Genomic DNA, 48,135 nt, shown 5'->3' with positions numbered 1-48,135 from the left:
CCGCGAGCCGCGCCACGGCATAGTCCAGCGCCTCCAGCTCCGCGTCGCCGCCGAGCCGCATCCGGGCAATCGGCTGCTCGCGCAGCTTCCACCGCTTGCGCCTCTCCTCGTCCTCGAAGACCTCCACCGCATGCGGAAACGCCTGCTCCAGCGCCGCCGTCATCCGCTGCGCCGTCCGATGGCTGACCCCGAACCGCTCCGCAATCTCCTGAAGCGAAACCCCACGATACTGCGCCGCCGCGTGATCCGCCAATGCGAGTAAATCCCGAGCCTTCTCGAAGGACATGACGGAAATGCCTGTTATACCGCTGTAATTCCTCGCCCGGAACTAAACCGGACAAGCCCCCCGAGGCGCAAGTCCGGAAAACGATTCCCTCGGTGAAATGGTAGGGGAAACTCGAGATTTTCCGGAGAATGAAAGCGTCGTGGGCGGTGGGGCTGATGGTCGGCGTGCTTTGGTCGTCCGGGCGGCCTACGGTCGACAGGTATGCGATTTCCAATGAAAAGAGATGGTTCCGAGGCGCGCGTCGCGGACATGGTCCGGAACGGGATGCGACCCTGATGCGCAGCACGCCCGCGCGCAGGAAACGGCTGGCCACGTGCGCAAGGTCAAGGCGCTCAGCCGCGCGTCGCCTCGGTTCTTCTCCGCTCTTCGAGATCAGCCTCTCCATCGAGAGGACCACTTTGCGGGGGGCTACCCCGAATGGATCGGGGCGATCCGCACGCTGGAGGGTGAGCGCCGACTGTCGCCACGGCGAGACCAGCCATCGGCTGGTACCGGGAGCCAGCCTGCCGTTCAAGTCCGATGCGACGCATCGGCCGGAGCGAGCCGACATCGCCGGGTATCTTCCCTTGAGCGGGGGGACTGAACGATGGGCCCGGCGGTCCGCGATGCAGGTGTCGGGCGGCTTTCGTAGGTGCAAGCGCTGCCTCAGCCGAGTTCCAGCGTGGCGACCGTGTGCACGCCGCTGCCGGTCACAGGCGCCGGGCCCCGATACATGCGGGCCGTGGAAAAGGCGCAGTTCATGCCCTGCGCCCTGCAATGCGCCGCCAGCGCTTCCATCTCCCGCGGCACATCCACGATCAGCGCCTCGCCGGGCACCTCCACCGCGATGCCATGGAGCAGCGCAGTCGCATCCTCCAAGCCATCCGCCAGGAGCGGGCCGATCTTGATGCCGTGCCGGCAGCGTCGCCAGGTGGCAAAGCCGGTCGGGACGTCGGGCGCGTCCAGCACCACGGTCCGCCGGTTGTCCGTCGGGCGGAACCAGCAGGAGAGGAACCGCTCCATGGCGTAGCCGTTCGCCCGGGAGTTGCGAGCGATCAACGCCGGCAGGTCCGCATCGGTCGCCGGGCGCAGGGTCGCATTCGGCACCGGGGGCAGCGGGCCTTCGAACCGGGAGGTCTCGGAGGCGAGGGCGAAACCCGACCGCCGGTAGTTCGCCTGCTGGTCCGGCACGCCGTCAAGCCCGACGGTGCGCGGACCGGCATGTTCCAGCGCGTGGGTCCAGAGCGCGAAGCCGATGCCCTTGCCCCGGAACTCCGGTCGGCAGATGTAAAGCCCGAGGAAGGCGAAGCTGTCGGAATGGTTGACGACCGAGATCGCGGCCGCCAGCCGGCCATCCGCCTCCGCCACGAAAAAACCGCCCGGATCCGCGGCGAAGAACGCCTCCGCATCGTCCAGCCCGGGGTTCCAGCCCTCCGAGGCCGCCCACTCGAGAACCTCCGCTAGCTCCGGCAAGGTCATGGTCCGCAGGATCATCGCGCCCCCAGTGCCTCCCGCAGGGAGGTGGGCGCATCGGCCGGTTCGGTCAGGTCGAGCAGCGAGACGAGGTCCACCAGGTGGCTGGTCATCAGCTCCTCGGCGCGCTCGGCGTCATGCGCTTCCAGCGCCTCGAGCAGGGCGTGGTGGGCGTGGCTCTCGCAGGTGGCCTGCCGGCGGCGCCAGTAGAGCGCGATGATGAGCGAGGAGCGGGCCACCAATTGGCCAATGAAGGCGGCGATGGTCGCCTGGTCGGCGATCCGTGCGATCTCGATATGGAAGTCCCCGGAGAGGCGCAGGGCCCGGCCGGTCTCGCCGGCATCGATCGCGGCGTGCTCCTCGTCGATATGCCGCTTCAGCAGGGCAATGTCCTCCGGCGTCGCGCGTGTGGCCGCCGAATGCGCGGTGCGCGGCTCCAGCAAGGCGCGTGCCTCGAACACCTCGCGGGCCTCGCGCAGGCTGGGCCGGGCGACGAAGGCGCCGCGATTGGGTTCGATGACCACCAGATGTTCATGCGACAGCGACTGCAGCGCGCTGCGGACGATGGTGCGGCTGACACCGAAGATCTCGCCGACCTCGTCCTCGTTCAGCTTCATTCCCGGGGACAGGCGATGCTCGTGGATCGCCGTGGCGAGCCCTTCCGCCACGGCGCGACCCCGCTGGTTGGTGGTTTTGCCCATGGCGTTCACGACGAGCTCCCTTTGTGCCCTGCCTTGATAGGGGTGCGCAGGATGCAGGCGCAAGATTCGGGGGGGATTGTCGATCATCGTGGCTGTGATTGTATACGATTTGTGCCGCGAAATTATACGATGCACCGGTGCGCCCGCGCGCAAGTTGGGCAGTTCCGGTCTGGACCCCGCGCGCTGGCCGAACGTGTTTCCGAAATTTCCCGCGCCGTCGAAAGATCGGCCAAGCCAAGCGGGAGCGAACATGAAGACCGGACAGGATCTCGAACTTGTGTCCCTGACCAAGCGCTATGGCGAGGCCCTCGCCGTGGACGGGATCAACCATCATTTCCGTGCGGGCAGCTACGCCTGCCTGCTGGGGCCCTCCGGCTGCGGCAAGTCGACGACGCTGCGTATGATCGCCGGCCACGAGGACCCGACCGCAGGCTCGATCGTGCTCGGAGGGGCGGACGTTTCCTTCCTGCCGCCGGCGCGGCGCGGCACGGCGATGATGTTCCAGAACTACGCGCTCTTTCCGCATCTGAGCGTCAGTGACAATGTTTCGTTCAGCCTGAAGATGAAGGGCATGGACGCGGCCACCCGCCGGGCCCGGGCGGGGGAGATGCTGGAGCTGGTCCACATGAGCCAGCTCGCCGACCGCCTGCCGGCCCAGCTCTCCGGCGGCCAGCAGCAACGCGTCGCGCTGGCCCGTGCGCTGATCACCAATCCTCAGGTCCTGCTGCTCGACGAACCGCTCTCGGCACTCGATCCCTTCCTGCGGATCCGTATGCGGGCAGAGCTCAAGCGGCTTCAGCGGGAGCTGGGCATCACCTTCATCCACGTCACCCATGGGCAGGACGAGGCGCTGGCGCTGGCCGACGAGATCGTGGTGATGAACAACGCGGTGATTGAGCAGGCCGGACCCGCGCGCGAGGTGTTCAATGCCCCGCGTACCGAATTCGTCGCCCGCTTCATGGGCGGGCATAACGTCATCGCGCTGCCCCACGGGCATTTCGCGATCCGCAGCGACAGGGTCGCGCTGACCGCCGCCGCCGCCGGGCGGCTAGATGGCCAGGTGACCGGCGTCGAGTACCAGGGCGCGCATGTGGTGCTGACGGTGCGGGCGGCGGGCGATCAGGAGATCACCGCCATTCTGCCGGAAGAAAAGTTCTTCGAGAATCCGATGCCGCAGGGCGCGGATGTCGGCCTGTGCTGGGACGACGCCGCGCTGCATCCGCTCGCGGTGTGACACCGGACAACCAGAAAAGACCCAACAGGAGAGAGAGATGAAAGACTTCGAGACCCCGAAACTCAGCCGGCGCAGCGTCCTGAAGGGCGCCGCCGCCACCGTGACAGCCGCCGGCGCCTCCACCCTCGGCGCACCGATGATCTGGGCGCAGAACATCAAGGACGTGACCCTGCGCCAGTTCGGCACCGGCGTCTCCAACCTCAACGAGGTGGCGCAGAAGGTGAAGGAAGACCTCGGCTTCACGCTCGAGATGACCGCGCTCGATTCCGACGCCGTGACGCAGCGCGCCGCGACCCAGCCCGACAGTTTCGACATCGCCGACATCGAGTACTGGATCTGCAAGAAGGTCTGGCCGACGGGCAACCTGCAGGCCATGGATGTCAGCAAGATCAAGAACTACGACAAGATCGTCGGCATCTTCAAATCCGGCAAGTTGATGCCGGAGAGCGTGATCGCACAAGGCACGGCACCGCACAGCGTGGGCTTCGTCGAGGGGCCGGACAGCAATGCCTTCGCCAGCGAGGAAACCGGCTGGATGACGCTGATCCCGACGATCTACAACGCCGACACGCTGGGCATCCGCCCGGACCTGATCGGCCGGCCGATCGAGAGCTGGACGGAGCTGCTGAACCCTGAGTTCAAGGGCAAGGCCTCGATCCTCGACATCTCCTCCATCGGCATCATGGACGCCGCGATGGTCTGCGAGGCGATGGGCGAGATCCAGTACGGCGACAAGGGCAACATGACCAGGGAAGAGATCGACAAGACCATGGCGATCTTCACCGAAGCAAAGAAAGCCGGCCAGTTCCGCGCCTTCTGGAAGACCTTCGACGAGAGCGTGAACCTGATGGCATCGGGCGAGGTCGTGATCCAGTCCATGTGGTCGCCCGCGATCACCGCCGTGAAGTCGCGTGGGATCCCCTGTATCTACCAGCCGCTGAAGGAAGGCTACCGCTCCTGGGGCGGCGGCATCGGCCTGTCGAAGTCGCTCAGCGGCCTCGAGCTCGACGCGGCCTACGAATACATCAACTGGTACCTCGACGGCTGGGTCGGCGGCTTCCTGATGCGCCAGGGCTATTACTCGGCGGTCCCGGAGACCTCCAAGAACGTCATGGACGAGAACGAGTGGGGCTACTGGTTCGAGGGCAAGGAAGCCACCGGCGACATCACCAACCCGTTCGGCGATGTCATGGCCAAGGCGGGCGAGACCCGCGACGGCGGCTCCTTCTACGACCGGATGGGCGCGGTGGCCTGCTGGAACGCGGTGATGGACGAGAACCAGTACATGGTCCGCAAGTGGAACGAGTTCATCGCCGCCTGAGCGCGCGCCTGAAACACCGGGGGCGATGGGGTTCTTCCCCTTCCACGTCGTCCCCTATCGCCCCTTTCCCGTTTCACGGGGAAGGGGCTACACGATCCGCGCCGGAGCCCAGATGCGCAACCTCATGAAAAACCGCCACCTCTCGGGATGGCTTCTGGCCGCGCCACTGTCGGTGGTGCTGCTGTGCTTCCTGGTGCTTCCGATCGTGATGATCGTGACCGTCAGCTTCTGGGGGGCGACGGAATTCTCGATCTACCCGGCCTTCCTGTTCGACAATTACGAGTTCCTGTTCGGCTCGCCGGTCACCTATTCGGTGTTTCTCAACACTTTCAAATACGCCGTGATCACCTGGGTCTTCACGCTGCTGATCGGGTTCACGGTGGCGTATTTCCTCGCCTTTCATGTCCGCTCGCTGACCTGGCAGATCGCGCTGTTCCTGCTCTGCACGATCCCCTTCTGGACGTCGAACATCATCCGCATGATCTCCTGGATCCCGTTCCTTGGCCGGAACGGGCTGGCCAATTCGACGCTGATCTCCTGGGGCGTGATCGACGAGCCGCTGGAATGGCTGCTCTTCTCCGATTTCTCGGTGATCCTCGCCTTCGTCCACCTCTACACGCTGTTCATGGTGGTGCCGATCTTCAACACGATGATGCGGATCGACCGGAGCCTGATCGAGGCCGCCTACGACAACGGCGCTTCCGGCTTCCAGACGCTGACCAACGTGATCATCCCGCTGACCAAGCCCGGGATCATGATCGGCTCCATCTTCGTCGTGACGCTGGTGATGGGCGATTTCATCACCGTGCGATTCATGTCCGGCAGCCAGTCGGCCAACGTCGGCCGGCTGATCTCCAATGACATCGCTCTGCTGCAATATCCGTCGGCCGCGGCGACGGCGGTGGTGCTGCTGGCCACGGTGCTGCTGATCATCGCCGTGCTGCTGCGCTTCGTCGACATCCGCAAGGAGCTCTGACATGACCGGCAAACGCCCCCGCAGCTTCTATGTCCTCGCCGCCTTCTTCTCGCTGTTCCTGCTGTTCCTCTACGGTCCAACCTTGACCATCGCGATCCTGTCCTTCCAGGGGCCGCAGGGCGGGCTGACCTTCCCGATGCGTGGGGTCTCGACGCACTGGTTCCGGGATCTCTTCCAGCAGCAGGCGGTGGGCGACATCTGGGGCAGCTTCGCCCGCTCGCTGGTGCTCGGGCTGATGGTCATGGTCACCACCGTCGTCGTCTCGGTGATGGGCGGGCTGGCGTTCCGCAAGCGCTTCGCCGGCTCTTCGGTGATCTTCTACCTCGTCATCACCTCGCTGGTGATCCCCTCGATCCTGATCTCGCTTGGCGTCGGGCTGATCTTCTCGCAATCGGGGCTGAACGTGCACTGGTCCACCTCCGGCTACGGCTCACAGCTCACCTGGACGCTGCCCTTCGGCCTGCTGATCATGTTCGCCGTCTTCAACCGTTTCGACCCGAGCTTCGAGGAGGCAGCACGCGACCAGGGCGCCAATTCCTGGCAGACCGTCTGCCATGTGGTTTTGCCGATCATCGCGCCCTCGCTGATCGGGGTGGCGCTATTCGGTTTCACGCTGAGCTACGACGAATTCGCCCGAACCCTTCTGACGGCGGGCAGCTACAACACGCTGCCGCTGGAAATCTACGGCATGACGACCAACGTCACGACGCCGGTGATCTTTGCCCTCGGCACCCTGACCACGGTGTTCTCCCTCCTGGTGATCGCGGTCTTCCTGTGCGCCGTCTGGGTGCAGGCGCGCCGCCGGGCGCGGCTCGGGTCGGACGCCGGCAAGGGCATGGTCTGAATGAAGCGGGTTCTCCTGATCAACCCCAACAGCACCGCCTCCATGACCGAGTCGATGCTGGCATCGGCCCGGTCCGTCGCGCCGGGCGTCGCCTTCACCGGCTGGACCTCCACCGACGGTCCGCCCGCAATCCAGGGGGAAGCGGACGGGAAACTGGCCGAGCCGCCGCTGCTGGAGCTGGTGACGCGGGCCGGGGCGGATTTCGACGGGATCATCATCGGCTGTTTCGACGACACCGGCCTCGCGGCCGCCAACGGCATCGCCGGGTGCCCGGTGATCGGCATCGGCCAGGCGGCGTTCACCATGGCAATGCTGCGGGGGCTGCCGTTCTCGGTCGTGACGACGCTCTCGGTGTCGGTCCCGGTGATCGAGCAGAATATCCGCAGCTACGGGCTGACCCCCTGGGTGCGGCGGGTGCGGGCGAGCAAGCTGTCGGTTCTGGAGACCGAGGACGAGAGCGATGCCGCCATGGGACGGATCGCCGACGAGGCGTCGCTTGCGGTCGCCCAGGACGGGTGCGGCTGCATCATCCTGGGATGTGGCGGCATGTCCCGGCTGGCCGAGGCCGTCCGCTCGCGGGTGTCGGTGCCGGTGCTGGACGGTGTCGAGGCCGCGGCACGGCTGATCGGCGCGCTCGGTTGAGCCTGAGCGGCGCCTGCTGCCTTAGGCGTTCTTGCGCCGTATCCTGCCGTTCGCGCCCTTGCGGACGATCTCCATCGCATCGGTGAGGGGCCGATCCGCCCGTATCGGCCAACATTTCGACGAAGCGAATGGCGCGCCGCCGGTCCCGTTCCCGTGAGGGCTCAGCCGAGCTCCACCACCGCTTCTACCTCGACCATCGCGTTGGCGGGAAGCGAGGCCACGTTGACCGCGGTGCGGGCATGGCGGCCGGCCTCTCCGTAGAGGTCGATGAAGAGCTGCGAGGCGCCGTTCACGATCATCGGGCCGTCGGGGTATTCCGGGTCGGCCGCAACGAATCCGCCAAGCCGAACCACGTCCTTGACCCGGCTCAGCGAGCCGGCCACGGCCTTGATCGAGAACAGCAGGTTGAGCGCGCACATCTGCGCCGCTTCCTGCCCGATCGTGATGTCGAACCCCTTGCCGACGAGGCCGAAGTATTTCGGCACGCCTTCCCACTCGCAGATCTGTCCGGACAGGAACAGCAGGTTGCCGGTGATCTTGCCCGGCAGGAACAGCGCGCGGGACGGGGCCGAGGGCGGCAATGCCAGTCCGAGCGCGGAGAGCTTGTCTTCGATGGGGCAGGTCATGGCATGTCCTTTGCGGTCAGTTGGATAGCCAGCGATATGAGGGAGAGATCCGAGCCGCGCGGCCCGATGAGCGAAACGCCGTAGGGCGCGCCGTTGACCTTGCCCGCCGGGAAGACGACCTGGGGCAGGCCGCTCATGCCGGCGACGCAGAGCAGCCGCATCGCGTCGTGCCGGAAACCGTCGAACACCTCGACCGGGGCGTCGAGCCGGAACGGGGCGTCATGCACCGCCGGGGCCAGCAGCACGCCCTCGCCGACGACGCTCTCCACGTGGACGCGGAAGGCTGCGCGGGCGGAGCGGGCGGTGGCGATCTCCTCGGGCGTCAGGGCCTCGGCCGCGGCGGCGCGTCCATCGATCCCGCGCACCAGCGGCATGCCGGAGGCGCGGATGTAGGGCACGATCGCCTCGGCGCAATCGGCGCCGTTGGTGGTGAGATAGGTGGCATAGGCCGCCTCGACGCCATCGGGATAGACAGACACCTCGCGTGCGGTCAGCCCGTCGAAGGCCGCACTGCAGAGCGCCGACTGCGCCTCGCCCAGCTGCGCGTGCATCTCGGTGGGCCAGAGCAGCTCCGGCGCGTTGGGCAAAGGCGCGGTATCCGGTCCGGCCAGCACCTCCATGCCGCGCAGAAGGGTGTTGCCATCCCGGGCGAAGAGCCCGCAGGTGTCGAAGCTGGGCGCAAGCGCCTGCGCGCCGTCGAGCGGGATCCGGTCGTGGGTCGGGCGGATGCCCCAGATGCCGCAGAAGCTCGCCGGCGCCCGGATCGAGCCGCCGGTGTCCGAGCCCACGGCGATGTCCACCAACCCGCCCGCGACCGCGGCCGCGGAGCCGGAGGAGGAGCCGCCGGGGATGCGGTCCGGGGCCGCCGGGTTCACCGGCGTGCCGAAATGGGCGTTCATCCCGTAGAGAGCCCAGGCCAGCTCGTCGGTGTGGGTCTTGCCGACGAACTGCGCCCCTGCGTCCAGCAGGCGCTGCACGGCGGGGGCGGTCCGGGTCATCACCGGGCTCGTCGCGAGCCGGGTCGGGCAGCCGCAGCCGGTGCGGTAGCCCGCGACATCGAACAGGTCCTTCACCCCGAGGGTCAGCCCGGAAAGGGGGCCGTCCGACGCCGAGGCGACCGGGATCGGCTCGTAGGGCATGAAGGCGTGGTAGGGGTCTTTTTCGAGCAACATCTGGCTTCCTATTCCGCGGCGGCGGCTTCGAGGGCGCGGAAACAGGCCACCCGGCGGCGCGGCGCGAGAGTGACGAAATCGGGCAGGCTGACGCGGCACTCCGGTCCTGCGATCGGGCAGCGGGGCGTAAAGGAGCAGGCCGTCGGGCGCTCCTCCAGCGGCGGCGGGGCGCCAGGGATGGCGTTCAGCCGCTCGCCACGGGCCACGTCGTGCAGGTTGGCAGCCAGCAGGCCCTGCGTATAGGGGTGGCGTGGGTTGTTGATGATCTCGCTCGTGGTGCCTTCCTCGACGATCTGGCCGGCGTACATCACCGCGATCCGCTCCGAGACCTCGACCGCCACGCCGATGTCGTGGGTGACAAAGATCACGCCCATGCCGAACTCGCGCTGCAACTCGCGCAGCAGCAGCAGGATCTGGATCTGCACCGTCGCGTCGAGCGCCGTGGTCGGCTCGTCGGCCAGCAGCAGGCGCGGCCGGCAGGCCAGCGCGAGGGCGATCATCACCCGCTGGCGCATCCCGCCCGAAAGCTCGTGCGGGTAGTTCTTGAGCCGCCGTTCGGGCGAGGGAATGCGGACGCGGCGCAGCATGTCGAGCGCGGTGCTCATCGCCTCGTCGCGCGACACGCCCTTGTGCCGCATCACCGCCTCGGAGATCTGTGCGCCCACGGTGTAGACCGGGTCGAGCGCCAGGCCCGGGTCCTGGAACACCATGGAGACCTCGCCGCCGCGGTATTTCTGCAGCGCCTTCCCCTTGAGCTTGCGCACGTCGGTGCCGTTGACGGCGATGCCGCCCTCGACCTCGCTGCGCTTTGGCGGCAGCAGCGCCAGCAGCGTCTTCAGCGTCACCGACTTGCCGGAGCCGCTTTCGCCCAGTAGGGCCAGCGTCTCGCCCTGCTGCAGGGTCAGGTCGAGCCCGTTGATCGCGTGGACCGTCCGGTCGCCCTTGAAACGGACGACGAGGTCCTGGATTTCCACGAGGGGAGCGTTCACCAGATATCCTCCCGACCTGCCTTGTCATGCCCCGAGTCCGGGTCGTGCAGGTGGCAGGCGGCGCAGTGACCGCCCCGGCCCGGCAATTCCCGCAGGGCGGGCGCCTTTTCCTTGCACACGGTGTCGACGAACCGGCAGCGGGTGTGGAACCGGCAGCCGCTCGGCGGGTTGATCGGGTTCGGCGGATCGCCGGTCAGCGGCGGCGTCTTTGTGCGGTTCTCCGGGTCCATCGAAGGCATCGCCGAGAACAGCGAGCGCGTGTAGGGATGGGCCTGGTCTTCCCAGATGGAGTTCACGGGGCCGACCTCGACCACCTCGCCGAGATACATCACGAGGATCCGGTCGGAGATGTAGCGCACCACGTTCAGGTCATGGCTGATGAAGATGTAGGTCAGCCCGAATTCCTCGCGCAGGTCGGCCAGCAGGTTCAGAACTTGCGCCTCCACCGACTTGTCGAGCGCCGAGACGGCCTCGTCCAGCACCACGAGGCGGGGCGACATGGCCAGCGCGCGGGCGATGTTGATCCGCTGGCGCTGGCCGCCCGAGACCTCGTGCGGGTAGCGCTGCGCGAAGCGCTCGGGGGCAAGGCCCACGCGCTCCATCAGGCTGTGCGCACGCCCGATCGGGTCGGAGAGCCCCTGCACCCGGGCGCCGAAGGCGATGGATTCCTCGATGGTGAGCCGCGGGTTGAGCGAGGCGTAGCTGTCCTGAAAGACCATCTGCACGCCACGGCGCAGGTCGCGCAGGCTCAAGCTGTCGCCGACGCCCTGGCCATCGAAGATGATCTCGCCCGAATCCTTCTCGGTGAGCCCGATCAAAAGCCGCGCGGTGGTGGACTTGCCGCAGCCGGATTCGCCCACGATGCCAAGGGTCTCGCCCTTCTTCACCTCGAAGGACACGCCGTCCACCGCCTGCACCATCGCCTGCGTGCGCCCGAAGATGCCGCCGCGCACGGGGAAGTATTTCTGCATGTCCTTGACGATCAGCAGCGGCTGCGCCGGTCCGCCCTTGTCGGGGAGGCCCTCGGCTGTCTGCGCGGCGGTGTCGGGAAGGGTATCAGTCATGGACATTCATCGCGCTCCTTACGCCGTCGCTCACCAGGTTGAGGCAGAGCGACGTGATGAAGATCATCAGCCCCGGCAGCGCCGACAGCCATGGGTTCACGTAAATTGCCGAGCGCAGCGTGTTCAGCATCAGTCCCCACTCCGGCTCCGGCGGCCGCACCCCGATGCCGAGGAACGACAGGCCCGCGGCGAGGATCATGCAGACGCTGGTGAGCGAGGTTGCGTAGACGAAGATCGGCGACAGGACGTTGCCGATCACGTGCACGCGGATCACCGTCAGCGCGCTGGCGCCCGAGGCGCGCGCAGCGTCGATATAGTCGAGCGAGCGGACGCCCGAGGTAACGGCCTCGGCGACGCGGGTCAGTGGCGGGATGAAGACGATGGTCAGCGAGACCAGCGAGTTCACGATCCCCGCGCCGAGCGCGCCGGAGATGGCAATGGCCAGCAGCACCGACGGAAAGGCGAAGAACACGTCGACGGTGCGCATGATGACCGTGTTGACCATGCCCCCGGCGTAGCCCGCCACGATCCCCAGGATTGAACCCACGAAGAAGGCCAGCACCACCGGCATCAGCCCGATGAACAGCGTGAGCCGACCGCCATAGATCAGGCGGGCGAGCATGTCGCGGCCCTGTTCGTCGGTGCCCAGCGGGTGGCCGGGGGTGCCGATCGGCTTCAGTCGGGCGATCATCGAGCCCTTGTAGGGATCCTGCAACCCGAGGAACGGGGCGAAGATCGCCGACAGGATCAGCAGCGCGAGCACCGCGAGACAGATCATGGTGACCGGGTCGCGCCGCAGCCGGGAGGCCACGCCCGCCCAGTAGCCGGAGCGCTGCGAGAGCGCTGCGTCGATGGTTTCAGCTATCGCCATCGGTCAGTTCCTCTTGATGCGCGGGTCGATGGCGGCCTGAGCCACGTCGACGATGAGGTTCATGGCGACGAAGAACAGCGCCAGCACCAGGATCGTGCCCTGGAGCAGCGGCAGGTCGCGCTGGAAGATCGCGTTGGAGAGCAGGAAGCCGGACCCGGGCCAGTTGAACACCGTCTCGATCAGGATCGAGCCGCCAAGCAGGTAGCCGAGCTGCAGCCCCATCACCGAGAGCGCGGTCGCCGCGGCGTTCCGGGCGACGTGGCACAGCACGTCGAAGCGGGACATGCCCTTGGCGTAGAGCGCCTGCACGAAGTCCATCGTCAGGATGTCGCCCGAGAGTGCGCGGACCGTACGGGCCACGATGCCGATGGGGACAACGGCGAGCGTGATCGCAGGCAGGACGAGGTGACGGATATGGAGCCAGTTCCATTCCCATTCCTGCGATCCGCCGGGGCCTGCGCCCATCGAGGGCAACCAGCCGAGCTGCACCGAGAAGATGATGACGAGGACGATCCCCAGCCAGTAGTTGGGCACCGACACCCCGGTGATCGAGATCGCGGTGACCGCGCGGTCAAGCAGCGTGTCGCGGAAGTAACCGGCGAGGAAACCGAGAAAGACGCCGATCGGAAAGGCGATCACGGAGGCGCTGATGGCGAGGATCAGGGAATTCTGCACCGCGCCGAAGACCTCGCCAGCGACGGGGCGGCCGGTGGCGATGGAGCGGCCCATGTCGCCCTGAACGAGGTTGCCGATCCAGATCGCGTATTGAACGGGCAGGGGCTTGTCGAGGCCGTAGGCGGCGCGCATGGCGGCCTGTTCCTCGGCGGTCGCGTCGACAGGCATGATGGCGGTCAGCGGATCACCCGGCGCGATCTGCACCAGTAGGAAGCAGATGATCGAGACGCCGAAGGCCACCGGCAGAACCAGTATCAGGCGGCGCAGGAAGTAGCTCAGCAAGGTCGTGTTCCTTCAGGGAGGGTCCCCCGCCGCGGCCCGGAGGGCGGCGGGGGGTCTTCAGGTGGGCCGAAGCCTCACTCCATAGTGATGGAGGAGAAGTTCTGGTACCAGTTCTGGGCCTGCACGAAGCCCTGCACCTTCGGGCTCATGGCGCGCGGCGCCACGTCGTGGGTGACCATCAGGAACAGCGCCTCATCGACATACTTCTCATGCGTCTGTTTGAGCACGGCGTCCTGCTCGACCGGATCGAAGGTGGTGCGGATCTTGGCGAACAGCTCCTCCATCTCCGGGTCGCAGTAGTGGCCCCAGTTGGTTCCGTTGGGCGCGATCAGGTCGCAGGAAAGGTGCCGGATCAGGCCGGTGAACGGGTCCTGGATGAAGTAGGTGAAGTTGATCGACATCGCCCCTTCGACCGACGGATCGGCCGCGCCGGCGCGCCAGAGGTTGATCATCTGGTTCCATTCGACGACCACGAACTCGACGTCGATCCAGATTTCAGCAAGGCTCTGCTGGACGAACTCGTTCATCGGCAGCGGCAGCATCTGGCCCGAGCCCGAGGGCGAGATCAGTGCTTTGACGGCAAGGTGGTTCTCGGGGCCGTAGCCGGCCTCTTCCATCAGCGCCTTGGCCGCGTCCAGATCATAAGAGATGTCGAACTCAGGCTCACCGAACCACTGCGAGCTGGGCGGCAGGAAGCCCTTGGCCGGCACCATCAGCCCGCCGAGCAGCGGCATCATGCCTTCGCGGTCGATCGCGAGGTTTGCGGCCTTGCGCACGCGGATGTCGTTCCAGGGTGAGCCTTCGAGGCGCGACAGGTGCCAGGTCCAGTTGTGCGGGTAGGCGTTCGACGAGACGACGAAACCGTTGCCTTCCATCGCGGGAATGGTGTCGGGGGCAGGGGCCTCGATCCAGTCCACCTGGCCGGACATCAGCGCGGCGGCGCGTGCGTTGGGTTCGGGCAGCGGGATCAGCACCATCTTGTCGAGCTTGGGGATGCGGGTGTCGTCCCAGTAATCGGCGTTCGGAACCATTTCGGCGCGCTCGCGCGGCACGAAGGTTTCGAGTTTCCAGGGGCCGGTCCCCGACGGGGTGGCGGCGACTTTCTCCCAGTCCTTGTCCAAGGCTTCCCAGTTCGCCTTGGAGGACATCAGGATCCAGGCGAGCTGGTAGGGCAGCGTCGCGTCCGGGGTCTTGGTCGTGATCTCGAGCGTGTAGTCGTCGATTGCCGTATAGGTGTCGACGGCGGGGATGCGCGACTTGCCCTGGGCGGACTGGCGCGGGTCGTATTGCTCGGAGGCATCGTCGAGGATCTTGTCGAAGTTCCAGACGACGGTCTCTGCGGTGAAGGGGCTGCCGTCGTGGAAGGTCACGCCCTCACGGAGCTTGAAGGTCCACTTGGTCTGATCTTCGGGGTCGACGGACCATTCCGTCGCGAGGCCGGGGATCAGGACCGACGGCTTGTCGGCGCTGGTCAGGTCCCATTCGATGAGCGAGTCATAGACCGTGTAGCCCATGAAGCGCATGCCTTCGCCACCCTGGTCGGTCTGGCCGGTGGTCAGCGGGATGTCGGCGGCGGTCATGCCGACGCGCAGCGTTCCCTGCGCCACGGCGCCCTGGGAGATCGCCATCCCCGCCATCACGGCCAGCGCCGCAAAACTGTGCTTCAGTGTCTTCAACGTCATTCTCCTTGTTGACCAGGATCGTTTGTCCCATCCCTTGTTCGGGAAGCTGCTTTGGAGTTTGGCGCGTGTGGAGGTGCAATCCTGCGCACCCGGCGATGACCGCAAAGAATGTGGAAATCCGCACAGTTTTTGACCGTCTGTCCAGAAACTGCCCTTTTGCAGGGCCGTCTCAAGACAACCATGGCGGGTGTTGCCCGCTGGCAAGGGGCAGATCGCGGAGGCAGCGGCCGGAATCGGCGGCTTCGCGGGGAGGAATTGAGGTAAGCTGTTGCCTCTCCGGGAAAATTGGCACACAGCGTGCTCCTGACGAAACAACGGACACTGCCGAATGATCGCGCCATGGCCATCACGCTGATGAACCCGAACTCGAACCGGGCGACGACCGAGGCGATGTGCGCGATTGCGGCCCGCGCGCTCCCCGAGCCTCCGGTCGGATGGACGGCGCCGCATGGCCCGTCGATGATCACCTCGCAAGCGGCGCTCGATGCGGCGGCCGCGCGGGTCGGCGCGGCGGTCCTGACGCCGGAACCCACCGGGATCATCGTCTCGGCCTTCGGAGACCCGGGGGCGGAGGAAATCGCACGCCGCTATCCCTGTCCCGTGGTCGGGATCGGCGCCGCGGCGGCCCGCGCGGCGGCCCGGTCGGGCACGCCCTTCGCCGTGGCCACCACGACGCCGGAGCTTCAGCCCGCCATCGACCGTCTCATGCAGCGCAACGCGGCGTCGGGTCTCTATGCCGGCTGCTTTCTCTCGCGAGGCGATGCGCTGGCGCTCATGGCCGACCCGGAGGCGCTCGATGCGGCGCTGCTGGAGGCGGTCGGCCTGGCCGTGGTGTCCGGTGCGCGGCGGGTCATCATCGGCGGCGGCCCGCTTGGGCAGGCCGCGGAGCGGCTGCGCGAACGCGCGCCCGTGCCATTGGAAAACCCCGTGCTCTGCGCGGCGCGGGAAATTGCTGCAACGTTGGAGAAACAGCATGAACGACGTGGTTAAACTTATCGAAGACCTGGTCGCCGCCCACCGGACCGGCGAACGCATCTCGCCCACCGTCGCCGGCCTGTCCCGCGAAGAGATCCTGCGCGTGCAGAGCGGCGTCGCCGGCGCGCTCGGCGCGGTCGCGGGTTTCAAGGTCGCGCCGGTGCCGGGGAGCGAGCCGATCCTGGCGCCGATCCCGGCCTGCTACGTCGTGGAGAACGGCGGGCAGAAGCCCGTGACCGAGCGCTTCGGCGTCGAGCTTGAAGTCGGCTTCGAACTGATGCGCCCGCTGCCCGAGGGCGGCGCACCGGAGCAGCTGGAGGATTACTTCCGCCCCTGCGCCATGTTCGAACTGGTCGACACCCGCCTTGCCGGCGAAGCGGCGGAGGATGCCGCCTACAAGTTCGCCGACCTGCAGATCAACGCGGGCTACGTGCAGGGCGATGTGCTCGAAGGCTGGGACGGGTCTGATTTCGGCGTGGTCACGGCGCGGCTCAAGGCCGGCGAAGAGATGCCGCTGGACGGCGAGACGAGCGTTTCCGGTGGTTCGGCCCTCAGCAACCTGCGGTTGTTCTTGGACAAGGTCGGCGATCATTGCGGCGGCCTGGAAGTCGGCCAGATTGTCATCACCGGATCGATCTGCGGCCTGCTCTTCTTCCCCAAAGGCACCGAACTCGCGGGCGAGATCGATGGCGTCGGCAAGGTCGCCGTCAGCTTCGTCTGAAATAATGCTTCGGCCGGGCGCGCGATTGCGAGCGCCCGGCTGACACCGGCGACCCAAGCGAGACAATTGGTCCGCATGGATTGGTGGGGGTTCTGCGTTACATATAAGGAGTGTGCGGGCGAGAGGGGGGAGACGCCTCATGTGCCTTGCCGTTCCGATGCGGATCACGGCGATCGACGGCTACACCGCGACCTGCGAGGCCGGCGGCGTCCTGCGGGATGCGAACCTTTTCATGATGGAGGACGACGATCTCGCCGTGGGCGACATCGTCCTGATCCACGTCGGATACGCACTCAAGAAGGTCTCCGAGGAGGAGGCGCGGCTGAGTTGGGAAACCTTCGGCACGCTCCTTCATCCCGATGCATGAGTTCGCGATCTGCCGGGCTCTGGTCGGGCAACTCGAAGCCGTCGCCCGCGACAATGGCGCGGCCCGTGTCACTGGCCTCACCGTCAAGATCGGACCGCTGTCGGGCGTGGTGCCGGAACTTCTGGCCAGCGCCTTTCCCGTCGCCGCGGCCGGAAGCCTTGCCGAGGGCGCGCGGCTGAGCATCGACACGGCGCCATTGCGCGTCTGGTGTCCGGGCTGCAAGCTGGAGAGCGAGGCGGAGATCAACCGCCTGGTCTGCGTCCGCTGCGGCACCTGGCGGACGGAACTGCGGTCGGGGGATGAACTGCTGTTGAAGTCTGTTGTGGTGGAGGATGACCCTCCGGCACGGGAACCGTGGGAGGGGGCTCATGTGTGACACTTGCGGCTGCGCTGGACCCCAACATCTCGACCCGTCGACGCAGGGTAGGCAGATCACCGAGGGACTCGGCGGGCTGCTTCAGGCCAATGACCGGCAGGCCGCGCGGAACCGCGCGCATCTCGACAGGCACGGCGTCTTCGCGGTGAACCTCATGTCCGCTCCCGGCGCGGGCAAGACGGCGTTGCTGGAGGCAACGGCGGGGTTGCTGGGCGGCGATCTCCGGATCGGCGTGATCGTGGGGGATCTGGAGACGGAGAACGACGCCGACCGTTTGCGCGCCTGCGGCCTGCCGGCGGTTCAGATCTGCACCGGCACCGCCTGCCATCTGGATGCCCGCATGGTGCACGAGGCGCTGCACGGCCTGGAGCTCGACCGGCTGGACCTGCTCTTCATCGAGAACGTCGGCAACCTTGTCTGCCCTGCCAGCTTCGATCTCGGGCAGCATTGCAACGTGGCGCTGCTGTCGACGCCGGAGGGCGACGACAAGCCTGCGAAATACCCGGTGTTGTTCCGCGCGGCCGACCTCGTGCTGCTGACCAAGCGCGACCTCGCCCCCTACATGCCGGAATTCGACGCCGGCCGGGCCGAGGCGCATGTGCGCCAATTGGGCAATGCCCGGCCCGTCCTCGAGGTCTCGGCGCGCTCCGGCGAGGGCATGGAGTTCTGGGCAGACTGGCTCCGGCAGGGCGTGGCGGAGCGCCGTGCGCTGACCATCGGGCCGGAGGGCTGAGAATGCGGCGCAGCGCGGCAGACTGGCTGGACCGCATCCGGGCGCTGAACCTGCCCGGGAAGGTCCGGATCATGAATGTTTGCGGCGGCCACGAGCGGTCGATCACCCGCGCCGGTCTGCGCCATGCGCTGCCACCGGAGATCGAGCTGATTCCGGGGCCCGGCTGCCCGGTGTGCGTCTGCCCGGAGGAGGATGTCTACCTCGCGATCCAGCTTGCGATGGGGGAGGACCTGACGCTGGCCACCTTCGGGGACATGCTCCGAGTGCCGGTCAACGTCCGGAAATCCGAGGTCCGTTCGTTGGAGCAGGCCAGGGCTGCTGGCGCCAACGTGGTGCCCGTCGCCAGCCCGCAGGAGGCCGTGGCACTCGCCCGGGCATCGCCCGAACGGCGCGTGGTGTTCTTCGCCGCCGGGTTCGAGACGACGACCGCGCCGGTCGCGGCGATGATGGCGCAGGGCGTGCCGGAGAACCTTTTCCTGCTTCTTTCGGGCCGGCGCACCTTTCCCGCTGTCGAGATGCTGCTGAGGTCCGGTGAGGTCGGGTTCGACGCGCTGATCGCACCCGGCCATGTCTGCACCGTGATGGGCCCGGAAGAATGGGAGGCCGTGGCGACCGGACACAACGTGCCGGCGGCCATCGCGGGGTTCGACAGCGAGAGCCTGCTGGCGGCGATCCATTCGGTGCTGCGTCAGGTCCTGGAAGGACGTCCGCGGCTCGAGAATTGCTATCCCGCCCTGGTGGAGCCGGGCGGCAATCCTGTGGCGCGCCGGCTGCTGTCGGAGGTCATGGAGGTCACGGACGCTCCCTGGCGCGGCATAGGCACGATCGCGGCCTCGGGCTATGCGCTGCGCCCCGCCTTCGCGGCCCACGACGCCCGCAAGGTGCTGCCCGACCATGCCGACGCGAGCCGCCGCCGGATCGGCGAGATGCCTGCGGGCTGCGATTGCGCGGCGGTCGTGCTGGGGCGGATCTATCCCGACGAGTGCCGCATCTTCGGCGCGCCTTGCACCCCACGCACCCCGGTCGGCCCCTGTATGGTTTCGGACGAGGGCGCCTGTCGGATCTGGTGGTCGGGCGGCCGTCGCAGCCGCTCCGGACAGGCCGCGGAATGAAGCAGGACCGGGCCGCGCCGAACCTGACGTCTCCCGAGGGCGCGCGGACGGCGCGGAAGATCCTGCTCACCGGCCACGTGCAGGGCGTCGGGTTCCGGCCGCATGTCTATCGCGTGGCGCTCCAGCTCGGGCTGGCCGGATGGGTTCGGAACCGGATGGGCGAAGTGATGATCCATGTGGAAGGGCCGGAGGGGGCTGTGGAGGCGTTCCTGCGCAAGGTGGTGTCTGATGCCCCGCCACTCTCGGCGCCGCAGGTCGCTGAGGTGACGGAGACCTCTCCGCAGGCGCTCGCGGGATTCACGATACTCGACAGCGATCCGGGCGCGGAGGCGGCGATCTTCGTTCCGGCGGACACCTGCGTCTGCGACGACTGCCTGCGCGAGATGCGCGACCCGCAGGACCGGCGCTTTCGCTATCCCTTCATCAACTGCACCCAGTGCGGGCCGCGCTACACGCTGATCGCCGCGATGCCATATGATCGGGCGAATACCACCATGTCGGGCTTCTCGCTCTGCGCCGCCTGTCGGGCGGAATACAACGAACCGGCGGACCGCCGGTTCCATGCCGAGCCGATCGCCTGCCCGGAGTGCGGACCTTCGCTGCGCTTCGCCAGGCGGGAGCGGGAGGATGTCACGGGGGCCGAGGCCGCGCTTGCAGCAACCGTCGCGGGGCTTGCCGAGGGAGAGATCGTCGCCGTACGCGGCATCGGCGGCTATCACCTGATGTGCGATGCGGCGAACGAGGCGGCTGTTACGCGGCTGCGGCGGCGCAAGGGGCGCCCGGACAAACCGTTTGCGGTGATGGTGCCGCTGGAGGGGGCGGGCGGTCTGGACGGGGTGCGCGCATTGGCTGACCTGTCGGACAAGGCCGCACATTCACTGCTGACGCCACAGCGGCCCATCGTTCTCGTGCCTCGGCGGCCCGATGCGGCGCTGGCACCCTCGGTGGCGCCGGATTGCGGTGAGCTCGGTCTCTTTCTGCCCTACAGCCCGTTGCACGTGCTGCTGCTCGAGGCACTCGGCCGACCGCTGGTCGCGACCTCGGCCAACCTGAGCGGCGAGCCGGTGCTGATCGCGCCCGAGGAAGTCGAGGACCGGCTCGCCAACGTCGCAGACGCCATGCTGCACCACGACAGGCCGATTGCACGCCCCGCCGACGATCCGGTCTGTCGCGAGATCGCCGGGCGGGTGGTGCCGCTCCGGCTCGGGCGCGGGACGGCGCCACTTGAGCTGGCCCTGCCGAAGGCCCTGCCGGAGACCGTGCTTGCCCTCGGCGCGCAGATGAAGGCCACCGTCGCGCTTGGCTTTGGCCGCCGTGCCGTGGTGTCGCCGCATATCGGCGAGATGGAGGCCGTGCGCAGCCTTGCCGTGCTGCAGGAGGTCTCGGAGAGCCTTCAGGCGCTCTATGGCCAGCGGGCTGCGGTGCTGCTCTGCGATGCGCACCCGGGCTACACCAGCCACCGATGGGCACGGGGACAGGACCTGCCGGTGGTGCCGATCCTGCATCACCATGCCCACGCATCGGCGCTCGCGGCCGAGCACGCTGACGCGATAGGCGACTGGCTCACCTTTGCCTGGGATGGTGTCGGGCTCGGTGCGGACGGAACGCTCTGGGGCGGGGAGGTGCTCTGGGGAGCGCCGGGGCGCTGGCGGCGGGTGGCGCGGTTTCGCCCGTTCCGGCTTGCCGGCGGCGACCGTGCCGGGCGCGAACTCTGGCGCAGCGCGGCGGCGCTCTGCTGGGCCACCGGCCGGGACCTGCCGCATGCGCCAGACGGGGCCGACCTCGCGCGGCAGGCCTGGGATCGGGACCTCAACACCTTCGAGACCACGGCCGCAGGCCGCCTGTTCGACGCCGCCGCCTGTCTGGTGACCGGCATGACCCATTGCAGTTTCGAGGCGCAGGGGCCGATGCGGCTGGAAACGCTCGCCTCTGGCGAGGCTGGTCAGGCCGTCCGTTTGCCGGTCTCCTCCGGAGCGGACGGGCCGCTGGAGGTCGACTGGAGCCCTCTGCTCGACGTCCTCACTGACAAGCGCCGTTCGGAGGCCCGCCGCGCGGCGGATTTCCATGCCACGATGGCGCAGGTCGTTCCCGACCTAATCCGGACGCTGGCGGAGACGCTTCCCTTTGCGCAGATCGGTCTGACTGGCGGGGTGTTTCAGAACGCCCGCCTCGTGCGGGGGATCGAAGAACGACTGGCAGATATGGCGCGCCTGCTTCGGCTGCATCGGCGTGTGCCATCCAACGACGCGGGTATCTCGCTCGGTCAGCTGGTGGAACATGCGGCGCAAGCAAGCGGAGACCGGGGATGAGCCTGTCCGATAGCCATATCTCGCTCGCCCACGGCAACGGCGGCCGCTTCATGCGCGAGTTGATCGACGAGGTCTTCGCCCGGCATCTTGCCAACGATGTGCTCGACACCACGGTCGACGCCGCGCGCCTCGCGCTGCCCGGTGACAGGATCCTCTTCACGACCGACGGCTTCACGGTGCAGCCGCTGGAATTTCCCGGTGGCTCCATCGGCTCGCTCGCCGTCCATGGCACGACCAACGATCTCGCCGTGTCCGGGGGCGATCCGCTGTTCCTGAGCCTGAACGCCTTCATTGAGGAAGGCTACGAGGCCGCTCTGTTGGAGCGCATCGTCGTCGATCTCGCCCGTTCGGCGGCGGAGCTGGGGGTTCGGGTTGCGGCTGGCGATACCAAGGTGCTTCCACGGGGGCAGGGGGGCGGGCTCTACCTCGCCACCACGGGGATCGGGGTGATGCGGCATCCCGGAGCGCTGGGCCTGAACGAAATCCGCGAGGGCGACGCGCTTCTGGTGAGCGGACCGGTCGGCGATCACGCGGTGGCCGTCCTGCTGGCGCGGGAACAGTTCGGCCTGCGCGGCGAGATCCGCTCGGATGCCGGGAGCGTGCTGCCGCTGACCCGGGCGTTGCGCGGCGTGCCGGGGCTGCGCTTCATGCGCGACCCGACGCGCGGCGGCCTTGTCTCGGTGGCGCATGAGATCGCGCGCGCGACCGGGCTGGAGGTCATCCTCGACGAGCCCGCTGTCCCGGTGCGGCCAGCGGTCCGGGCAGTCTGCGACATTCTCGGATACGACCCCTATTATCTCGCCTGCGAGGGCCGGGTGGTCGCCGTGATGGCGCCGGAGGCGGCGGATCACGCCCTGGCCGCATGGAAAGCCGCGCCCGGCGGCGCAGACGCCGCCGTGATCGGGCGCCTGCAGGCGCCGCAAAACGGCGGGGCGGTTGCACTGAGGACCGAGTTGGGCGGGCTGCGCTTGCTCGAGGAGCTCGAGGACGACCCGCTGCCGCGCATCTGTTAGCCCGCGCCCGTCCGTCACTGACCGGGATGCAATCGCGCAACGCTGGCCTGGAACCATCGGGTGCCCGTGACAGAGGTTTTTCGCGTCGCGCTTTCTGACTTAAGGTCAACCTGTAACGATGTCCGGTTGGTGTGGGACGGCGTCGAGCGAGGACCGGTCGCAGTGCTGGAGACGCTTGGAACAGGACAGAGCGCGCAAGAGATGCGCGAAGTCGCCGGTGACAACCAGGCGCGCTACGTGCTGTCCGAACTCGCCGGTGTCGGTTCCTACATGATCGCCATGGGGCACCGGGTCGCCGGCCCGCTGGACGAGGCCGTGTTCCGCGCGGCCGCGCAGGCGCTTGTGCAGCGTCACGCGGCACTGCGGACCCGGTTCGAGCTGTCGGGCGGGGTGGTGCACGCGGTGGTCTCCCCGGACGCGCCGTTCCGCTACCACGCCTGCCGGATGGAAGATCAGAGCTTTGCCGGTTTCCGCGACTGGGCGCTACCGCTGGTTTTCGATGACGTCGATCCGAGGCAGCCCGGCGCGCTGGTCCGGGTCCTGGTGGCCGACCTGGGCGATGCCTGGCGCTTCACCATCGCGGCCCACCATGCGATCACCGACGGCTTTTCCCGCGGGGTGATGACCCGGGAGCTGCTCAAGCTCTACGCGGGCGAGGACCTGCCGCCTGTGGGCTCCTATTACGATTACACCCATGTCGAAACCGCGGAGCCGGACGCCGCCCGCGCCGTCGATGCGCTGGTCGAAGCGCTGCCCGCGCCGGTTCGGCTGATCGGGGATGGTGTGGAGAGCGGCACGGAGGTCTCGGCGGGCCATGTCTTGGAGCGCGACTTCGACGACCTTTCCGCCCCCCTGCGCCGGACGGCCAAGGCGCTCGGGGCCACGCGTTTCGGATTTCTCTCCGCCGTCTACGCGCTTGGGTTGTATGGGTTTTCCGGCGAAACAGCCGTTTCCAGCTTCTTCCAGGCCGAGGGGCGCAAGTCGCTGGGCGCGCCGAACTCGGTCGTCGGGCCGTTTTCGCACACGCTGCCGCTCGACCTGCAGGTGGATCTGGACCGCGACTTCGCCGCCTTTGCGCGCGCGCTGAGCGACAGAACCCGCGCCGCGGTGGCGTTGGAGAATGCACCGGTTCTCGATGCGGTGCTGGCGGCGGGAAAGGCGCCGGACGTTTCGATCAACATGTTCCCGCCCGCGCCCCGGATCGTCGCCGGCGCGCTGGAGATCGGGCCGCGGGAGTTTCTCGACCGGCGCACCGAGTTCGACCTGAATCTCGTCTGGTCAGAGGACCGGCGGGTGCTGACCGCGCGGGCGTTCCATGACCGGGCGCAGCTTTCCGAGGGGCGCACGCGGCAATTCCTCGATCTTCAGGCCCGTCTGCTTTCCGCAGCCCTTCGCGAACCGGAACGGACCTGCCGCAGCATCCTCGCGGAGGCACGGAGCGGACACGAGAGCATCCTGCCGCGCGAAACACTCGCGCCGGAACCGGCCCGCCGGATCCATGCGGATTTCTTCGATCATGCGGTGCGGGCACCGGACGCGCTGGCCATCCTCACGAGCCGCGAACGGATCAGCTATCGCGCGTTGGCGGACCGGGCGCGCGCCGTGTCGGCCGGGCTGGAGGCCGCAGGGGCCGGGCCGCAGGATCGGGTCGCGATCCTCGCCAGCCGCGACCCGGCCCTGGTGGCGGCGATGCTCGGCGTCTCCGCCCACGGTGCCTCCTTCGCGGTGGTCGACGCGAGCTATCCCGAGGCGCGTATCCGGCACATGCTCGACCGGCTCGGGGCTCGGTTCGTGATCGAGGCGGGCGCGCGTCTGCCGGAAGGGCTCGCTGGCCTGACAGGCGTGGAGCCGCGCGGTGGCGGAACGGTCCGAGGCGGGGCGCCGCGCGCCGCGGCTTGCCATCTCTTCACCTCGGGTACGACGGGTGCGCCCAAGCTGATCACACATCCCGACGCCACGCTACAACGCTTTCTCACCTGGCAGGCCGGAATGCTGGCCTTGCCGGAGCCACCGGTGACGATGATGCTGGCGGGCATCGCGCACGACCCGACGCTTCGCGACGTGTTCCTGCCGCTGTCGAACGGTGGCGCCGTGGCGATCCCGACGCCGTGCGAGATGGCCGACCCGTCTGCGCTGCGTGCGTTGCTTGGGCGGGCCGGGTGCAGCGTTCTGCGCCTCGGGCCTGCCTCGGCGCGTCTGCTCACGACGGGCTTGGACGGGTCCGGAGGTTTCGAGACTCTCCGGGCGGTCTTCTGGGGCGGCGAGCGATTGCCGCGGCGCGTGGTGGCGCAGTGGCAGGAGCAGTTCCCCCACGTCCGGCAGTTCAACATCTTCGGCACGACCGAGACACCGCAGGCCTTCCTGTTCCACGAGATCCAGCCCGGCGAAGCCCGGCAGCGCGACATCCCGATCGGCCGGGCGCTGTCCTTTGCCGGAGCGCGGCTGTTGGCCGGAGACGGCACGCCGGTGTCCGCCGGCGAGGTCGGGGAACTGGTGGCGGAACTGGCGGATCCGGTTGGCGGGGCACGCGACCCGTTTGCCGATCACCCGGGTGCGCCCGCGCGACGTCATTTCACCGGCGATCTCGCCTTTCAGACACCGGAGGGCGAGATCTGCTTTGCCGGTCGGCGGGATGGCCAGGTCAAGATCAACGGGTTCCGGGTCGAACTGGGCGAGATCGAGGCCGCGGCCGAGGCGCTGGCCGGCGTCCAGCAGGCGAGCGCGGTGCTGCGGGAAGACAGGTTGCGGCTGTTCCTGCTGAGCGAGCAGGGAGGCATCACGGAGCCCGCCGTCAGGTCGGCGCTCGCCCGTGTTCTGCCCGCCTACATGCTCCCGGCAACGATCCTGATCCTCCCGAGGTTCCCCGCGACGCCGAACGGCAAGGTCGACAAGGATGCCCTTGTCGACATGGCCCAGGACGCGGAGGCGACCATTGGCGGGGCGGGCGAGGCGCCGCGCGGTGCGCTGGAGCAGCAGATCGCCGCGCTCTTCGCACGCCATTCCGGCCGCGGGCAGGTGCACCGCGATCAGGCGCTTGCCGATCTGGGCGCCGACAGCCTCGCGACCATCGAGGCGCGGCTGGAACTCGACGGGATTGGCCTGAAGCTGCCGCAGGACTGGGCCTCGCGGAGCGTTGCGGAACTGGCGGCAGGGGGGCGACAAGCCATTCCGGCCAAGGCAACGCCCATGCGCCTCTTGCGCATGACGGGCATCGACAGCTTCATCCTCGTGCGCAGCCTCGCCATCGTGACGGTCGTGGCCTTTCACACCGGGCTGAAGCTCTCGCTCGGCGCCTCCATCGTGCTCTTCGTCTTTGCTGGTTTCTCCTTTGGCCGTCTGCAACTGCCCGCGGTGCTGCGGGCGGACCACGCCGGGCGCGTCTGGGCGCTGCTCCTGCGGCTCATCGTGCCGCTGGTGCCGTTCTCGCTGCTCTACTTCGCAAAGAATGCCTTTGTCGAACGTGAGGCGCATCCGTCGATGCTGTTGCCCTATCGGAACATGGCCGAGTTTCTGGACGTGGCCGTGCTGGGTCGCGCGCCGCCCGTGATCCAGATGGAATGGCTATGGTTCCTCCATGCCTACCTGCAAATGTTCCTCGTGGTCGCCTTGCTGCTAACTTTGCCGGCCGTGCGCAGGGCCCTGTCGCAGGACATCTGGCGCGGGTTGGTGGCGTTCTTCTTGATGGCCGAGGCGGTGAACCTTGCCGTGTTCCTCGGCGTCGCGCTGCGCATGGGCGCTGTTGCAGAGGCGGCGGAGCTGGTCGAGCGGCTGCCGACCACGATCCTTCCGTTCCTGGCGATCGGCGCGATGGTGGCGACGGCCGCGACGCGGAAGCGTCAGGCGGTCAGCCTCGGCATCGCCCTGGCGCATGCGCTGCTCTGTCTTGTCCTGCTCGAGAGCCACACCGAGCCAGTCTGGCTGTTCGCGCTCGCGCTCTGCCTCGCGTTTCCCAGCGTCGCGATGCCACGGTTGCTCGCGAGCGTGGTGGTGCTGCTCGCGGCGCATTCGCTGATGATCTACCTCACGCACCCGGCCGCGAATTTTCTGTTCGGCGCGGTCGCGGGCGAGGGGGCTTATCCTTTCGCCAACATCCTGTTCCAGCTCGGCTTCGGGGTGGCCTTCGGCATGGTGTTCCGCCCGATCCTTCGAGCGATCGGTGTCAACCGTGTCGCCGAAGCGCGGATCACGTTGTGACTGCATCCCGTGCACATCTGGAGGGGCCGGAGAGGAAACCTGTGCCCCTGCCGCACTAGCCGCGTGCGCATTTCCCCTTTCCGGGCGCAGGGGCCTTGCCCGCGCTTGACAGATCGACAACCTAGGCGAACCGAAGCCCGCATAACTTGACAGCGCAGGAATTTGAGAATGACGACAGCGAAACCCTGGCTCGCGGCCCTTGCGGCGCTTTCCCTCACGGCCTGCACCACGACGACCTCCGGCATCGGGGTCGACGGCGAGCCGAACTTCATCGAGGAACTGCCCGAAGCCGTGGTCGCCATGGCCGCACCGCACCAGGATCTGAGCTCCGTGGTGATCATGCCGGAGGACGATTGCTACTGGTATCGCTGGGTAGGACCGGTGGAGACGACCTACCTGCCGCTCCGCACGGTCGAGGGGCGGATGATCTGCGCTCGGGCCTGAGGGCGCCGGCAATCAGACACGGGATTGAGCAACGGCGCGGCGAGATACCCTCGCGGCGCCGTTTCCTATTGCGGGAACATGTTGGCTCCGCGAGGCATCCTGCCTCTGGAGAGAACCCATGAAAAAGGGGCGGTCGCTGCCGCCCCTTCGAATCCGTGCCGGTGCGATCCGTCAGCGCTAGGCGCTGATCGATTCCTCGCCCGGGTAGAGCACCACGGTCGAGCCCACGTCGACGAAGTCGTAGAGCTGGTTGATATGCGCCATGACCATCCGGACGCAGCCGGACGAGGCCCGGGTGCCGATCGAGCGCGGGAACGGCGTGCCGTGGATGCGCAGGTAGGTGTCGCGCGAGCCGACATAGAGATAGAGAGCGCGCGAACCGAGGGCATTGCTCGGGCCGGGCGGCTGGCCGCCGGCATACTGGGCGTAGATCTCGGGTTCGCGCTTGATCATGTTGGCCGTCGGCGTCCAGGTGGGCCACTTGGCCTTACGCCGGATCGTGTAGGTGCCGGGCTCATACAGACCTCCGCGGCCGATGGCGACGCCGTAGCGCATCGCCGAGCCATCGGGCTGGATGTGGTAGAGGTAGCGCGCGACCGCATCGACGTGGATGTCGCCGGGGGTCAGGCTGCGGTTCGTCTCGACCCGCCGCGGCAGGAAGCGGGAGTGCAGACCCCAGGGGTTGGTCACGGCGGGGTCGAAACCGGGCGGGGTGACCTGCGCGTCCCAGGAAGCCCAGTCCCCCGGGGCGGCCTCGGCGGCGCCTGGCAGCGAAGCCGCAATCGGCGCCGAAAACAGCGCAGCGGATGTAACAATGAAGTGGCGTCTAGTCAGCATCCGAGGGATTTCCTTTCAGAGGCGCGTCTTGAATTCACGAAGAGGAATGCTGCCTGCCTTTGTCCGTTCTGACAACCGCAAGCGACGGCATTTCCGCTCAAAGCTCTGTGTGGTGTCGCCGGGGCGACATGCCCTGGCCGGTTTTCCGTGCAACTTGAGCCGCTTCGCGCGGGGAGAATGCCCGGCAGTGCGGCGAATCTCTCCTTGTACCGGGATACCGCCTGCCTGCGAATCAGGAACCTCCCGCACGGTGTTCCCCCCTGCGGCGTTGCGCCTTCCCCGAAAACCGCTCCCTGGGTTGACCTTCCAGTTGGTGGAACCCTTATGTGCAGGACCTGACCAATGATCCGTGCGCGAGACGGAGTCCGAGGAGACGGAAATGACCGAACTGACTGTTGCCGTGGAGGGGATGTCCTGCGCCTCCTGCGTGGGGCGCGTCGAGCGCGCCCTCGGCGCGGTGCCCGGCGTCGCGGCGGCGAATGTGAACCTCGCCAGCGAGACCGCGCGGGTCGGCTTCGAGGCGCCTGCCACTGCCGAGACCATCCGGCAGGCGCTGGACGCCGCCGGATACCCCGCGCGGGTCGCCGAGGTGACCCTGCGGGTCGAGGAGATGTCCTGCGCCTCCTGTGTCGGGCGCGTGGAACGTGCGCTGGCCAAGGTGCCCGGTGTGCTCGAAGCCTCGGTCAACCTCGCCGGGGAAACGGCGCGGGTGCGGTATCTCGAAGGGCAGGTGAACCCCGAGCTGCTGGCCCGCACGGCCACAGAGGCGGGCTATCCCGCCACGATCCCGCAAGGAGCCAGCGATGCACCGGATGCCGGCGCCCGCAAGGAGGCCGAGGCGGAAGACCTCAAGCGGCTCACGCTGATCGCCGGCGCGCTGGCGCTGCCGGTCTTTCTGCTGGAGATGGGCGGACACGTCCTGCCCGGGTTTCACGCCTTCATCGCCAATACCATCGGCCATCATGCGAGCTGGGTGATCCAGTTCGTGCTCACCAGCCTCGTGCTCTTCGGGCCGGGGCGGCGGTTCTACCTCAAGGGCTATCCGGCGCTGCTGCACGGTGCGCCTGACATGAACAGCCTCGTCGCCATCGGCACCTCGGCTGCGTATGGCTATTCGGTCATCGCCACCTTCCTGCCGTCGCTGCTGCCTGTCGAGACGCGCGCGGTCTATTTCGAAGCGGCCGCGGTGATCGTCGTGCTGATCCTGCTCGGGCGCTGGCTGGAGGCGCGCGCCAAGGGCCGCACCGGACAGGCGATCCGCAAGCTCGTCGGGCTGCAGGCGAAATCCGCGCTAGTCGAGCGCGATGGTGATACCCGGGAGGTGGCGATCGACCAGATCGTGCTGGGAGACGTGATCCGGGTGCGGCCAGGCGAGCGGATCGCGGTGGATGGCGAGGTCATCTCGGGCAGCAGCTATGTGGATGAGAGCATGTTGACCGGCGAGCCGATCCCGGTTGGCAAGGGCGCGGGCGATGCCGTGGTCGGCGGCACGGTCAACGGGACGGGTGCGCTTGCCTTCCTTGCGACCGCCGTTGGTGCCGACACGATGCTGGCCCAGATCATCCGCATGGTCGAGGAGGCGCAGGGCGCCAAGCTGCCGATCCAGGGGCTCGTGGACCGCATCACCATGTGGTTCGTGCCCGCCGTGATGACGCTGGCGGCGCTGACCGTGCTGGTCTGGCTGGTCATCGGCCCGGACCCGGCGCTGACCTATGCGCTTGTGGCCGGCGTCGCCGTCCTGATCATTGCCTGCCCCTGCGCCATGGGGCTCGCCACGCCGACCTCGATCATGGTCGGCACCGGCCGCGCGGCCGAAATGGGCGTTCTGTTCCGCAAGGGAGATGCGCTGCAGCGGCTGCAGGAGGTCGAGGTCGTGGCCTTCGACAAGACCGGCACGATCACCGAGGGGCGCCCCGAGCTGACCGACATTGAGCTTTCCGACGGGCAGAGCCGTGACTCGGTTCTGCGCCTTGTCGGCGCTGTCGAGGCGCAGTCCGAGCACCCGGTGGCGCAGGCCATCCTGCGTGCTGCGGGGAACCGCGCCGCGCTGCCTGCAGTGGCCGATTTCGCCTCGATCACCGGTTTCGGCGTGCGCGGCACGGTCGAGGGACGCGATGTTCTGGTCGGCGCGCGGCGGCTCATGGAGCGCGAAGGCATCGCGATTGAAGATCTCGCCGACCGCGGCAAGGCGCTCGCCGCTGCGGGCCGGACGCCGCTTTTTGCCGCCATCGACGGCAACGTCGCCGCGGTGATCGCCGTGTCCGACCCGGTCAAACCCACGTCGCGGGCGGCCATCGAGGCGCTGCATGGTCTGGGCCTCGAGGTCGCGATGATCACCGGCGATGCTCAGGCGACGGCTGATGCCATCGCGTCGGAGCTCGGGATCGACCATGTCACCGCCGAGGTGTTGCCGGACGGCAAGGTCGCGGCGCTCGACGCGCTGCGCGCGGGCGGCCGGAGGCTCGCCTTCGTCGGTGACGGGATCAACGACGCACCGGCGCTGGCTCATGCCGATATCGGCATCGCCATCGGCACCGGCACCGATGTCGCCATCGAGAGCGCCGACGTGGTGCTGATGACCGGCGACCTGCGCGGCGTGGTCAACGCCTTCGACATCTCGGCCCGCACCATGCGCAATATCCGCCAGAACCTCGGCTGGGCCTTCGGCTACAACACGGCGCTCATCCCGGTCGCTGCGGGCGTGCTCTACCCGGCCTTCGGCATCCTGCTGTCGCCGGTGCTGGCCGCCGGCGCGATGGCGCTCAGCTCGGTGTTCGTGCTGACCAACGCGCTGCGGCTCAGGCTGGTGCAGCCGTTGCTGGATGAAAAGAACGTGGGGCAGGGCGCGGCGCGCCCGTTGGACCCCGCGCCGGCCGAATAGGAGGACGCCATGAACATCGGCGATGTCGCCAGGCTGTCGGGCCTGCCTGCCAAGACCATCCGCTACTACGAGGAGATCGGCCTCGTGTCGCCCATGCGCAGCACCAACGGCTACCGCACGTTCCGGGAGAGCGATTTGCACAAGCTGACCTTCCTCAGCCGCGCCCGCTCGCTCGGCTTCACGATCGACGATTGCCGCGCGCTGCTCGAGCTCTACGTGAACACATCTCGGGCCAGTGCCGACGTGAAAAAGATCGCGAGCGAGCACCTGGTCCGGATCGACGCCAAGATCGAGGAGCTGATCGCGATGAAAAGGACGCTGTCCCATCTCGTCCACGAATGCGCGGGCGACAATCGCCCCGATTGCCCGATCCTCGACGATCTCGCCGCGCCGTCTAAGCCGACCGTTACGGCCTCCCGATGATGCGTGGGGTACTGGCCGCCGCAGCGCTGCTTGCGGTCGTCGCCTCCGCCGCATCGGCCGGCGCGATCCGGTTCGACGACGGCTGGCGCGAACAGAGGTTCCCGCTCAAGCGGCCCAACGAGTGGACGCTTGCGCCAGACCGGCTGTCTCTGACCTCCGATGGCGGCGTCTCGCTGCTGTACCTGCCGCTTGCGCCGGAAGAGGCGGGGGCGCGGCAGGCCAGCTGGGAATGGAGCGTCGGGCAATCGGTGCCGCCGACCGACCTGACGCGCAAGGGCGGCGACGACCGCAACCTTGCGCTCTATTTCCTCTTCCTGCCGGAGGCGGCGGCCGACAGGTTGCGCGGGGCGGGGCTTTCCCGGGTGCTGCGGGACCGCGATGCGCGGGCGCTGGTCTATGTCCACGGTGGCGCCCATCCTCTCGGTGCGCCGCTCGCCAGCCCCTATCTCGGGCCTCGCGGCGTGACGATCCCGCTGCAGGCCGCGCGCCCCGGCGCGGCGGCCCAGACCGTGGACCTCGCGGGAGATTTCCGCCGCGCCTTCGGCGCCGAGCCGGGAATACTCTTCGGTCTGGCGGTCTCGGCCGACAGCGACGACACCGACGGGAGTATCCGCGCGGAACTTCGGCGTCTGACGCTTCGCTGAAACGGTGCGGGAGCCCAGCGACCACCGCGCGTTTCACATTCTGCGCGCCCATTGGGCAGCCGGTCGGCGGGATCGCGCCGACGCATGGATTGACTGGGCGGAAACCTGCATCCGGAACTTCATCGCAAAGCGTGAGCAATCCCCAGGTTGCCTTCGCATTGTTTCGAGCGGCGCGATTGAGTAAACTGCAACAGTGTGACCGACCCCGCCACCATCTTGCTGCAGGTGGCGCGAGCGGGTCGAAGTCTAGTTTGATGCTTGCTTTGGGGAGCAGCGGATGGTTGAGACGAGTGGCGTCAGAGCGCTGCCGTCAGATGTTGGGTATGAGGGCGAAACCCGGTCTGAAGACCAGTTCGCCTCTCCCTTCGATCGGTGGGAACGCTCCTTCCGGGAGCCGGTACGGACGCGCGATACCGCGCGCCCTTCCGATGACGTCACCGATACAGAGGCGACCTCCGGGCGCGCCACCTCCGGCAGGTCTCCGACTTCCAGCCCTGTCGCCTCTACCGATGCAACGACCGGCACAGATGCCGAATTCGGGTTTCGCGAGAAAGAGTTGGCCCGGCGTCGCCGTCAAAGGGAACTCGCCGAAACCGCCAGGATCCTCAACGGCGCGTCCGATGCGCGCAAGAGCAAGGGTGGGGCGGTCGGTGCGACGGTGGCACGGTTCGCAGAGGGCGAGGGCGGATCGCACGGCAGAAAGAAAAAGCCGCGCTCGGCCTCGGACGGGTCGGTTTCGTTTCTCGAGGACTCCTTGCCCGATCCGGAGGATCTGCTCCGCAGCCTTCAGGAAACCGAATGGCGCATTCGCCACTCCGGATACAACGAGTCGGGAGCGCCGGATTTCGCCGACTCGCATGACCCGGGGCCGCTCATCGAGGCCGGGGAACTGCGACTTCAGGCCGCTCCCTTGCCGTTCGAGGTCGAGCGGGCGGAGGTGGTCGAACGGGGTTTTGTGTCTGGGCGGACAGCGAGACTGTCGGCGCTGGTGCTGATTCCGGTGCTGGCGGTCGTCGGCTACCTCGCGTTGCCGGAACGATCCGTTGGGCCTGTTGCCGATGTCAGTTCCTCCGGGGAGATTGCCGGAAGGGTTGAGCCTTCGTCGGACGTGTCGGCGGGCGAAACGATAATCTCGGCCGAAGCGCCCGCGGTCGCAGCCGTGCCGCCGCAACTGCCAGTCATAGACGCGCCGGATGTCCCCGCGCCGATCCTCGGGGCGGAGACCTCCGCTGCCACGACAACCGTCGTGACCGAGGCTGCTTCGACCGGGGAAACCGTCATCGCGGCGCGGCCTGCGGCTGAGGCGTCAGCCTCGGCAGGCGTGAGTGCCGAACCGCAGCCTCGGGTGCCTGCGGCCGTCGAGGCACCGGAGCAGACCACCGGAGCCGAGGTCGCGCGAACGGAAATCGCCGCCGTGGCGGGAGCCGCGTCCGAGCGTCCCGCCCCGCCGACGAGCATCGGCAGCCAGCGTCTGGCCGGAGTGACATCTGCGGCTGTGGCAGAGATGGCTGCGGCGGGTGCGGTTGCCATGCCGGCCGGAGAACGAGTCGCTTCGGTGACTGCCGTCACGCCGGGCGCAATCGGTGCGCCGCGCGACGTTGTCGGCCCACTCTCCGGACAGTCCGTTGCGGCAACGCCATCGGGCGTCGCCTTGGCGTCGGTTGATCCCGGATCCCCCGTCATCGCAGCCAGTGTCGTGTCGCCTGCGACCGGCACACCGCTGCCGCGCGCTCGCGCGGTTGCACTCGGGGGGGGCGACCTGCGCCTGCGACCCGTTTCGGATCCGATGAATTCCGCGACTGCGGCGACCTCTGTCGCAACGGTGCCGAGCGTGTCCGATCTCCGCAGTTCGGCCCGTGCCGTGATCACCCCGACCTCCGATCCGGTCACGTTGGCGGTTGCTGACAAGCCGGTGCTGCGAGCCGCCGACGCGGCGGCGAGCCCTGTCTCGCTGCAAGCGAGCGCCGCTCCGAACGAGCCGCTGGCATCTCCGCAGCCGATTTCCATCGTGGGGGTGGTTCCCGATGGCTTCGTGGTCACTGCGTCGCTCGACGGCGGGGTTCCCGTCCGGCCGATGGCGCGCAAGGCGATCGCCACAGAGCCGTCCGTGCTGGCGGGTAGGCCCGACGTCGATACCCTGGCGGGCCGAGAGACGGTGCTGGCCCCCGGAGCGCAGATCAGCCTCTTTGCGCCGGGCAACCTCAGCCAGTCCGACATCGCTTCCGTGGTGGATCGCCTCGCAGGCTCCGGTTTTGCGCCGTCCGAGCCGTCGCGCGTCGGTTTCTCGATTTCGCAGTCGAACATTCGCTACTACCACGCCGAAGATGCGGCGGTCGCGGCCGCTGTGGCCGAGGCCTCGGGCGCTTTGCTCCGCGACTTCACGGGCAAGGCGAGCGTGCCGCCCGGGACGATCGAACTCTGGCTTGCCGGTGACGGCGGCGGTGCCGTCGCCTCGGGCAAGCCGGCCGCGAAGAAGACTGTCGCGGCGGCGCCGGCGAGGCAGCGAACCGGCCCTTCGGAGGCGGAGCGGACAGCCCGGCTGAGAAGCCAGGTGCTAAGCAAACTCAGGAGTGCTACAAGCCAGTAGGCATGGATCGAGTTGTAAGAGTTGAGAGGGAAATGCGGCATAGGCCGGAAGCCCCTCGTTTTGTGGAAATCGATTGGGACTGACCGTAATACTATGCCAGAGAAGAAACTTGTTGCCGTGGTAACGGCCCTTATGATGTCGGCGGCTGCCTTTGGCGCCCGCGGAGAGGTGACGTTGGAGCAACTGCAGACCATCGATAGCCTGCTGACGACCAATAATACCAGGGCCTTGTGGGCCTATCTTCAAGAATATCCCGAGCTTCTGGCGGGCGAGGACGAGCTGTCTCTCGAGCTGCGCAAGTTCTGCACCGATGTGACGCTGGGGCGGCTTCGGTGCCACTACATCCCCGAAACAGGCGGGGTTCAGGCGGCGCGGACTGCCGGCGGCGTGGCCGGCGTGCGCGCCTCCAGTTCGCAGCCTTACTGAATTCATGGGATCGAGACCGTTGTCCGGCGGCGCAACGCATCCGGCATTCGCCTATGTGGTCGAGCCACGCTTTTCTGGCGGGACCTCTGCAGCGGTGGCGGCGGAACTTCGGGTGAGCGCAGAACTCGGGCCGGTCGTGGTCCATGCGCGCAGTTCCGCGATGTTCGGCCAGGAGCGTCGGATTGCGCCGGTGCTGCGCGAGGCGATCGACGAGCTTCACCTGCCGCTTGTATGGGACGCGCCGCAGATCAGCGCCGATGTGGTCGTTTTTCACAATCCCTCCTTCCTGAAGTTCCAGCGCTCTTTCGAGGGCCGCATCATCGCTCGGCAACTCGTTGTCGTGACGCATGAAAACTTCACCAGACCAGGCGGTGCGGAGGCGTTCGACGTGGCGGGTTGTCTCGACCAGATCGATCATGCCACGCTGGCGCTCAGGAAATGCCTCGCGCCGATCTCGGTTCACAACCGCTCGACGGTGACGGAGTGGCTGGCCGCGCATCCGGACTGCGCGGGCTGGGAGGTACTGGATGCGAACTGGTTCAACATCTGCGACTTGCGCATTGACGATCGGGGCGTTCAGCCCCGCGACCGGCGCGGGCGGCATTCGCGCCCGACGCGGGAGAAGTTCCCGCCGCTCGCCGCGCTCGATCTGTGCTTTTCCCCTCGGGCGGAGGCCAATGTCATCCTCGGGTCGGATTTCCTGCTGAATGCGGAGGTCGCGCGGCCACATTGGACCATGCTGCCGTTCGGCGCGATCGATGTGGGAGCCTTTCTGGAGATGATCGATTTCCATGTCTATTTCACGTCGCCAGCCTGGCGGGAGAGCTTCGGCCGGGTCATTGCCGAAGCTCTGGCGGCCGGCAAGGTTGTTCTGACGGACGCCGAGACGGGCGCCACTTTCGGCGATGCGGTGGTGGCCTGCCAGCCCGCCGAGGTCGACGCGGTGATCGCGGAGTTTCTGGCGCGCCCGGAGCTCTACGCGGAACAGGTCAGGCGGGCCGGGCCGGTGCTGGAAGCGATGTCGGAGTCCGCGTTCCGCGCCCGGATGGTCAGCCTGTTGGGGCTGGAGGAGACGGCATGATCATCGTCGCAGCCGGCACCCGAAATGTCCGATCCTATGACGCGCAGCTTGCCTTCGCGGCGCAACTGGCCGCGCGCGGCCATGCGGTCTGCATCGATGCCGCGTCTCTGCCCGAAAAGACCGGCCGCTCCCGGACCTATGAAGCGGCGTCCTATCTGGCGGACAAGGCGGAGATCGCGCCGCAGGCGGTGTTCATCCTCGGGGCGGAGGATCTCGGAGAGCGCCTGCTGGCCTCGCTCTGGGAGTACGGGCTGGGGCCGGCGGTGCCGGTGGTGGCAACCGGGCGGTTCGCGGATCTGCAGGCTTACCTCGCCGCCAAGGCAAAGCTGGCCTATGCGCTCGGGCGCGAGGCCGTGGTGATCGACCTGGCCGAGAGCCAGCCGCGCCCGATGATCGCCGAGGCGGTGAACCCGCTGGTGGCGGCGTTGGCGCCGGTGTCTCGACCGGTTGCCGGGCGGCCCGTCGTCACGATCCTGCTCGGGCCGAATGCGTTGGAGGAGCCGGACGCGCTGAACTGCCTGACGAACATGAACCAGCGGAGAGAGTTCCGGCTGCGGGTGATCGCGTCGGGCAAGCAGAAGGAACTGATCAAGTCTACCGTCCATCGCGACCTCGAGGTGCTGCTGCTGACCGATCTGTCGCCTGTGGCCCACGCCTGCAAGACGGATATCTTCGCGGTGTTCGGGCAAGGGGTGCCTGGCGAGCGGATGGCCTCCGTGTCGATCAACCTGATGGCCGCGGGCGGAGTCGTGGTCGATTGCACCGAAGACCGGTCGATCGTCGACACCGGCGCGCCGGCGCTGCGGGGGCCAGAGTCGCTGGTGGCGCTGGACGGCTATCTCGGCAGCACGGTCGTTCCCACGCTGTCGCAGATTTCGGAGCAGGTAACGCGGGCGCCCTGGCTGCGGTCGGTCGATATCGCCCGCCTCGAGCTTGCGGCCGGCCTGGACACCGGGGCGGACACCGCTGACCGCCGCCCACGGCGGACGATGTTCTTTCCCACCAATGGGGTTGGGCTGGGCCATGCGCAGCGCTGCGCGGTGATCGCCGAGGCGATGCCGGCGCGCACGGCCACATTCGCCGCCTTTCCGAGCTGTGTGCCGATGATCCTTCGGCGCGGGTTCGACTGCATGCCGCTGGTCTCGCGCAGCGACACCCACGAGGAGCCCTACGCGAACGACGTCCTGACCTATCGCCGCCTGTCCCAGGCGCTCCGGCGTGGTGATCAGTTGATCTTCGATGGCGGCTTCGTCTTCGATTCCATCTTCCGCACTGTGCTGGAAAAGGATCTCCTGGCTGTGTGGATCCGACGCGGGCTCTGGCCAGACGGGACATCGGCGCGGATCGCGCTGGACCGGGAGCATATCTTCGAGCGAATTATCGTCCCCTCTGAACCCTTTGACGAGTTGAACGATCACTACAGTTTCGGCGCGAAAGTCCACATGGTCGGGCCGATCGTAAAGCACACCGACCAGTCGCCGCAGCAGCGTGCGAGACTTCGGGAGGGGTTGCAGGAGCGGTTTGGCCGCCGCTTCGACAGGCTGGTGGTCAGCATGCTGGGCGGGGGCGTGGCCTCCGACAGGGCGGCCCAGTTGCAGATGATCTCCTCGATCCTTTCGGAGCGCTCCGACTGCCTGCATCTGATCCTCGTCTGGCCCGGCAGCGTCGTCGCGCCGGCGCTGCATGGCTGGCCCAACACGCATGTCGTTCAGACGCTGGAAGCCACCGCGCTCGCTCTGGCCGCCGATTTCGTGCTGTCGGCGGCGGGATACAATTCGGTGAACGAAATCCTGTATCACCGGATCCCGGCGATCCTCATTCCGCAATCGGCGCCCTATCTCGACAACCAGAGCCGCAGGACGCACGCGCTGGAGGAACGCGGGCTTTGCGCCACGGTGGGAGAGACCGAGTTTCTGCGGCTGGAGCGATGCCTTCGGGATTTCCTCGACGGAACGGCGGCGGAGCAGTTCCGTGCCGCGTTGGGGCAGGTCGATCTGCCCGAGCCGGGAGCCGAAGCGGCCGCCCGGCTCATTGCCGGACAGCTGGAGGGACGCTGATGTCGGAGGATTGGACCCTCGTTCTTAGCCGCATCCTGCCAACGCAGGTGAGCAACCTCGACGACCTGATCGACGGCGGCGAGGTGTCGGTCCCGCGTGGCGGGCTGCTTGCGCCTGTCTCCGAGGCGGCGCCATCGGCAGAGTTGTGGCACCGGGCGCTGGACGGGCCGTCCCATATCGGGATCCGGGTGACGCGCAGTCTCGCAGCGCCGGACCGCGCCGCCGCGCGGCTGGCAGGCATGGCGATCGAGCGCTCGGTGGTGCCGGTGATCCTGATCCGGGTCGATTTCTGCGGGCTGGAGCGTTTCGGGCTGCGGATCGAGCGGCTGCCCGACGACCCGGAGGCGGCCGGGGCCGCCGAAGAGGAGCTGCGCAAGTTCTGGGACCTCGCGATCATCATCGACGGTGAGGAGATCGGGTTGCTCGGCTAGCCATTGCCCCTTGCGGCGGCGCGCGGGACTTGCTCTGTCGGAGCAGGCGACGGCTCGGGAGCGCTTCATCATGCTGGATTACGACGCACAGGACGCCACGGCGCTCGCGGCGCTTGTCGAAAGCGGCGAGGTGAGCGCCGGGGAACTGCTCGACATCGCGCTGGAGCGGGTGCAGGCGGTCAATGGAAAGATCAACGCGGTGGTGATGCTGGCCGAGGAGATCGCGCGCCGCAAGATCGCCGAGGGGCTGCCGGAGGGGCCGCTGCGCGGGGTTCCGTTCCTGCTCAAGGACCTCGGCGCGGAGGCCGTCGATTATCCCTGCAACAACGGCTCGCGGCTCTTTGCGGGCACCCGATACGGCCAGGATTCGGCGATCTACGCGCGGCTCGCGGCGATGGGGCTGGTGGTCTTTGGGCGGACCACGGCGCCCGAGGGCGGGATCGGGCCGGCGACAGAGGCCGCTGTCTATGGCGGGCCGACCCGCAACCCCTGGGACCTGTCGCGGACCCCGGGCGGCTCGTCGGGCGGGGCCGGGGCCGCGGTGGCGGCGGGAATCGTGCCTGCGGCGCATGGCTCCGACGGTGGCGGCTCGGTGCGCATCCCCGCCTCGAATTGCGGGCTCTTCGGGCTCAAGGCGACGCGGTCGCGGCTGCCGGACGGGCCTTACGTGGGCGAAGGCTGGGCCGGCATGGCGATCGACGGCTTTCTGACCCGCAGCGTGCGCGACAGCGCGGTTCTTCTGGACGGCACCCACGGCGCCGACCTCGGCGCGCCCTATCGTGCGCCGCCGTTGCGGGGGACGTTCCGCGCGGCCATCGAACAGGCGCCGGGGCCACTGCGCATCGCGCTCTGCGCGACGACCTTCACCGGCGCGCCGGTGCATCCCGAGTGCCGGCGCGCCGTTCTGGACGCCGCCGCGCTGCTCGAGGAGATGGGCCATAATGTCGTTCCTGCGCGCCCGGCGGCAGCTGACACGACCGGCATGATGCGCGCCTGGACGGACATCGTGGCCTGCGGCGCCGCGCTCTCTGTCCGCAAGGCGGTCGCGGCGCGAGGCAGGCCGCTGGCCGAGGGCGAGGTGGAGGGTGTGACCTGGGGCGCGATCACTCACGCGGCGCAGGTCTCCGGCGACCGGTACCTCGAATGCGTAAACATTGTGCATGCCTACGGGCGGTCGATGGAGGCGTTCATGCTGGATTACGACATCCTGCTTTCGCCCACGATGGCCGAACCGCCCGCGCAGATCGGCCGGTTCGGTCACGCGACGGAGGATTACGTGGGCTACCGGACCGGACCCGAGGGGGTCTTTGCCTATTCGCCGTTTACCGCTGCCTTCAACGCCAGCGGCCAGCCCGCGGCCACCGTACCGCTGTACTGGACCGAGGCGGAACTGCCGGTTGGCGTGCATCTGGCGGCGCGTTTCGGGGAGGATGAACGGCTGATGTCGCTCTGCGCAGAACTTGAGCGGGCCCGGCCCTGGTTCGGCCGGCGTCCACCTTTATTGCGCCCGTTAGGGGCCGGAAGTTAAACGAGACTTGCCAGCCGCCAGCCGCTTCGTCCATCGTTGTGTCAAAAGCTCCGGAGGCGCGAGTGGCACAAGACGACGCGATCGAGGCACGATCGTCCCGCAAGGTTTATGGCACGGGTCCGGAGGCTGTCGTCGCGCTCGATGACGTGTCGATCGCGATTCGAAAGGGCGAGTTCTTCACGTTGCTGGGGCCATCGGGTTGCGGCAAGACCACGCTCCTGCGGATGATCGCGGGATTCGAAACCCCGACCGCCGGGCAGATCCTGCTCAACGGCCGTGACATCACCGATGCGCCGCCGAACCTGCGGCCGGTGAACACCGTGTTCCAGAGCTACGCGCTGTTTCCGCACCTGAGCGTGCGGCGCAACGTGGGGTTCGGGTTGCAGATGCTCGGCCGCCCGGCCTCGGAGATCGACCAGAAGGTTGAACGGGCGCTCGAGATGGTGCGCCTGGGCGAGATGGCGGATCGCAAGCCGACCCAGCTCTCGGGCGGCCAGCAGCAGCGCGTGGCGCTGGCCCGGGCGCTGGCGCCCTCGCCGGAGGTGCTGCTGCTCGACGAGCCGCTGTCGGCGCTCGACCTCAAGCTGCGCAAGGAAATGCAGAGCGAACTCAAGCGGTTGCAGCACGAACTTGGCATCACCTTCATCTTTGTCACCCACGACCAGGAAGAGGCGCTGACGATGTCCGACCGGATTGGCGTGATGAGCGCCGGGCGGCTCCTGCAGGTTGGCAACCCGCGCGAGATCTACAACCATCCGGTCAACCGTTTCGTGGCCGATTTCATCGGCGAGACCAACTTCCTACCGGCCGAGGTCTCCGGCGGCGTGGCGACCATCGCGGGGGGCATCGCCATCCCGGTCGACGCCGGCTCGCCGGAAGGGGCGCATACCATCGCGATCCGACCCGAACATGTCCGGATCCTGCCGCAGGGCGCAGGGGCGACGATGCGGGGCACGATCACCGAGACGACCTATTTCGGCACCGACAGCCACGTACGCCTGCGCCTTGCAGGCGGGGCGGACCTCGTGGCGCGTTTCCAGAGCGATACCGCGGGCGGCGAGGCGCCCGCTGTCGGCTCGGAGGTAGGCGTGAGCTTCACGCCCGGCGCGATCCAGGTTCTGGAGGATTGAACCGATGAGCGCGAACGAAGACAGCCACGCGCGGCGCGATGCGCGCAACACCTGGCTCCTCTCGGCCCCGGCGCTTTTCATCCTGACATTCGCCGCTGCCGGACCGCTGCTCATCATGCTGGTCTATTCGTTCCTGACGCCCGGCGACTACGGCAACGTGGTCTGGAAGTTCTCCACCGACGCCTGGGTCGGCACGGTTCTGAGCAAGGACATCTTCGACGGCACCTACAGCCTTGCCGACGCTCACCTGACGATCTTCTGGCGCTCGGTGAAGCTGTCGCTGATCACCACCTTCTTCACCTTCATCGTGGGCTTCCCGACGGCCTGGATTATCGCCACCCGCAGCCCGCAGATGCGCACGGCACTGCTGTTCCTGATCACCATTCCGTTCTGGACGAACCTCCTGATCCGCACCTTCGCGATCAACCAGATCATCCGCAACGAGGGGCTGCTCAACACGTTCCTGCTCTACCTGGGCGTGATCGATGAGCCGCTGCTGATCATCTACTCCGACTTCGCGGTTTTCCTCGGCATGACCTATGTCTACCTGCCGCTGATGGTGCTGCCGCTCTTCGCCGCCATCGACCGGTTCGACATGCGGCTGATCGAGGCCGCCTACGATCTCTATGCCTCGCGCTGGCAGGTGCTGCGGAGGGTGATCCTGCCGATCGTGCGACCGGGGATCGTGGCGGGCTCGATCCTCGTCTTCATCCCGGCGCTCGGCGCCTACGTGACGCCGCGCATCCTCGGCGGCGGGCGCAACATGATGATCGGCAACTTCATCGAATTGCAGTTCGGGCAGGGGCGCAACTGGCCGCTCGGCGCGGCGCTCTCGGTGCTGCTGCTGGTGATCGTCGCGGTGGCGCTCGTCTTCTACGTCCGGATCACCTCGCGGGAGAGCTCCAATGGCTAGGCGCGACTTTTCCGCTTCCCGCATCCCGGGCTTCGCCACGGTGGCCGTACTGGTCTTTGCCGCGCTCTACCTGCCGATCCTGATGCTGGTCATCTATTCGTTCAACGCCGGCGACAGCATCGCGATCTGGGAGGGCTTCTCCTTCAAGTGGTACCCGGTGGCCTGGAACAACGAACAGGTCCGCGAGGTGACCTTTCGCTCGCTGACCATTGCAACCATGGCCTCGATCATCGCCACGACGGTCGCCACCATGGCTGCGCTCGGCACCACGCGGCGGCGCGGCACCAAGGGGCAGACCTTCATCTACGTGATGATCAACCAGCCGCTGATGGTGCCCGAGATCGTGACCGCCGTGGCGCTGCTGATCTTCTTCGCCTCGATCAAGGTCGCCACCGGCTACCAGGGGCTCGGCTACCTGATCACCGCGCATGCGGCCTTCTGCATTCCCTTCGCCTACCTGCCGATCCGCGCGCGGCTGGAAGGAATGGACCGCACGCTCGAGATCGCCGCGGCCGATCTCTACGCCACGCCCTGGCAGGCATTTCGCCATGTCACCCTGCCGCTTCTGATGCCCGGCATCGCGGCCGGGCTGATGCTCGCCTTCGTGACCTCGCTCGACGACGTGGTGATTACGCTGTTCGTGAAATCGGCCGGGCAGGATACGCTGCCGACCTACATGCTGGCCCAGATTCGCCGCTCCGTCTCGGCCGAGGTCAACGCGATCTCGACCCTTCTGCTGCTGCTGACGGTGATTCTGCTGACAGCCTTCTTCCTGCTGACCAGGAAGCGCGACTGACACAACAACAACAAACCAGACCCAACATGGAGAAACCGATGAAGACGACACTTGCCGCGATGGCGCTGCTGCTCGGGGGAACGGCGATCGCCTCCGCCGAGGGCGAACTGCAACTGTTCAACTGGGGCGATTACACCAGCCCCGAGATGATCGAGAAGTTCGAGGCCGAGACCGGCATCAAGGTGACGATCACCGATTACGACAGCAACGACACCGCGATGGCCAAGATCGAGGCCGGCGGGCATGGCTTCGACCTCGTGGTTCCCTCCAACTCCTGGGTGCCGATCTACATCGAGAAGGGGCTGGTGCAGGAATTCGACCTCTCCAAGCTGCCCAACCACGCGAACATCGCGCCGGAATGGCTCGAGTCGCCCTACGATCCCGGCCGGAAATACTCGGTGCCGTGGCAGTGGGGCTCCACCGGCATCGCGGTGAACAAGACCGCCTATGACGGCGACATCAACACCTCCTCGATCTTCATGGATCCGCCGGAGGAACTGGTCGGCAAGGTCAACGTGACGCCGGAGATGAACGACGTCATGTCGCTGGCGCTCTGGTATGTCGGCGGAGAGCCCTGCACCGAGGACACCGAGGTGCTGAAGAAGGCGCGGGATGCGCTGATGGCGGCCAAGCCGAAGTGGCTGTCGATGGATTACGGCATGACCGAGAAGATGGCCGCCAACGACGTGATGGCCTCGGTCTACTGGAACGGCGCGATCTTCCGGGCGCGGCTGAAGAACGAAGACATCGTCTATGGCTATCCCAAGGAAGGCTACCCGCTCTGGATGGACCAGGTGATGTTGCTGTCGGACGCCCAGAACGTCGACGAGGCGCACCAGTTCCTGAACTTCATCATGGAGCCGGAGAACGCCGCGATGATCTCGGCCTTCGCGCGTTATGCCAATGGCATCGCCGGGTCCGACCCGTTCATGCCCGAGGACATGATGACCGCGCCGGAGATCGTGGTGGCCGAAGAGCTGAAAGGCTCGGGAAGCTTCCTGCCGACCTGCTCGCCCAAGGCGCAGGAGTACTATACGGCGATCTGGACCGAGCTTCAGAAGTAAGGAAAAGGGCGCTTCGGCGCCCGTCGGGCCGGGGGGCAGCCCACTCCGGCCCAAACCCGGACCATACCCCATGACAGTTCTCTCCGACCCGACCGCCTGCGACGCGGCCACCCTGGCGCGGGCGCTTAGGCAACGCAACGTCAGCGTGGCGACCGTCATGCAGGCCTTTCTCGCGAGGATCGAGGCGATCAACCCGGGCCTCAACGCCATCGTCTCGCTCAGGCCGCGCGCCGATCTGATGGCCGAGGCGGAGGCGCTGGACCGCCAGTCGCCGTGCGGGCCGCTCTGGGGGATGCCGGTCGCGATCAAGGATCTCGTGGCGACGAAGGGGCTGCGGACGACCTATGGCTCGCCGCTCTTTGCCGATCACGTGCCCGACGAGGACGATCTCGTCGCCGCCCGGCTGAAGGCCGCCGGGGCCATCGTCATCGGCAAGACCAACACGCCCGAATGGGGTCACGGCTCGCACAGTTTCAACCCGGTCTTCGGCGCGACGCGCAACCCGTACGATCCGGCCCGCAGCGCCGGTGGATCGTCCGGGGGCGCGGCGGCGGCGCTGGCCGCCCGAATGCTGCCGCTGGCCGACGGATCGGACATGATGGGCTCGCTCCGCAACCCGGCGGCGTTCTGCAACGTCTACGGGTTCCGCCCGACCTGGGGGCTGGTGCCGCAGGATGCGGGCGGCGAGACCTTCCTCTCCACGCTCGCCACAGACGGCCCGATGGCACGGAGCCCGCGTGACCTCGCCTTGCTGCTGTCGGTTCTTGGGGGGCCGAACCCGGAGGTGCCTTTCGGCCGCGCGACAGAGGATTTCACGGCCGGGTTCGGCACCGGCATCGCCGGCAAGCGCATCGGCTGGCTCGGCGACTGGGGCGGCGCCTATCCGATGGAGCCGGGCATCCTCGACGCCTGCGAGGCGGCGTTGGCGGTCTTCGAAGAGCAGGGCGCCGTGATCGAGCCGCTCGCACCGCCGTTTCCGGCCGCCGATCTCTGGCACGCCTGGACCACACTGCGCGCCGCGCTCAACGCGGGGGCGCGGGGCGATCTGGCGGCCGACCCGGTGAAGCGGGCGGCCACCAAGCCGGAGACCATCTGGGAGATCGAACAGGGCGCGGGCCTGAGCGCCGCGGCGCTCTTCGAGGCCAGCGCGATCCGCTCGCGATGGTACCAGGAGGCGGCCCGGCTCTTCCGCCGCTTCGACGCGCTTGCGCTGCCCTCGGCGCAGGTCTGGCCGTTCCCGGTGGACTGGCGCTGGCCCCGGGAAATCGCCGGGCGACAGATGGACACCTATCACCGCTGGATGGAGGTCGTGGTCCCGGTCAGCCTCGCCGGCCTGCCGAGCCTCTCGCTGCCGGCCGGGTTCGGCGCGGCCGGGCTGCCGACAGGCGTCCAGATCTTCGGATCCGCCGGGGCGGATGCGGCTATCCTGGCGACAGGCGACGCCTATCACCGGGCGACCGATTGGCCGAACCGCCGCCCCCCGGCCTGATCAGCCGCCGAACCCTTTCAACGCGCCGTAAAGCTCTGGGCGGCGGTCCCGGAACAGGCCCCAGCTGCGGCGCAGTTCGGCAATCGCATCGAGATCAACTTTGGCGAGCCGCACCGCCTCGCCCTCGCGTCCGGCCTGGGTCAGGATCTGCCCCGTCTGGTCGGAGATGAAGGAGGTGCCGTAGAAGGTCACCTCCTGTCCGTCCTGCACCTCGCACCCGATCCGGTTGGAGGCCGCGACAGGCAGGATATTGGCCGCCGCATGGCCGCGCATGACCATCTCCCAGTGCGGTTGGCTGTCATAGCCGGGCGCCGGCGGCTCGGAGCCGATCGCGGTTGGGTAGAGCAGGACCTCGGCGCCCATCAGCGCCATCGCTCGCGCGGCCTCAGGGAACCACTGGTCCCAGCAGATGCCGACCCCGATCCGGCCAAAGGCGGTGTCCCAGACCCGGAAGCCGGTGTCTCCGGGGGAGAAGTAGTACTTCTCCTCGTAGCCCGGCCCCTGCGGGATATGGCTCTTGCGATAACAGCCGAGCACCGCGCCATCGGCATCCACCATGGCCATCGAGTTGAAATGCGCCGGTCCCGCGCTTTCGAAGAACGACACCGGCAGCACCACACCCAGTTCCCGCGCCAGCGCCGCGAAGCGCGCCACCAGCGGGTTGCCCTCCAGCGGCCGCGCCCAGTCGAAGTAGCGCGGATCCTCGGTCTTGCAGAAATAGGGGCCCTCGAACAGCTCCTGCAGCAGGATCACCTGCGCGCCCTCGGCGGCAGCGCGCCGGACCAGCGCCTCGGCGCGGTCGGCGTTGGCGCCATGGTCCGGCCCGCAGGAGAACTGGGTGACCGCGAGCGTCACCTCACGCATCGAGGAACCCCTCCAGCACGTTCACCGCGTTGATCCCGACCTGTTCGATCGCATAGCCCCCCTCCATGCAGAAGACGGTCGGCAGGCCGAGCTTGCCGATCCGCACCCCGGCGTCGAGGAAATCGGGGCTGTCGAGCTTGAAGAAGCTGATCGGGTCGTCCTTGTAGGCATCGGTGCCGAGCGAGATCACCAGCGCCTCGGCGCCGAAATCGCGGATTCGGGCCAGCGCGGCGTCGAGCGCCTCGGACCAGACGTCGTACGCCGTGCCCGGCGGCATCGGGTAGTTCGCATTCGCGCCTTCGCCCGCGCCCTGGCCGGTCTCGTCGGCATAACCGAGGAAGTAGGGGAAGGCATCCTCCGGCGCGCCGTGGAGCGAGGCGAAGAACACGTCACCGCGGCCGTAGAAGATATCCTGCGTGCCGTTGCCGTGGTGGAAGTCGATGTCGAGCACCGCCACCCGCTGCGCGCCGTCGCGGCGGAAGGCGTCGGCCGCCAGCGCCGCGTTGTTGATGAAGCAATAGCCGCCGTACATATCGGCCGTGGCGTGGTGCCCGGGCGGGCGGCAGAGCGCGAATGCGGAGTTCGCCCCGGCCGCGACATGGGCCTGCGCCGCCTGCGCGGAGGCGGCCGAGGACAGCGCCGCGGCCCATGTCCCACCGGTCATCGCGGTTTCGGCGGCCAGCGCGTAGTAGCCGACCTTGCCGTCGATGTTGCGCGGCGGTCGGGCGGTCTGCATCCGGCGGGCGGGGAAGCTCGCGGCGATGATCTCGCCGGCCATCCCGGCCGTCTTCCACTCGCTCCATGCGGTTTCGAGGAAGGCCAGGTAGTCAGGTGCGCACAGGGCGCGGATCGCCTCCATGTCCGGCGCGCCGGGGGCGACGATATCCGTGAGACCGCGCTCGTGAAGCCGGCTCAGCACGTATTCCACGCGGCTCGGCCGCTCGAAAGGGGTCACGAACTCGCCGCCGCTGAGCTCTGCCTGCGGGAAATGTCGGCGGTGGTCCTCGCTGAAGAAGGTTTTCAATGGAGCCTCGCTTGCTTGTGCTGCGGCGCACCGTCGATCCTGCGCCAGCGGACGTCAAGCGGCGAAAGACGCGGGTGCCCGGCAGCCGTCAGCATCTCTCGTCCGCGGATCAGAACGATCCTGCGGATCGTGCCTCCGGCGGGGATATTTCAGGATAGAAGAAGCGATGCGCGGCCCAGGGTTTCTTCTGTCGGGAAATATCCCGGGGGTTTTGGGGGCAGCGCCCCCCAAGCCTGGCCTCACCCCGATCACAACCGGTCAAGTATTGCGCGGGCGCTGTCCAGGTATTCGGACTGGCGGTCGCTCTCCATCTGGTCCCAGGTGCGGTAGACCTGCACCAGCCGCGGGTTGTTTCCCAGCTTCTTTCGGTTGCGCACGAGGAAATCCCAGTAGAGCGGGTTGAACGGGCAGGCACCGTCTCCGGTCTTTTTCTTCACGTCGTAGGCGCAGCCGGCGCAATGGTCCGACATCTTGTTGATGTAATTGCCGCTGGCCGCGTAAGGCTTGGAGCCGAGCAGCCCGCCATCGGCGAACTGGCTCATCCCGATCACGTTCGGCGCCTCGACCCATTCGTAGGCGTCGGCATAGACGGCGAGATACCATTCGTGGACCTCGTGCGGGTCCACGCCTGCCAGCATCGCGAAATTACCGGTTACCATCAGCCTTTGGATGTGATGGGCATAGGCCTCGTCGCGGGTCTGACCGATCGCGGCGGCCATGCAGGCCATGTCGGTCTCGCCGCTCCAGTAGAAATCGGGCAGGGGCCGCATAGCGCCGAAGAAGTTTTGCTCCGTGTAGCCGGGCATCTGCATCCAGTAGATCCCACGCACGAATTCGCGCCAGCCGATGATCTGCCGGATGAATCCCTCGACCGCGTTGAGCGGTGCATTGCCCTCGTG

At 67.7% G+C, this 48,135-nt stretch carries 43 protein-coding genes (1 of these 43 cut by a window edge); 29 read left to right on the top strand and 14 right to left on the bottom strand.

The annotated features are described in order from the left end of the window. The 3 genes from ACFQ2S_RS17675 to ACFQ2S_RS17665 form a co-directional block, all read right to left on the bottom strand. A partial coding sequence (locus ACFQ2S_RS17675) for a helix-turn-helix domain-containing protein (RefSeq protein WP_386076484.1) occupies positions 1-286 on the bottom strand: 286 nt, incomplete at its 3' end. A gap of 645 nt (positions 287-931) precedes the next feature. After that, complete coding sequence (locus ACFQ2S_RS17670) at positions 932-1,759, bottom strand: GNAT family N-acetyltransferase (RefSeq protein WP_386076482.1); 828 nt, start codon at positions 1,757-1,759, stop codon at positions 932-934. Beyond that, entirely contained in the window at positions 1,756-2,439 is a 684-nt protein-coding gene (locus tag ACFQ2S_RS17665) for a GntR family transcriptional regulator (protein ID WP_386076493.1), read from the bottom strand. The genes ACFQ2S_RS17670 and ACFQ2S_RS17665 overlap by 4 nt, the downstream gene beginning before the upstream one ends. Positions 2,440-2,689: 250 nt before the next feature. On the opposite strand from ACFQ2S_RS17665, the gene ACFQ2S_RS17660 reads away from it, so the two are divergent. From ACFQ2S_RS17660 to ACFQ2S_RS17640, 5 genes are all read left to right on the top strand, one after another. Further along, positions 2,690-3,673 carry an ABC transporter ATP-binding protein gene (locus ACFQ2S_RS17660; RefSeq protein WP_386076480.1) on the top strand — a complete coding sequence of 328 codons (984 nt, stop codon included), beginning with the start codon at positions 2,690-2,692 and terminating at the stop codon, positions 3,671-3,673. 37 nt (positions 3,674-3,710) lie between these two features. Beyond that, positions 3,711-4,994, top strand: coding sequence for an ABC transporter substrate-binding protein (locus ACFQ2S_RS17655; protein ID WP_386076478.1), 1,284 nt, complete (start codon positions 3,711-3,713; stop codon positions 4,992-4,994). A 112-nt stretch (positions 4,995-5,106) separates the two neighbouring features. Further along, a complete protein-coding gene (locus tag ACFQ2S_RS17650) occupies positions 5,107-5,970 on the top strand; it encodes an ABC transporter permease (RefSeq protein ID WP_386076477.1) in 864 nt (287 codons plus the stop codon). Position 5,971: 1 nt separating this feature from the next. Further along, complete coding sequence (locus tag ACFQ2S_RS17645) at positions 5,972-6,814, top strand: ABC transporter permease (RefSeq protein ID WP_386076476.1); 843 nt, start codon at positions 5,972-5,974, stop codon at positions 6,812-6,814. Then, entirely contained in the window at positions 6,815-7,456 is a 642-nt protein-coding gene (locus ACFQ2S_RS17640) for an aspartate/glutamate racemase family protein (RefSeq protein WP_386076474.1), read from the top strand. A 161-nt stretch (positions 7,457-7,617) separates the two neighbouring features. On the opposite strand, the gene ACFQ2S_RS17635 is transcribed toward ACFQ2S_RS17640, so the two are convergent. The 7 genes from ACFQ2S_RS17635 to ACFQ2S_RS17605 form a co-directional block, all read right to left on the bottom strand. Then, entirely contained in the window at positions 7,618-8,082 is a 465-nt protein-coding gene (locus tag ACFQ2S_RS17635; RefSeq protein ID WP_386076472.1) for a RidA family protein, read from the bottom strand. Further along, on the bottom strand, positions 8,079-9,254 hold the full coding sequence (locus ACFQ2S_RS17630; protein ID WP_386076471.1) for an amidase: 1,176 nt from the start codon (positions 9,252-9,254) through the stop codon (positions 8,079-8,081). Before ACFQ2S_RS17630 ends, ACFQ2S_RS17635 begins: the two co-directional genes overlap by 4 nt. Positions 9,255-9,262: 8 nt before the next feature. Then, complete coding sequence (locus ACFQ2S_RS17625; protein WP_386076469.1) at positions 9,263-10,243, bottom strand: ABC transporter ATP-binding protein; 981 nt, start codon at positions 10,241-10,243, stop codon at positions 9,263-9,265. After that, positions 10,240-11,313, bottom strand: a complete 1,074-nt coding sequence (locus ACFQ2S_RS17620) for an ABC transporter ATP-binding protein (RefSeq protein ID WP_386076467.1) — start codon at positions 11,311-11,313, stop codon at positions 10,240-10,242. Before ACFQ2S_RS17620 ends, ACFQ2S_RS17625 begins: the two co-directional genes overlap by 4 nt. After that, positions 11,300-12,178 carry an ABC transporter permease gene (locus tag ACFQ2S_RS17615; RefSeq protein ID WP_386076465.1) on the bottom strand — a complete coding sequence of 293 codons (879 nt, stop codon included), beginning with the start codon at positions 12,176-12,178 and terminating at the stop codon, positions 11,300-11,302. The genes ACFQ2S_RS17620 and ACFQ2S_RS17615 overlap by 14 nt, the downstream gene beginning before the upstream one ends. A 3-nt stretch (positions 12,179-12,181) precedes the next feature. Beyond that, a complete protein-coding gene (locus ACFQ2S_RS17610) occupies positions 12,182-13,135 on the bottom strand; it encodes an ABC transporter permease (RefSeq protein WP_386076463.1) in 954 nt (317 codons plus the stop codon). A 74-nt stretch (positions 13,136-13,209) separates the two neighbouring features. Then, the gene (locus ACFQ2S_RS17605; protein ID WP_386076462.1) at positions 13,210-14,811 is read right to left on the bottom strand and encodes an ABC transporter substrate-binding protein; all 1,602 of its coding nucleotides are present in this window, start codon (positions 14,809-14,811) and stop codon (positions 13,210-13,212) included. Between the two features lie 345 nt (positions 14,812-15,156). Here ACFQ2S_RS17605 and ACFQ2S_RS17600 point away from each other — a divergent pair, with 345 nt between their 5' ends. From ACFQ2S_RS17600 to ACFQ2S_RS17555, 10 genes are all read left to right on the top strand, one after another. Beyond that, complete coding sequence (locus ACFQ2S_RS17600) at positions 15,157-15,807, top strand: aspartate/glutamate racemase family protein (protein ID WP_386076461.1); 651 nt, start codon at positions 15,157-15,159, stop codon at positions 15,805-15,807. Then, positions 15,791-16,513, top strand: a complete 723-nt coding sequence (locus ACFQ2S_RS17595; protein ID WP_386076459.1) for a hydratase — start codon at positions 15,791-15,793, stop codon at positions 16,511-16,513. The genes ACFQ2S_RS17600 and ACFQ2S_RS17595 overlap by 17 nt, the downstream gene beginning before the upstream one ends. A 139-nt stretch (positions 16,514-16,652) precedes the next feature. Beyond that, the gene (locus ACFQ2S_RS17590) at positions 16,653-16,880 is read left to right on the top strand and encodes a HypC/HybG/HupF family hydrogenase formation chaperone (RefSeq protein WP_386076458.1); all 228 of its coding nucleotides are present in this window, start codon (positions 16,653-16,655) and stop codon (positions 16,878-16,880) included. Further along, complete coding sequence (locus ACFQ2S_RS17585; protein ID WP_386076457.1) at positions 16,873-17,256, top strand: hydrogenase maturation nickel metallochaperone HypA/HybF; 384 nt, start codon at positions 16,873-16,875, stop codon at positions 17,254-17,256. Before ACFQ2S_RS17590 ends, ACFQ2S_RS17585 begins: the two co-directional genes overlap by 8 nt. After that, positions 17,249-17,989 (top strand): hydrogenase nickel incorporation protein HypB, encoded by a 741-nt coding sequence (gene hypB, locus ACFQ2S_RS17580; protein ID WP_386076455.1) that lies wholly within the window; start codon positions 17,249-17,251, stop codon positions 17,987-17,989. Before ACFQ2S_RS17585 ends, hypB begins: the two co-directional genes overlap by 8 nt. Before the next feature lie 2 nt (positions 17,990-17,991). Beyond that, positions 17,992-19,101 carry a hydrogenase formation protein HypD gene (hypD, locus tag ACFQ2S_RS17575; protein ID WP_386076454.1) on the top strand — a complete coding sequence of 370 codons (1,110 nt, stop codon included), beginning with the start codon at positions 17,992-17,994 and terminating at the stop codon, positions 19,099-19,101. Beyond that, on the top strand, positions 19,098-21,410 hold the full coding sequence (gene hypF / locus ACFQ2S_RS17570; protein ID WP_386076452.1) for a carbamoyltransferase HypF: 2,313 nt from the start codon (positions 19,098-19,100) through the stop codon (positions 21,408-21,410). The genes hypD and hypF overlap by 4 nt, the downstream gene beginning before the upstream one ends. Continuing rightward, positions 21,407-22,423, top strand: a complete 1,017-nt coding sequence (gene hypE / locus ACFQ2S_RS17565; protein ID WP_386076450.1) for a hydrogenase expression/formation protein HypE — start codon at positions 21,407-21,409, stop codon at positions 22,421-22,423. Before hypF ends, hypE begins: the two co-directional genes overlap by 4 nt. 162 nt (positions 22,424-22,585) lie before the next feature. Beyond that, the gene (locus ACFQ2S_RS17560; RefSeq protein ID WP_386076449.1) at positions 22,586-26,617 is read left to right on the top strand and encodes an AMP-binding protein; all 4,032 of its coding nucleotides are present in this window, start codon (positions 22,586-22,588) and stop codon (positions 26,615-26,617) included. Between the two features lie 168 nt (positions 26,618-26,785). Continuing rightward, positions 26,786-27,061 carry a hypothetical protein gene (locus ACFQ2S_RS17555; RefSeq protein WP_386076448.1) on the top strand — a complete coding sequence of 92 codons (276 nt, stop codon included), beginning with the start codon at positions 26,786-26,788 and terminating at the stop codon, positions 27,059-27,061. A gap of 177 nt (positions 27,062-27,238) precedes the next feature. Here ACFQ2S_RS17555 and ACFQ2S_RS17550 read toward each other — a convergent pair whose 3' ends face one another. Next, entirely contained in the window at positions 27,239-27,898 is a 660-nt protein-coding gene (locus ACFQ2S_RS17550) for a L,D-transpeptidase (RefSeq protein WP_386076446.1), read from the bottom strand. Between the two features lie 379 nt (positions 27,899-28,277). On the opposite strand from ACFQ2S_RS17550, the gene ACFQ2S_RS17545 reads away from it, so the two are divergent. The 14 genes from ACFQ2S_RS17545 (at position 28,278) to ACFQ2S_RS17480 (ending at position 45,348) form a co-directional block, all read left to right on the top strand. Then, complete coding sequence (locus ACFQ2S_RS17545) at positions 28,278-30,779, top strand: heavy metal translocating P-type ATPase (RefSeq protein ID WP_386076445.1); 2,502 nt, start codon at positions 28,278-28,280, stop codon at positions 30,777-30,779. A 9-nt stretch (positions 30,780-30,788) separates the two neighbouring features. Continuing rightward, positions 30,789-31,202 carry a Cu(I)-responsive transcriptional regulator gene (cueR, locus tag ACFQ2S_RS17540; RefSeq protein WP_386076443.1) on the top strand — a complete coding sequence of 138 codons (414 nt, stop codon included), beginning with the start codon at positions 30,789-30,791 and terminating at the stop codon, positions 31,200-31,202. Then, positions 31,199-31,846 (top strand): DUF3047 domain-containing protein, encoded by a 648-nt coding sequence (locus tag ACFQ2S_RS17535; RefSeq protein ID WP_386076441.1) that lies wholly within the window; start codon positions 31,199-31,201, stop codon positions 31,844-31,846. The genes cueR and ACFQ2S_RS17535 overlap by 4 nt, the downstream gene beginning before the upstream one ends. Before the next feature lie 277 nt (positions 31,847-32,123). Next, on the top strand, positions 32,124-34,433 hold the full coding sequence (locus tag ACFQ2S_RS17530; RefSeq protein ID WP_386076439.1) for a hypothetical protein: 2,310 nt from the start codon (positions 32,124-32,126) through the stop codon (positions 34,431-34,433). A gap of 117 nt (positions 34,434-34,550) precedes the next feature. Then, positions 34,551-34,859, top strand: a complete 309-nt coding sequence (locus ACFQ2S_RS17525) for a hypothetical protein (protein WP_386076437.1) — start codon at positions 34,551-34,553, stop codon at positions 34,857-34,859. 112 nt (positions 34,860-34,971) lie between these two features. Then, entirely contained in the window at positions 34,972-35,940 is a 969-nt protein-coding gene (locus ACFQ2S_RS17520; RefSeq protein ID WP_386076434.1) for a hypothetical protein, read from the top strand. Beyond that, positions 35,937-37,997: a hypothetical protein gene (locus ACFQ2S_RS17515; protein ID WP_386076432.1), complete on the top strand. Its 2,061-nt coding sequence runs from the start codon at positions 35,937-35,939 to the stop codon at positions 37,995-37,997. Before ACFQ2S_RS17520 ends, ACFQ2S_RS17515 begins: the two co-directional genes overlap by 4 nt. Beyond that, positions 37,997-38,428, top strand: a complete 432-nt coding sequence (locus ACFQ2S_RS17510) for a hypothetical protein (protein WP_386076431.1) — start codon at positions 37,997-37,999, stop codon at positions 38,426-38,428. The genes ACFQ2S_RS17515 and ACFQ2S_RS17510 overlap by 1 nt, the downstream gene beginning before the upstream one ends. Before the next feature lie 70 nt (positions 38,429-38,498). Then, positions 38,499-39,956, top strand: a complete 1,458-nt coding sequence (locus tag ACFQ2S_RS17505; protein WP_386076430.1) for an amidase — start codon at positions 38,499-38,501, stop codon at positions 39,954-39,956. 62 nt (positions 39,957-40,018) lie between these two features. Next, complete coding sequence (locus tag ACFQ2S_RS17500; RefSeq protein WP_386076428.1) at positions 40,019-41,086, top strand: ABC transporter ATP-binding protein; 1,068 nt, start codon at positions 40,019-40,021, stop codon at positions 41,084-41,086. Positions 41,087-41,090: 4 nt separating this feature from the next. Beyond that, positions 41,091-41,999, top strand: a complete 909-nt coding sequence (locus ACFQ2S_RS17495) for an ABC transporter permease (RefSeq protein WP_386076426.1) — start codon at positions 41,091-41,093, stop codon at positions 41,997-41,999. Then, entirely contained in the window at positions 41,992-42,795 is an 804-nt protein-coding gene (locus ACFQ2S_RS17490) for an ABC transporter permease (protein WP_386076424.1), read from the top strand. The genes ACFQ2S_RS17495 and ACFQ2S_RS17490 overlap by 8 nt, the downstream gene beginning before the upstream one ends. A gap of 38 nt (positions 42,796-42,833) precedes the next feature. Next, complete coding sequence (locus ACFQ2S_RS17485; protein WP_386076423.1) at positions 42,834-43,859, top strand: extracellular solute-binding protein; 1,026 nt, start codon at positions 42,834-42,836, stop codon at positions 43,857-43,859. Between the two features lie 70 nt (positions 43,860-43,929). Further along, a complete protein-coding gene (locus tag ACFQ2S_RS17480) occupies positions 43,930-45,348 on the top strand; it encodes an amidase (RefSeq protein ID WP_386076421.1) in 1,419 nt (472 codons plus the stop codon). Here ACFQ2S_RS17480 and aguB read toward each other — a convergent pair whose 3' ends face one another. The 3 genes from aguB to ACFQ2S_RS17465 all read right to left on the bottom strand — a co-directional run. Next, complete coding sequence (aguB, locus tag ACFQ2S_RS17475) at positions 45,349-46,212, bottom strand: N-carbamoylputrescine amidase (RefSeq protein ID WP_386076419.1); 864 nt, start codon at positions 46,210-46,212, stop codon at positions 45,349-45,351. Further along, entirely contained in the window at positions 46,205-47,236 is a 1,032-nt protein-coding gene (locus tag ACFQ2S_RS17470) for a histone deacetylase family protein (RefSeq protein ID WP_386076417.1), read from the bottom strand. Before ACFQ2S_RS17470 ends, aguB begins: the two co-directional genes overlap by 8 nt. Positions 47,237-47,484: 248 nt before the next feature. Next, positions 47,485-48,135, bottom strand: partial view of a cryptochrome/photolyase family protein gene (locus ACFQ2S_RS17465; RefSeq protein WP_386076415.1) — the final stretch only. Its footprint extends 897 nt past the window's final position; 651 of the gene's 1,548 nt are visible here — the last part of the coding sequence; the start codon falls outside the window, past its right edge — the gene reads right to left on this strand; its stop codon occupies positions 47,485-47,487.

Source organism: Tropicimonas aquimaris, from assembly GCF_042676185.1.
GTDB lineage: Bacteria > Pseudomonadota > Alphaproteobacteria > Rhodobacterales > Rhodobacteraceae > Tropicimonas > Tropicimonas aquimaris.
This window is presented reverse-complemented; position numbering and strand designations above follow the sequence as displayed.

What these genes read in the sequence shown, in the direction of transcription:
- ACFQ2S_RS17670 (WP_386076482.1), bottom strand. Translation starts at nt 1,759, where the DNA reads ATGATCCTGCGGACCATGACCTTGCCGGAGCTAGCGGAGGTTCTCGAG.
- ACFQ2S_RS17665 (WP_386076493.1), bottom strand. Translation starts at nt 2,439, where the DNA reads ATGGGCAAAACCACCAACCAGCGGGGTCGCGCCGTGGCGGAAGGGCTC.
- ACFQ2S_RS17660 (WP_386076480.1), top strand. Translation starts at nt 2,690, where the DNA reads ATGAAGACCGGACAGGATCTCGAACTTGTGTCCCTGACCAAGCGCTAT.
- ACFQ2S_RS17655 (WP_386076478.1), top strand. Translation starts at nt 3,711, where the DNA reads ATGAAAGACTTCGAGACCCCGAAACTCAGCCGGCGCAGCGTCCTGAAG.
- ACFQ2S_RS17650 (WP_386076477.1), top strand. Translation starts at nt 5,107, where the DNA reads ATGCGCAACCTCATGAAAAACCGCCACCTCTCGGGATGGCTTCTGGCC.
- ACFQ2S_RS17645 (WP_386076476.1), top strand. Translation starts at nt 5,972, where the DNA reads ATGACCGGCAAACGCCCCCGCAGCTTCTATGTCCTCGCCGCCTTCTTC.
- ACFQ2S_RS17640 (WP_386076474.1), top strand. Translation starts at nt 6,815, where the DNA reads ATGAAGCGGGTTCTCCTGATCAACCCCAACAGCACCGCCTCCATGACC.
- ACFQ2S_RS17635 (WP_386076472.1), bottom strand. Translation starts at nt 8,082, where the DNA reads ATGACCTGCCCCATCGAAGACAAGCTCTCCGCGCTCGGACTGGCATTG.
- ACFQ2S_RS17630 (WP_386076471.1), bottom strand. Translation starts at nt 9,254, where the DNA reads ATGTTGCTCGAAAAAGACCCCTACCACGCCTTCATGCCCTACGAGCCG.
- ACFQ2S_RS17620 (WP_386076467.1), bottom strand. Translation starts at nt 11,313, where the DNA reads ATGTCCATGACTGATACCCTTCCCGACACCGCCGCGCAGACAGCCGAG.
- ACFQ2S_RS17615 (WP_386076465.1), bottom strand. Translation starts at nt 12,178, where the DNA reads ATGGCGATAGCTGAAACCATCGACGCAGCGCTCTCGCAGCGCTCCGGC.
- ACFQ2S_RS17600 (WP_386076461.1), top strand. Translation starts at nt 15,157, where the DNA reads ATGGCCATCACGCTGATGAACCCGAACTCGAACCGGGCGACGACCGAG.
- ACFQ2S_RS17595 (WP_386076459.1), top strand. Translation starts at nt 15,791, where the DNA reads ATGAACGACGTGGTTAAACTTATCGAAGACCTGGTCGCCGCCCACCGG.
- ACFQ2S_RS17590 (WP_386076458.1), top strand. Translation starts at nt 16,653, where the DNA reads ATGTGCCTTGCCGTTCCGATGCGGATCACGGCGATCGACGGCTACACC.
- ACFQ2S_RS17585 (WP_386076457.1), top strand. Translation starts at nt 16,873, where the DNA reads ATGCATGAGTTCGCGATCTGCCGGGCTCTGGTCGGGCAACTCGAAGCC.
- hypB (WP_386076455.1), top strand. Translation starts at nt 17,249, where the DNA reads ATGTGTGACACTTGCGGCTGCGCTGGACCCCAACATCTCGACCCGTCG.
- hypD (WP_386076454.1), top strand. Translation starts at nt 17,992, where the DNA reads ATGCGGCGCAGCGCGGCAGACTGGCTGGACCGCATCCGGGCGCTGAAC.
- hypF (WP_386076452.1), top strand. Translation starts at nt 19,098, where the DNA reads ATGAAGCAGGACCGGGCCGCGCCGAACCTGACGTCTCCCGAGGGCGCG.
- hypE (WP_386076450.1), top strand. Translation starts at nt 21,407, where the DNA reads ATGAGCCTGTCCGATAGCCATATCTCGCTCGCCCACGGCAACGGCGGC.
- ACFQ2S_RS17555 (WP_386076448.1), top strand. Translation starts at nt 26,786, where the DNA reads ATGACGACAGCGAAACCCTGGCTCGCGGCCCTTGCGGCGCTTTCCCTC.
- ACFQ2S_RS17550 (WP_386076446.1), bottom strand. Translation starts at nt 27,898, where the DNA reads ATGCTGACTAGACGCCACTTCATTGTTACATCCGCTGCGCTGTTTTCG.
- ACFQ2S_RS17545 (WP_386076445.1), top strand. Translation starts at nt 28,278, where the DNA reads ATGACCGAACTGACTGTTGCCGTGGAGGGGATGTCCTGCGCCTCCTGC.
- cueR (WP_386076443.1), top strand. Translation starts at nt 30,789, where the DNA reads ATGAACATCGGCGATGTCGCCAGGCTGTCGGGCCTGCCTGCCAAGACC.
- ACFQ2S_RS17535 (WP_386076441.1), top strand. Translation starts at nt 31,199, where the DNA reads ATGATGCGTGGGGTACTGGCCGCCGCAGCGCTGCTTGCGGTCGTCGCC.
- ACFQ2S_RS17530 (WP_386076439.1), top strand. Translation starts at nt 32,124, where the DNA reads ATGGTTGAGACGAGTGGCGTCAGAGCGCTGCCGTCAGATGTTGGGTAT.
- ACFQ2S_RS17515 (WP_386076432.1), top strand. Translation starts at nt 35,937, where the DNA reads ATGATCATCGTCGCAGCCGGCACCCGAAATGTCCGATCCTATGACGCG.
- ACFQ2S_RS17510 (WP_386076431.1), top strand. Translation starts at nt 37,997, where the DNA reads ATGTCGGAGGATTGGACCCTCGTTCTTAGCCGCATCCTGCCAACGCAG.
- ACFQ2S_RS17505 (WP_386076430.1), top strand. Translation starts at nt 38,499, where the DNA reads ATGCTGGATTACGACGCACAGGACGCCACGGCGCTCGCGGCGCTTGTC.
- ACFQ2S_RS17495 (WP_386076426.1), top strand. Translation starts at nt 41,091, where the DNA reads ATGAGCGCGAACGAAGACAGCCACGCGCGGCGCGATGCGCGCAACACC.
- ACFQ2S_RS17490 (WP_386076424.1), top strand. Translation starts at nt 41,992, where the DNA reads ATGGCTAGGCGCGACTTTTCCGCTTCCCGCATCCCGGGCTTCGCCACG.
- ACFQ2S_RS17485 (WP_386076423.1), top strand. Translation starts at nt 42,834, where the DNA reads ATGAAGACGACACTTGCCGCGATGGCGCTGCTGCTCGGGGGAACGGCG.
- ACFQ2S_RS17480 (WP_386076421.1), top strand. Translation starts at nt 43,930, where the DNA reads ATGACAGTTCTCTCCGACCCGACCGCCTGCGACGCGGCCACCCTGGCG.
- aguB (WP_386076419.1), bottom strand. Translation starts at nt 46,212, where the DNA reads ATGCGTGAGGTGACGCTCGCGGTCACCCAGTTCTCCTGCGGGCCGGAC.